Origin of the sequence: Kribbella qitaiheensis, from assembly GCF_042657745.1 — a bacterium.
Classification (GTDB): domain Bacteria; phylum Actinomycetota; class Actinomycetes; order Propionibacteriales; family Kribbellaceae; genus Kribbella; species Kribbella qitaiheensis.
In genome coordinates this window covers 1-56,233 of sequence record NZ_JBHSKE010000054.1, presented here as the reverse complement: position 1 = coordinate 56,233, position 56,233 = coordinate 1, and the positions used below count along the sequence as shown (strand labels likewise).

Annotated in this window: 56 protein-coding genes (1 of these 56 cut by a window edge); 25 read left to right on the top strand and 31 right to left on the bottom strand. The window is 67.8% G+C overall.

Features of this window, described 5'->3' with window-relative positions; all coding sequences use genetic code 11:
- The 5 genes in view from ACFPJ1_RS32715 to ACFPJ1_RS32695 are tightly spaced (at most 56 nt apart) and all read right to left on the bottom strand, a layout consistent with a single transcriptional unit that may run on beyond the window.
- Positions 1-738, bottom strand: partial view of an MFS transporter gene (locus ACFPJ1_RS32715; RefSeq protein ID WP_380109909.1) — the 5' portion only. Its footprint begins 465 nt before the window's first position; 738 of the gene's 1,203 nt are visible here — the first part of the coding sequence; its start codon is at positions 736-738; its stop codon lies beyond the left edge, outside the window.
- A 56-nt stretch (positions 739-794) separates the two neighbouring features.
- Positions 795-1,586, bottom strand: a complete 792-nt coding sequence (locus tag ACFPJ1_RS32710; RefSeq protein ID WP_380109907.1) for a MerR family transcriptional regulator — start codon at positions 1,584-1,586, stop codon at positions 795-797.
- Between the two features lie 43 nt (positions 1,587-1,629).
- Positions 1,630-2,526, bottom strand: coding sequence for a Rossmann-fold NAD(P)-binding domain-containing protein (locus ACFPJ1_RS32705; RefSeq protein ID WP_380109906.1), 897 nt, complete (start codon positions 2,524-2,526; stop codon positions 1,630-1,632).
- Positions 2,523-3,383: a phosphotransferase family protein gene (locus ACFPJ1_RS32700; RefSeq protein WP_380109904.1), complete on the bottom strand. Its 861-nt coding sequence runs from the start codon at positions 3,381-3,383 to the stop codon at positions 2,523-2,525. Before ACFPJ1_RS32700 ends, ACFPJ1_RS32705 begins: the two co-directional genes overlap by 4 nt.
- 27 nt (positions 3,384-3,410) lie before the next feature.
- Positions 3,411-4,262, bottom strand: coding sequence for a nucleoside hydrolase (locus tag ACFPJ1_RS32695; RefSeq protein ID WP_380109902.1), 852 nt, complete (start codon positions 4,260-4,262; stop codon positions 3,411-3,413).
- A 127-nt stretch (positions 4,263-4,389) separates the two neighbouring features.
- Between ACFPJ1_RS32695 and dapD the strand changes: the two genes are divergently transcribed.
- Positions 4,390-5,328 carry a 2,3,4,5-tetrahydropyridine-2,6-dicarboxylate N-succinyltransferase gene (gene dapD, locus ACFPJ1_RS32690; protein WP_380109899.1) on the top strand — a complete coding sequence of 313 codons (939 nt, stop codon included), beginning with the start codon at positions 4,390-4,392 and terminating at the stop codon, positions 5,326-5,328.
- Positions 5,329-5,434: 106 nt separating this feature from the next.
- Complete coding sequence (locus ACFPJ1_RS32685) at positions 5,435-6,412, top strand: VldE C-terminal domain-containing protein (protein WP_380109896.1); 978 nt, start codon at positions 5,435-5,437, stop codon at positions 6,410-6,412.
- 88 nt (positions 6,413-6,500) lie between these two features.
- Here the strand turns inward: ACFPJ1_RS32685 and fdxA are convergent, their stop codons facing one another.
- Positions 6,501-6,827 (bottom strand): ferredoxin, encoded by a 327-nt coding sequence (fdxA, locus tag ACFPJ1_RS32680; RefSeq protein ID WP_131285641.1) that lies wholly within the window; start codon positions 6,825-6,827, stop codon positions 6,501-6,503.
- A 132-nt stretch (positions 6,828-6,959) separates the two neighbouring features.
- Positions 6,960-7,103: a hypothetical protein gene (locus ACFPJ1_RS32675; RefSeq protein ID WP_380109893.1), complete on the bottom strand. Its 144-nt coding sequence runs from the start codon at positions 7,101-7,103 to the stop codon at positions 6,960-6,962.
- On the opposite strand from ACFPJ1_RS32675, the gene ACFPJ1_RS32670 reads away from it, so the two are divergent.
- Positions 7,035-7,904: a GNAT family N-acetyltransferase gene (locus ACFPJ1_RS32670; protein ID WP_465261093.1), complete on the top strand. Its 870-nt coding sequence runs from the start codon at positions 7,035-7,037 to the stop codon at positions 7,902-7,904. The two genes, ACFPJ1_RS32675 and ACFPJ1_RS32670, sit on opposite strands and share 69 nt — an antisense overlap.
- Here the strand turns inward: ACFPJ1_RS32670 and ACFPJ1_RS32665 are convergent.
- The gene (locus ACFPJ1_RS32665) at positions 7,872-9,278 is read right to left on the bottom strand and encodes an MFS transporter (protein ID WP_380109888.1); all 1,407 of its coding nucleotides are present in this window, start codon (positions 9,276-9,278) and stop codon (positions 7,872-7,874) included. The two genes, ACFPJ1_RS32670 and ACFPJ1_RS32665, sit on opposite strands and share 33 nt — an antisense overlap.
- A gap of 59 nt (positions 9,279-9,337) precedes the next feature.
- On the opposite strand from ACFPJ1_RS32665, the gene ACFPJ1_RS32660 reads away from it, so the two are divergent.
- The gene (locus ACFPJ1_RS32660; RefSeq protein WP_380109886.1) at positions 9,338-9,769 is read left to right on the top strand and encodes a type II toxin-antitoxin system PemK/MazF family toxin; all 432 of its coding nucleotides are present in this window, start codon (positions 9,338-9,340) and stop codon (positions 9,767-9,769) included.
- A 90-nt stretch (positions 9,770-9,859) separates the two neighbouring features.
- Here the strand turns inward: ACFPJ1_RS32660 and ACFPJ1_RS32655 are convergent, their stop codons facing one another.
- The 4 genes from ACFPJ1_RS32655 to ACFPJ1_RS32640 form a co-directional block, all read right to left on the bottom strand.
- The gene (locus ACFPJ1_RS32655) at positions 9,860-11,629 is read right to left on the bottom strand and encodes a VanW family protein (protein WP_380109884.1); all 1,770 of its coding nucleotides are present in this window, start codon (positions 11,627-11,629) and stop codon (positions 9,860-9,862) included.
- A 64-nt stretch (positions 11,630-11,693) separates the two neighbouring features.
- Positions 11,694-12,209 carry a flavin reductase family protein gene (locus ACFPJ1_RS32650; RefSeq protein ID WP_380109882.1) on the bottom strand — a complete coding sequence of 172 codons (516 nt, stop codon included), beginning with the start codon at positions 12,207-12,209 and terminating at the stop codon, positions 11,694-11,696.
- Between the two features lie 140 nt (positions 12,210-12,349).
- Positions 12,350-13,261, bottom strand: coding sequence for an N-acetyl-1-D-myo-inositol-2-amino-2-deoxy-alpha-D-glucopyranoside deacetylase (gene mshB / locus ACFPJ1_RS32645; protein ID WP_380109879.1), 912 nt, complete (start codon positions 13,259-13,261; stop codon positions 12,350-12,352).
- Positions 13,262-13,317: 56 nt separating this feature from the next.
- Positions 13,318-13,614 carry a response regulator transcription factor gene (locus ACFPJ1_RS32640; RefSeq protein ID WP_380109877.1) on the bottom strand — a complete coding sequence of 99 codons (297 nt, stop codon included), beginning with the start codon at positions 13,612-13,614 and terminating at the stop codon, positions 13,318-13,320.
- 119 nt (positions 13,615-13,733) lie between these two features.
- On the opposite strand from ACFPJ1_RS32640, the gene ACFPJ1_RS32635 reads away from it, so the two are divergent.
- Positions 13,734-16,103: an ATP-binding protein gene (locus tag ACFPJ1_RS32635; protein ID WP_380109875.1), complete on the top strand. Its 2,370-nt coding sequence runs from the start codon at positions 13,734-13,736 to the stop codon at positions 16,101-16,103.
- 7 nt (positions 16,104-16,110) lie between these two features.
- Here the strand turns inward: ACFPJ1_RS32635 and ACFPJ1_RS32630 are convergent, their stop codons facing one another.
- From ACFPJ1_RS32630 to ACFPJ1_RS32600, 7 genes are all read right to left on the bottom strand, one after another.
- Complete coding sequence (locus ACFPJ1_RS32630; RefSeq protein WP_380109873.1) at positions 16,111-18,468, bottom strand: helix-turn-helix domain-containing protein; 2,358 nt, start codon at positions 18,466-18,468, stop codon at positions 16,111-16,113.
- 110 nt (positions 18,469-18,578) lie between these two features.
- Entirely contained in the window at positions 18,579-20,288 is a 1,710-nt protein-coding gene (locus tag ACFPJ1_RS32625) for an ABC transporter substrate-binding protein (RefSeq protein WP_380109871.1), read from the bottom strand.
- A gap of 175 nt (positions 20,289-20,463) precedes the next feature.
- Complete coding sequence (locus ACFPJ1_RS32620) at positions 20,464-21,504, bottom strand: ABC transporter ATP-binding protein (RefSeq protein WP_380109869.1); 1,041 nt, start codon at positions 21,502-21,504, stop codon at positions 20,464-20,466.
- Between the two features lie 23 nt (positions 21,505-21,527).
- Positions 21,528-22,598 carry an ABC transporter ATP-binding protein gene (locus ACFPJ1_RS32615; protein ID WP_380109867.1) on the bottom strand — a complete coding sequence of 357 codons (1,071 nt, stop codon included), beginning with the start codon at positions 22,596-22,598 and terminating at the stop codon, positions 21,528-21,530.
- A gap of 26 nt (positions 22,599-22,624) precedes the next feature.
- Positions 22,625-23,629 (bottom strand): ABC transporter permease, encoded by a 1,005-nt coding sequence (locus tag ACFPJ1_RS32610; RefSeq protein WP_132193423.1) that lies wholly within the window; start codon positions 23,627-23,629, stop codon positions 22,625-22,627.
- Between the two features lie 3 nt (positions 23,630-23,632).
- Positions 23,633-24,679, bottom strand: coding sequence for an ABC transporter permease (locus ACFPJ1_RS32605; RefSeq protein WP_380109864.1), 1,047 nt, complete (start codon positions 24,677-24,679; stop codon positions 23,633-23,635).
- 114 nt (positions 24,680-24,793) lie between these two features.
- A complete protein-coding gene (locus ACFPJ1_RS32600; RefSeq protein ID WP_380109862.1) occupies positions 24,794-25,207 on the bottom strand; it encodes a (deoxy)nucleoside triphosphate pyrophosphohydrolase in 414 nt (137 codons plus the stop codon).
- 50 nt (positions 25,208-25,257) lie between these two features.
- Here ACFPJ1_RS32600 and ACFPJ1_RS32595 point away from each other — a divergent pair, with 50 nt between their 5' ends.
- The 6 genes from ACFPJ1_RS32595 (at position 25,258) to ACFPJ1_RS32570 (ending at position 30,669) form a co-directional block, all read left to right on the top strand.
- A complete protein-coding gene (locus tag ACFPJ1_RS32595) occupies positions 25,258-25,899 on the top strand; it encodes a hypothetical protein (RefSeq protein ID WP_380109860.1) in 642 nt (213 codons plus the stop codon).
- Between the two features lie 107 nt (positions 25,900-26,006).
- The gene (locus tag ACFPJ1_RS32590) at positions 26,007-26,300 is read left to right on the top strand and encodes a hypothetical protein (RefSeq protein ID WP_380109857.1); all 294 of its coding nucleotides are present in this window, start codon (positions 26,007-26,009) and stop codon (positions 26,298-26,300) included.
- Positions 26,300-27,100, top strand: coding sequence for a hypothetical protein (locus tag ACFPJ1_RS32585; RefSeq protein ID WP_380109856.1), 801 nt, complete (start codon positions 26,300-26,302; stop codon positions 27,098-27,100). Before ACFPJ1_RS32590 ends, ACFPJ1_RS32585 begins: the two co-directional genes overlap by 1 nt.
- 18 nt (positions 27,101-27,118) lie before the next feature.
- Positions 27,119-29,011, top strand: a complete 1,893-nt coding sequence (locus tag ACFPJ1_RS32580; RefSeq protein ID WP_380109854.1) for a fumarate reductase/succinate dehydrogenase flavoprotein subunit — start codon at positions 27,119-27,121, stop codon at positions 29,009-29,011.
- A complete protein-coding gene (locus ACFPJ1_RS32575; protein WP_132193409.1) occupies positions 29,008-29,760 on the top strand; it encodes a succinate dehydrogenase/fumarate reductase iron-sulfur subunit in 753 nt (250 codons plus the stop codon). The genes ACFPJ1_RS32580 and ACFPJ1_RS32575 overlap by 4 nt, the downstream gene beginning before the upstream one ends.
- A gap of 621 nt (positions 29,761-30,381) precedes the next feature.
- A complete protein-coding gene (locus ACFPJ1_RS32570) occupies positions 30,382-30,669 on the top strand; it encodes a 4a-hydroxytetrahydrobiopterin dehydratase (RefSeq protein ID WP_380109851.1) in 288 nt (95 codons plus the stop codon).
- Between the two features lie 48 nt (positions 30,670-30,717).
- On the opposite strand, the gene ACFPJ1_RS32565 is transcribed toward ACFPJ1_RS32570, so the two are convergent.
- Both ACFPJ1_RS32565 and ACFPJ1_RS32560 read right to left on the bottom strand, forming a co-directional pair.
- Positions 30,718-31,062 carry a VOC family protein gene (locus ACFPJ1_RS32565; RefSeq protein WP_380109848.1) on the bottom strand — a complete coding sequence of 115 codons (345 nt, stop codon included), beginning with the start codon at positions 31,060-31,062 and terminating at the stop codon, positions 30,718-30,720.
- 37 nt (positions 31,063-31,099) lie between these two features.
- The gene (locus tag ACFPJ1_RS32560) at positions 31,100-31,942 is read right to left on the bottom strand and encodes a helix-turn-helix domain-containing protein (RefSeq protein WP_380109846.1); all 843 of its coding nucleotides are present in this window, start codon (positions 31,940-31,942) and stop codon (positions 31,100-31,102) included.
- 101 nt (positions 31,943-32,043) lie between these two features.
- On the opposite strand from ACFPJ1_RS32560, the gene ACFPJ1_RS32555 reads away from it, so the two are divergent.
- Both ACFPJ1_RS32555 and ACFPJ1_RS32550 read left to right on the top strand, forming a co-directional pair.
- On the top strand, positions 32,044-33,138 hold the full coding sequence (locus ACFPJ1_RS32555; RefSeq protein WP_380109845.1) for a WD40/YVTN/BNR-like repeat-containing protein: 1,095 nt from the start codon (positions 32,044-32,046) through the stop codon (positions 33,136-33,138).
- 64 nt (positions 33,139-33,202) lie between these two features.
- Positions 33,203-34,027, top strand: coding sequence for an acyltransferase domain-containing protein (locus ACFPJ1_RS32550; protein ID WP_380109843.1), 825 nt, complete (start codon positions 33,203-33,205; stop codon positions 34,025-34,027).
- Positions 34,028-34,183: 156 nt separating this feature from the next.
- Here the strand turns inward: ACFPJ1_RS32550 and ACFPJ1_RS32545 are convergent, their stop codons facing one another.
- From ACFPJ1_RS32545 to ACFPJ1_RS32530, 4 genes are all read right to left on the bottom strand, one after another.
- Positions 34,184-34,813, bottom strand: a complete 630-nt coding sequence (locus tag ACFPJ1_RS32545) for a DedA family protein (protein WP_380109841.1) — start codon at positions 34,811-34,813, stop codon at positions 34,184-34,186.
- 62 nt (positions 34,814-34,875) lie between these two features.
- Positions 34,876-35,835 (bottom strand): phosphotransferase family protein, encoded by a 960-nt coding sequence (locus tag ACFPJ1_RS32540; RefSeq protein WP_380109839.1) that lies wholly within the window; start codon positions 35,833-35,835, stop codon positions 34,876-34,878.
- Positions 35,832-37,013: a cytochrome P450 family protein gene (locus tag ACFPJ1_RS32535; protein WP_380109837.1), complete on the bottom strand. Its 1,182-nt coding sequence runs from the start codon at positions 37,011-37,013 to the stop codon at positions 35,832-35,834. The genes ACFPJ1_RS32540 and ACFPJ1_RS32535 overlap by 4 nt, the downstream gene beginning before the upstream one ends.
- Positions 37,014-37,023: 10 nt before the next feature.
- A complete protein-coding gene (locus tag ACFPJ1_RS32530) occupies positions 37,024-39,771 on the bottom strand; it encodes an AAA family ATPase (protein ID WP_380109834.1) in 2,748 nt (915 codons plus the stop codon).
- Between the two features lie 106 nt (positions 39,772-39,877).
- On the opposite strand from ACFPJ1_RS32530, the gene ACFPJ1_RS32525 reads away from it, so the two are divergent.
- From ACFPJ1_RS32525 to ACFPJ1_RS32510, 4 genes are all read left to right on the top strand, one after another.
- On the top strand, positions 39,878-40,945 hold the full coding sequence (locus tag ACFPJ1_RS32525) for a class I SAM-dependent methyltransferase (RefSeq protein WP_380109832.1): 1,068 nt from the start codon (positions 39,878-39,880) through the stop codon (positions 40,943-40,945).
- A gap of 32 nt (positions 40,946-40,977) precedes the next feature.
- A complete protein-coding gene (locus tag ACFPJ1_RS32520) occupies positions 40,978-43,086 on the top strand; it encodes an alpha/beta hydrolase (protein ID WP_380109829.1) in 2,109 nt (702 codons plus the stop codon).
- 89 nt (positions 43,087-43,175) lie between these two features.
- Positions 43,176-43,493, top strand: coding sequence for an ArsR/SmtB family transcription factor (locus tag ACFPJ1_RS32515; protein WP_380109827.1), 318 nt, complete (start codon positions 43,176-43,178; stop codon positions 43,491-43,493).
- Positions 43,483-43,887, top strand: coding sequence for an SRPBCC family protein (locus ACFPJ1_RS32510; protein ID WP_380109826.1), 405 nt, complete (start codon positions 43,483-43,485; stop codon positions 43,885-43,887). The genes ACFPJ1_RS32515 and ACFPJ1_RS32510 overlap by 11 nt, the downstream gene beginning before the upstream one ends.
- A 64-nt stretch (positions 43,888-43,951) precedes the next feature.
- On the opposite strand, the gene ACFPJ1_RS32505 is transcribed toward ACFPJ1_RS32510, so the two are convergent.
- Positions 43,952-44,131 carry a DUF5302 domain-containing protein gene (locus ACFPJ1_RS32505; RefSeq protein ID WP_132193375.1) on the bottom strand — a complete coding sequence of 60 codons (180 nt, stop codon included), beginning with the start codon at positions 44,129-44,131 and terminating at the stop codon, positions 43,952-43,954.
- A 217-nt stretch (positions 44,132-44,348) separates the two neighbouring features.
- On the opposite strand from ACFPJ1_RS32505, the gene ACFPJ1_RS32500 reads away from it, so the two are divergent.
- Positions 44,349-44,996, top strand: coding sequence for a LysE family translocator (locus ACFPJ1_RS32500; protein ID WP_380109824.1), 648 nt, complete (start codon positions 44,349-44,351; stop codon positions 44,994-44,996).
- A gap of 398 nt (positions 44,997-45,394) precedes the next feature.
- Positions 45,395-46,420 (top strand): serine hydrolase domain-containing protein, encoded by a 1,026-nt coding sequence (locus tag ACFPJ1_RS32495; RefSeq protein WP_380109822.1) that lies wholly within the window; start codon positions 45,395-45,397, stop codon positions 46,418-46,420.
- On the opposite strand, the gene ACFPJ1_RS32490 is transcribed toward ACFPJ1_RS32495, so the two are convergent.
- A complete protein-coding gene (locus tag ACFPJ1_RS32490) occupies positions 46,367-47,134 on the bottom strand; it encodes a class I SAM-dependent DNA methyltransferase (RefSeq protein ID WP_380109820.1) in 768 nt (255 codons plus the stop codon). The two genes, ACFPJ1_RS32495 and ACFPJ1_RS32490, sit on opposite strands and share 54 nt — an antisense overlap.
- Positions 47,135-47,512: 378 nt before the next feature.
- Here ACFPJ1_RS32490 and ACFPJ1_RS32485 point away from each other — a divergent pair, with 378 nt between their 5' ends.
- Positions 47,513-48,559: a methyltransferase gene (locus ACFPJ1_RS32485; protein WP_380109817.1), complete on the top strand. Its 1,047-nt coding sequence runs from the start codon at positions 47,513-47,515 to the stop codon at positions 48,557-48,559.
- 287 nt (positions 48,560-48,846) lie between these two features.
- On the opposite strand, the gene ACFPJ1_RS32480 is transcribed toward ACFPJ1_RS32485, so the two are convergent.
- A complete protein-coding gene (locus ACFPJ1_RS32480; RefSeq protein ID WP_380109816.1) occupies positions 48,847-49,206 on the bottom strand; it encodes a YciI family protein in 360 nt (119 codons plus the stop codon).
- A gap of 199 nt (positions 49,207-49,405) precedes the next feature.
- Positions 49,406-49,804, bottom strand: a complete 399-nt coding sequence (locus tag ACFPJ1_RS32475) for an Imm7 family immunity protein (protein ID WP_380109814.1) — start codon at positions 49,802-49,804, stop codon at positions 49,406-49,408.
- 523 nt (positions 49,805-50,327) lie between these two features.
- On the opposite strand from ACFPJ1_RS32475, the gene ACFPJ1_RS32470 reads away from it, so the two are divergent.
- On the top strand, positions 50,328-51,038 hold the full coding sequence (locus ACFPJ1_RS32470) for a hypothetical protein (protein WP_380109813.1): 711 nt from the start codon (positions 50,328-50,330) through the stop codon (positions 51,036-51,038).
- 94 nt (positions 51,039-51,132) lie between these two features.
- A complete protein-coding gene (locus ACFPJ1_RS32465) occupies positions 51,133-51,564 on the top strand; it encodes an SUKH-3 domain-containing protein (protein WP_380109811.1) in 432 nt (143 codons plus the stop codon).
- A 237-nt stretch (positions 51,565-51,801) separates the two neighbouring features.
- Here ACFPJ1_RS32465 and ACFPJ1_RS32460 read toward each other — a convergent pair whose 3' ends face one another.
- Positions 51,802-52,194 (bottom strand): hypothetical protein, encoded by a 393-nt coding sequence (locus tag ACFPJ1_RS32460; protein WP_380109808.1) that lies wholly within the window; start codon positions 52,192-52,194, stop codon positions 51,802-51,804.
- Between the two features lie 31 nt (positions 52,195-52,225).
- Complete coding sequence (locus ACFPJ1_RS43370) at positions 52,226-52,768, bottom strand: DMP19 family protein (protein WP_465261092.1); 543 nt, start codon at positions 52,766-52,768, stop codon at positions 52,226-52,228.
- 550 nt (positions 52,769-53,318) lie between these two features.
- Between ACFPJ1_RS43370 and ACFPJ1_RS32455 the strand changes: the two genes are divergently transcribed.
- The 3 genes from ACFPJ1_RS32455 (at position 53,319) to ACFPJ1_RS32445 (ending at position 56,162) form a co-directional block, all read left to right on the top strand.
- The gene (locus ACFPJ1_RS32455; RefSeq protein WP_380109806.1) at positions 53,319-55,268 is read left to right on the top strand and encodes a class I tRNA ligase family protein; all 1,950 of its coding nucleotides are present in this window, start codon (positions 53,319-53,321) and stop codon (positions 55,266-55,268) included.
- Positions 55,269-55,386: 118 nt separating this feature from the next.
- Complete coding sequence (locus tag ACFPJ1_RS32450; RefSeq protein WP_380109805.1) at positions 55,387-55,731, top strand: hypothetical protein; 345 nt, start codon at positions 55,387-55,389, stop codon at positions 55,729-55,731.
- A gap of 71 nt (positions 55,732-55,802) precedes the next feature.
- Positions 55,803-56,162, top strand: coding sequence for a hypothetical protein (locus ACFPJ1_RS32445; RefSeq protein ID WP_380109803.1), 360 nt, complete (start codon positions 55,803-55,805; stop codon positions 56,160-56,162).
- Positions 56,163-56,233: the final 71 nt, after the last annotated feature.

Sequence of the window (56,233 nt, the reverse complement as noted above, 5' to 3'; positions counted from 1 at the left end):
CGACGTGTCGGTGGCGGAGAGGCCCAGATGCTCGCCCCACAAGGGGATCAGGCTGGTCCGGGCCGCCCTGGCGACGGCGATCACGAAGACGCCGGCGCCAAGTGTGAGAAAGGTGCGGCGGTTGTCCCAGAGGACCTTCTTGATCGGCTGGTGTTCGGGCTGGACCGGGTCGCTCAGATCCCGCGGCTCGCCGGCCGTCAGCAGCACGATCGCGGCCGCCGCCGAGCCGGCGATCCCGACGCCGTAAGCGCCAGAGATACCCCAGAGGTGGCCGGCGAGTGCACCCAGGAAAGGGCCGATGAACAAGCCGATCCGGCTGACGCCGCCCAGTGTCGACAGCGCCCGAGCGCGGAGTTCGACCGGGACGACCTCGGTGACGTAGGACTGCCGCGCCAGGCTGAACACCGCACCTGCGAGCCCCGCAACCAGCAAGGCGAGCCCGAGCAGCCACGGAGTACGGATCAGCATCGCGGCGGTCCAGGCGACCATGCTTACCAGCGCCGCGACCAGCAGCGCCCGCCGCTCACCGATCCGTACTACGAGCGCGCCCGCCGGCAGCGACCCCGCGAACTGCCCGATCCCCAGCACACCAACCAGGAAGGCAGCGAATCCCACCGAGGCGCCGAGGTCCAGCGCGGACAGCGCGACAACCGGAAGAACCGCCCCCTGGCCCACCGCATTCAGCACAGTCGGCCCGAACGCCGGCACCGCGATCCGCCACAAACTGAACTCCGCCACGCACCCTCCAGACCATTTATCTCGACATCAAGATACATGACCTGAAGAGACAGTTACTAGCTCAGCCGGTTGTCGGCGTAGGCGTTCATGGCGGCTTGCATGAATTCGACGAGTGAGTCGTCGCCGTTGCCGATGGTCTGGCGGAAGCGGTCGTCGTCTACGTAGAGCTGGCCCAGGCCCTTGTAGGCCTCGCGGGTCGGGGTCCAGAACAGGCAGGTGACCTCGTAGTGCAGCTGGATCAGATCCTGCACGCTCAGGTCGAGCACGTCGGCTCCTTCCGCCTTCAGGGTCGCGAGTCCTTCGTGGACGCGGGTGTAGCCGGTCCGGGCCTTCTCGGCGTCGGCCTCCGACCAGCCCTGCATCCGCTGGTTGCTCGCGTCGACGGCCTCGTCGCCCCAGCGTTCGCGGGCCTCGGCCTCGTACGGGTTGTGCTCGAATCCTTCGAACACCTTGCGTGGCTCCATCTCTCCTCCTTTCCGGAGGTTCTCGATGGTGGAGTCGACGGTCCGGATCAGTTGCCCGAGGCGCAGTTGCTCGCGCAGCAGCCACTCCTTGTGCCGCCCGAGCACCTGGATCGTGCTGGCGTTGCTCTGCTTGGCCAGTACTTCGGCGACCACGTCCAGGCTGAGCCCGAGCTCCCGAAGCAGCAGGATCTGCTGGAGCCGGAGGAGCTGTTCCTCTTCGTAGTACCGCCGCCCGTTGCTCGCGGTACGGGCTGGGACCAGCAGGCCGATCGCGTGATAGTGCCGCAGGGTCCGCGACGTGACGCCGGAGTCGCGAGCCACCTCGGCGATCGACCAGGCCACGGCCGCACCGTCCTTCCACTCGTGCCCGGACTTTCCGGCCACACCTAGGACGGTAGATGTTGTCGCTACGTCAACTTCAAGTTGATTAATGCGGCGGCGGTGGCGGCGTGTTGCCGGCCTGGATCCACTCGACGCACACCCGGGCCGAATCCTCCGCCGGCCGGACCTGGAGCCCGGCCGTCACAGCACGGCCGTTGGACAACTGGAATGTGCCGTCGTTCGAGCCATCGTGCGGAAGATGGAAGCGGTCCACAGCAGGATCCCAGTCGACCGGCAGAGCATCCGGTACGGCGGAACGCCAGGCGTCGGCGAGTTCCGCCATCGTCGTCGTACGACTGACCGCGTTGAAAGCGCCGCCAGGCCCGTCGATCGTGAGGCGGAGGAGGAACGCGGCGAGATCGCGGGCGTCGAGGTACTGGATCGGCTGATCGGGGCGAGCCGCGCACTCCGGGGCCTTGCCGGTGGCGAGCGCCTCGCCCCAGTTGCCGAAGTCCGGGTTGTAAGGGCCGACGACGAATCCCGAGCGGACCGAGGCCGCGCGCTCTCCGTACACCTCAGCCAGGACCTGCTCGGCTCGCACCTTGTGGGGACCGTAGAGGTCCATGGTGAACTCGTCGTCGCCGGCGCCTCGAGGCCATGGGAGGAGTTCGGCTTCCTCGGTCATCCCCGGTTGGGTCTTGCTTGCGTAGACGGCGATCGAGGACATGAAGGTGTACCGCGCGACTCGGTGCTGCAGGAGTTCGGCGGTGCGGCGGACATCGCCGACCAGGAAGCCGGACAGGTCGATCACGCCGTCCCACTCCCCCGCCTCGAGCGCGTCGGGGGCGGATCGCTCGCCGATCAACTGCTCGGCCTCGGGGAAGATCCCGGGGTTGGTCAGCCCGCGGTTGAACAGGATGATCTCGTGGCCGTCGCGCAGGGCTGCCTCCACCACGTGACGGCCGAGGTTCTTCGTACCGCCGAGGATCAGCAGCCTGGTCACAGCTTCTCCGTGAGGTCGGCAAGCTCGGCCAGTAGCGGCCCGATCCAGTCCTTCGACTCAGGCACGGTGCGGGGGCCTTCCTCGAAGATCCAGCTGAGCGCGATCGTGACGAAGCAGATCCCGCCGACTGTCAGTTGCCGGCTCACCAGGTCCTCGTCGGCGCCGGCGGCATCGAGGTAGCGGGCGACGATCGGCTCCGATTGGTGGCCGTAGGCAACTGCATCGCGGACCAGGGTGTACAGATCGCTCAGGTGCGGCGCGCAGTAGGACAACGGCCAGTCGACCGCGGTCCACCGCGTGCCGTCCGTGACGAGGTTCTTCGGCACGAAGTCACCGTGGATCACGGCCAGCGGCGCCTGACGATGCAAGTCGTCGAGTGCCGGAACAGCCTTCACCAGGAGGTGTTCCCGCAGCTCCGGCTCCATCGACTCGATCCGTTCCACCAGGTCGCCGAGGCGATCCGGGGTGAACCCACTCGGCCCTTCCACCGGCTTGGCACGCATCCCCGCCAGTAACTCCGCCGCGGCGAGGAACCCCTCGATGGTCGGCTCCTGCTCCAGATTCACCCGCCCGACATCGGCGAGCACCAGCAGTACTGCGCCGTCCGCGCGGGCGGACTGGATGAGCTCGGGGGCGGGTAGACCGAGCGGGACGACAAGGCGCTCGTACACCTCGGCCTCACCGCTCTGGGCGTCGCTGCCTCGCTTGACGATCACGCTGCGAAGCCCGTACGACAGCCGCCAGACCTCAGAAGAGCCCCACTCCCGCAGCAACTCCCCCTTCAGCGCGTCGACGTCGGGCGCCTGGGTGGCTTCGAGCACGGCATCGGCGACAGGATCCAGCCAGACGGGACGCATGCGGAAAACCTTTTCACAGGATGCGGCTCAGTCCGACTGCTTTTCACAGGCGGCGAGGATGCGGGACTCGATCCGGCGGGCGACCTTCGCTGGATCGAGGTCGGTGACGATCCGGTGTGGTCCACCGGCGTCCTGGGTGAAGCGGGTGACGCCTTCCAGATCGACCTCGACCCGGCCGGTGCTGAAGGTGAAGAGCTCCGGTTCGACCAGCACGAGCACGGCGGTCGGGTCGTGAGGTGCGTTCGATTCAGTCGCCGTGAACTTCCAGAACTGCCGCATCTCGGCGCCCAGCAGCTCGCCCAACGCTCCGGCCGCCTCGATCCGCGCTACCACGGCGTGGTCGAAGCGAACCCGCTGCGTCTGGTCGATCCCAACGGCGGTGATCGGCACACCGGAGTCGAAGACCGCCGCAGCCGCCGCGACGTCGCACCTGATGTTGTGCTCAGCGTCCGGCTGGGAGAAGTTCCCGCCCATCAGGTACAGCTGCTCGATCGCCTGCCCGGGCCGTTCGAGGGCCTCTGCGACGTTGGTCAACGGCCCGACCGGCATCACCGTCGCAGCGCCCGCGAGCAACCCGATCGGATCGACGTCCTCGCTCACCTGCTCCTTGTCCAGGTCTGGCATCAGCACGCCCTCGTGGCCGGCCCACCAGACCTCGGGCCCCGAACGCGGCTCGCCGCGCCCCGGCACGACCGGCCCGACCTCGCGCCCCGCGACCGCGGCGACTCTGGCGACCATCCGCGCACGGAGCACCACGTCGCCGTACACGGTGGTCACTCCGGCGAGTTCCAGCTCAGGTGAGCCGAGGATGGTAGCCAGCGCGAGTGCGTCGTCGACATCCGAGCCGATGTCGGTGTCCAGGACCAGAGCGGAGGGCATCAGCGTCCCTTCTGCGGCGGATCGTCTGACCGAGGGTATCGGCGGCGGCATCCCCAGGTCCCGGATGAGTTCTCCCAGCGAGACGCCGAGGTGATCAGATCACCGGTCGTCTGGCAGGCTTTGGGGCATGACTGAGAACGCCACTCGCGCCTGGGGCTTCGGCCTCGCCACCGTCACCGCTTCGGGCACCGTGCTGGACGTCTGGTACCCGGCCCCGGAACTGGGTGTCGCTCCCGAGGGCGCCAAGGCGCCGGCCGAGCTGATCGCTGCCGAGGGCAACGACGACCTGCGCCAGGTACGCCGGTCCGTCGTCCTCGCGGAGATCGCGCTGAACGACGCCCCGGCCGACACCGCGGACGCGTACCTGCGGCTGCACCTGCTGTCGCACCGGCTGGTCCGCCCGCACGGCGTCAACCTGGACGGCATCTTCGCCGCGCTTCCGAACAACGCCTGGACCTCGCACGGCCCGGTCCCGGTCGAGGAAGTCGAGCAGGTCCGGCTCCGGGCCCGCGCGGCCGGGTTGCACCTGAGCGTGACGAGCGTGGACAAGTTCCCGCGGATGACGGACTACGTCGTACCGAGCGGTGTCCGGATCGGCGACGCGGACCGGGTCCGGCTGGGCGCGCACCTGGCCGAGGGCACCACGGTGATGCACGAGGGCTTCGTGAACTTCAACGCCGGCACGCTGGGCACCTCCATGGTCGAGGGCCGGATCGTGGCCGGTGTGGTGGTCGACGACGGCAGCGACATCGGCGCCGGCTCCTCGATCATGGGCACCCTGTCCGGCGGCGGCAAGGCCGTCATCTCGATCGGCAAGCGCTGCCTGCTCGGCGCCAACGGCGGGATCGGGATCTCGCTGGGCGACGACTGCGTGGTCGAGGCGGGGCTCTACGTCACCGCCGGCACCAAGGTCACCCTGCCGGACGGCAGTGTGGTGAAGGCGCGCGAGCTGTCCGGCCAGCCGGGCCTGCTGTACCTGCGCAACTCCGTCACCGGTGCCGTCGAGGCGCGGCCCCGGCAGGGTGAGGGCATCACTCTCAACGAGGCCCTGCACGCCAACGCGTGACCAAAGCCCTACGGTGTCGCGCCAACCAACGTGACGCCCAGCACGTCAACCACTTCGTGACCCGACTGACGGAACCCGGCTGGCAGTACCGCGCGTTGAGACCGGTATGCCGATGAAACGGGGCGCGGTCGTCGCCATAGGCGCGGTGGGCGCGCTCGCGCTTGCCGTCGGCGCGGGGATCGCCTGGGTCGGTGGCAAGGATTTCGGCCCGTTGCTGCCGCCCCGCGAGCAGTGCGAGGCCACCGTCGGCGGCGCCTCGGTCGTGGTCGACCTGGAGCAGGCGGAGTCGGCCGCGATCATCGCCGGAGTCGCCGTACGCCGCGGGCTGCCTCCGCGGGCGGCGACGATCGCCCTCGCGACGGCGTACCAGGAGTCCGGGCTGCGCAACCTAACCCACGGGGACCGGGACTCGCTCGGGTTGTTCCAGCAGCGGCCGTCGATGGGCTGGGGTACGGCTACGCAGGTGCGGGATCCGCACTACGCAGCGTCGAAGTTCTATGACGCGCTGGTGAAGGTGAAGAACTACCAGAAGCTCGCGGTGACGGTCGCGGCAGATCGGGTCCAGCGCAGCGCCTTCCCCAACGCCTATGCCGATCACGAGGACGACGCGCGCATCCTGGCGTCGGCGCTGACGGGTCAGTCGAAGGCCGCGTTCAGTTGCACGGTAAACACAGCGTCACTGCCGGCGCAGACCATGGGCAAGAGCGGTCTCACGCCACGCGCCGAGGCCGTACGCAAGGATCTCCTGGCAACCTTCGGAACACTGTCGACCGGCGGCTATCAACCGGGCGGCCTCAGCACCGGGCACATGGAGGGTTCCGCGCACTACGAGGGGCGCGCCGTCGACATCTTCGTCAAGCCGATCTCGGCCCCGAACACCACCAAGGGCTGGGCTCTGGCGCAGTACCTGGTCGCCCGCGCCGAGCACCTCGGCATCAAGACGGTCATCTTCAGCGACCGCATCTGGACCTCCGGAGGCCGCTCCGACAGCGGCTGGCGCGACTACCAGCCACCGGACCGCCCAGGCAACAAAGACACCCTCCGCCACCTGGACCACGTCCACGTAGACGTCATCGAGCAGTAGTTCGGCGCCGCAGTACCCCGAATCAGCTCGCGGCTCCCCCCGCGCCTGGGTTCAGGCAGTGGAGGAGCCGCGGAGGCTGATGCGGGCGTTACTCGTCGTGCTCCTGTGGGGGGAGGGCGGCGATGAAGGGGTGGTCCTTGTCGATCTTGCCCATCTTCGAGGCGCCACCGGGGGAACCCAGGTCGTTGAAGAAGTCGACGTTCGCGGTGTAGTAGTCCTTCCACTGCTCCGGAGTGTCGTCCTCGTAGTAGATCGCCTCGACGGGGCAGACCGGCTCGCAGGCTCCGCAGTCGACGCACTCGTCGGGGTGGATGTAAAGCATCCGGTTGCCCTCGTAGATGCAGTCGACGGGGCATTCCTCGACACACGCGAGGTCCTTCAGGTCAACACACGGCTGCGCGATGACGTAGGTCACTGGTACTCCTCCTATGGCCAGCAGACGCAGCGGACTGGATGCTGCGGTGCGGTATTCCTGATGCTCGAAGTTGCTGCGGCTACCTAGTATCACGGTAGTACCAGCCCCACTCTGCCAGGAGTCCGCATCGTGTCAGGCCTCAGTGCCCGTGATATCGGCCACCGTGTCGTTGTTCGCCACCGGCTGCCGGGCGGCCAGCTGACCGATGTGCTCGGGGTGCTGCAGTCGATCGACTCCGCCACCCTGGTTGTCCGGCATGCTGACAGTACGCTTCATCCGGTCCGTTGGGAGGATGTGGCGGCCGCCAAACCGATCCCCCCGCTCCCCCTCCGGCCGGTGGACGTGGAGCAACTCTTCCTCACCACCGCGCTCGGCAGACCCGCTGTGGAGACCAGGTACGTCGGTCAGTGGCTGCTGCGGGCGTCGTCGGGCTGGACCGGCCGGGCGAATTCCCTCCTGCCCGCGGGCGATCCGGGGATGTCCCTCAGCGACGCTCTCAAGCTCGCGGAGGATTTCTACGCGGAGCGAGGCCTGCCCGCGCTGGCCCTGGTACGCCTGGACAGCCCGGAGGCCAATGAGCTCCAGGAGCAGGGCTGGAAGGACGCCCGGCCCTGGCAGGCCGACGTACTGGTCATGCACACGTCGTTGGACCTGGTGAACGCCGCCCCGGAGTACGAGGTGACTGTGACGCCTCAGCCGGACGCAGCCTGGTACGAGACGGCCTTTGAGGGGCCTGTACCGGGTCCGGCGCCCGAAGTGATGGAGGGAGCGCCTCGAGCGGCCTTCGCCTCGGTCTCGCTGGACGGGCGGGTCGTGGCCGTCGGCCGGGGCTCCATGACCGGCCACTGGCTCGGGGTGGACGCCGTGCGGGTCGACCCGCAGTACAGGCGCCGCGGGCTCGCCACGGCGGTCCTGCAGGGTCTCACCCGCTGGGCAGGGCCTCTCGGCGGCCGCCGCAGCTACCTTGAGGTGGTCGAGGACAACATCCCGGCCATGACCACCTACACGAGCCTCGGCTACGCAGAGGCCTACCGCTACCGATACCTAGCCGGCCCGGGGCACCAGCCGGAGAGCTGACCCCGCCCCAACGAGCGCCAGCCCAGCAAACCCCGCCAGTACTGCGCTCAGCGCCCCCGCCGGTGAGGTAGAACCACCAACCAGCGCGGCATAAACGGAGCCGGCCACCGCCACTCCGAGCGCCCCGGACAGCTGCGCATTCGTGGCGACGACCCCGGACAGATCAGACGCGTACTGCGTGGGCATGGCTGAGGTGATCGCCCCGATGAGCGTGTTCGAGCTGAACCCAAGCCCCAGCCCGCCGATCCCCAGCAGGGCGAACAACAACGGGCCAGAGCGTCCACCGAGCAGCAGGTAGGCCAGGACGGCCAAGTAGCCCACCACCAGCAGCGCACACCCGATCACCGGCATCCAGCCGAACCGCTCGGGCAGACGCGGCAAGATCGGCCCGGCAAGCCCGAACGCGGCGACCCACACCACCATTGCGAAACCCGAGTACGCCGGGCCCTTGCCGAGCCCTTGCTGCAGGTAGAGCGCCAGGACGAAGAGAAGGGCGAAGTACCCGGCTGTGGTGACACCGTGGGCGAGGAGACCCGCCCGCACCGCGGAGGACCGCAGTACCTGCCGGGCGATCAGCGGGCGATCACCAGTCGCGGCCGCACGGCGCTCGCCCTGTTCGAACAGCACGATCATCGGGACGCTCAGAGCCAGGCAGATCCAGGCCCAGGCCGGCCAGCCGCGCTCCGAACCGAGCAGCAGCGGCACGATCACCAGCAATACGGCTGCGGACAAGGTGACCACTCCGCGCAGGTCGATCGACTGCCGCTGGTCATGGACCCCGTCGGCCGGCAGGCGCCGCAGCGCGACCAGAGTGAGCCCGATCCCGATCGGCACGTTGATCAGGAAGATCGGCCGCCAGGCGGTGCCGAACAGGTCCGCCGAGATCAGCAGCCCGCCGAGCACCTGCCCGGCGACGGCTCCCCCGGACAACGCGATCGAGAAGAACCCGAGCGCCTTCACCCGCTCCCGCCCGGCGAAGTGCAACTGGATGCCGCTCAGCACCTGCGGCACCATCAGCGCGGCCCCTGCGCCCTGGACGAACCGGGCCACGGTCAGCGAGTAGACCTCCGGCGCGATCCCGCAGACCAGCGAAGCCACCGTGAACACCTGCAACCCGAGCAGGAAGACCCGGCGATACCCGAGCGACGACCCGAGCCGGGCTCCGGTGATCAGCAGCACCGCGAAGGCGACGACGTACCCAGAGACGACCAGGGCGACCTGGCCTTCCGAGGCTCCGAGCGTCGTTCCGATCGACGGCGCCGCGGTGTTCGCAACCGCGGTATCCACGTTCGCCATGAACTGCCCGGTCAGCAGGATGGCGAGGATCGCAGTACGGCCCGTCGCGGGTCTGGTGTCTGCAGTCGTTGTCCACATGCGAGTTGAACGCGCCGTCGGTGCCAGGTGTGAGGGCGCGGGGTCGGTAAGGTCGGCGCATGGCAGAGGTGGCGCGGCCGGAGTACGCAGGTGACTACGAGGGCACGGTGCACGTCGAGTACACGCCGCACCCGGACGACGGGGTGGCCGATCCGGGCGAGATCGTCTGGACCTGGGTGCCGTTCGAGGAGGACCACCACCGGGGCAAGGACCGCCCGGTGCTGGTGGTCGGCTCGGACGGGCCGTGGCTGCTCGCGTTGATCCTGACCAGCAAGGACCACGACCGCGACGCCGCCGACGAGGCTCGCTGGGGACGCGTCTGGCTGGACATCGGCAGCGGCGGCTGGGACAAGGAGGGCCGCAACAGCGAAGTACGGCTCGATCGCGTACTGCGGATCGACCCGCGGCAGGTCCGGCGCGAGGGCTCGGTGATCGGCGAGGCCATGTTCGACACGGTCGCCGAACATCTGCACGAACTCCACTGCGCCTGAGACCCGGCGCCCGCGAACGGGCCGGGAAGCAGCCCCGAGAACGACGAAGGCCGCCCCGTCAGGAGCGGCCTCGGTCGGAATGGCAGTGGTTCAGCTGGGTGGACGGGTCGTCGTCGACGGCTTCGTCATACCCGGCGTGGGCGGGGTGGGCGGCGTGGGCGGCGTGCCCGGCTTCGGGCCGCAGCGGATGTCGTCGGCCGCGTTGTACTTCGTCAGGAAGGACTCGGTCTTGACCCGCTGGCCGTTCTTCGCGAAGTACCGGTAGATCCTGATGTCGAAGCCGCCGGTCGGCGCCTGCGGCCGGCAGTCGGCGGCGGTGTTGTAGACCAGGCCCGGCGCGCGGGGGTTGGTCCGCGCGGAGGCGCCGGCGGTGATGTCCCAGACCTTGGTGCCCCAGATCTTCACCGTGATGCTGCCCTGGCTGCCCGGCGTGGACGCGGTGAACAGGGTCTGCACGAGGATGCCGTGGCCGGAGTCGTTCAGGAACTTCAGGTCGACCGACGGCCAAGCCACCGTTGCCTCGCGACCGACCGGGTAGCGGCTGATGTAGACGCTGTGGGCCTTGTGCTCGACGTCCTTCAGGCCGGCGAAGAAGGCCGCGTTGAAGGTGGTGGTGGCCGACTGCGAGACGCCGCCGCCGAGGTCGAGGACGAACTTGCCGCCGTTGATGATGTTGCCCTCGGTGAAGCCGTTCTCCTTGGTGCGCTCACCGACGATCTTGTTCAGGCTGAACGTCTCGCCCGGCTTCAGCAGCGTGCCGTTGATCTTGTGCGCGGCGGTGCCGATGTTCACGTTGCGGTAGGCGGCGTGCGGGAACTTCGTGGTGAACTCCCCCATCACCTCCTTGATGCCGAGCGCGGTGGCCGCCTCGGTGGTGACCTCGGCCTTGGACTTGGCCAGGCCGACCGCGGCCCTGCGCTCGCCCTCGGGCTTCGGCAACACGCTCAGGATGGCCGGAACCACCTTGTCGCGGGCGACGACCATGCCGTCGACCGCGGGGACCACCTGCGGCCTGCCCGCGACGATCGCCACCGACGCGTCCTTCGGCAGCGTCTCCAGTTCCTTGAACCGCTCGGCGAACAGCGGCTCGAGCATTTTCGCGTTCAGGCTCGGCGTGAAAGAGCCGTCCTTGGCGACGAGCTTCAGCGCGGGTGCGAGCTCGCGCGGCTTCAGCTCCACGCTCTTGTCCCCGACGGTCAGCCGGATCGGCCCGGACATCGCCGGTACGGCGTACTCGGTCATCGCCTTGTCGATCGCCTCGGTCCCGGCCTTCGGCTTGGTGACACCGACCGCCAGGTCCTTCGGGTTCCCGTCGGACGGGAAGCCGGAGACGACCGTCTCGGTGGCCTTGGCGTTGTCGAGCTGCAGGCCGTCCGCGGACGGGTGCTGCACCGCCTTCGCGTTCTCGAAGGTGATGGTGCCCTCGGTCGCGGGCCGGTTCACCTGGGTGGCGAGCTTGTCGATCGCCGCCTTGAGCTTGGCGTCGTCCTTCTTCACCACCGGGTCGACCGCGTCGCCGCCGGTCATCGCGTTCCAGATCCGCGCCGGGTTCAGGCTGCGCCCGGCCCCCGCGTCGGCGACGGTGGCGTCGACGTCAAGGCTGAGCCCCGCCTGGACGGGCTTCACCTGGTACGTCGAACCGCCGGCCTTGACCTTGATCGGGAGCACCAGGCGATCCTTCAGCCCGGCCTCCAGCTTGACCTTGGCGTCCTTCTCGGACAGTCCACCGAGGGAGATCCCCAGTACTGTCGTGTCCCCCGGAACCTTGTCTCCGGTCAGCGCGAACGCCAGACCATACCCGAGCACGAGCACCCCGAGTCCCGCCGCGGCGATGATCCCCGCGAGCTGATTTCTCCCCACCGGACAGAGTCCTCCTGCTCGAACCAAGTGACAGCAACGGCACATACTACGGGACGGGCAGGTGTCAGCTGCCCCCGAGTTCCCGGTACTGCCCCGCGTAGTAGATCAGCGGACCGGGGTCAGTCGCCTCGTTCGCGGCCAGGCTGATCACCTCGCCGACCACGATCGTGTGGTCGCCGCCGTCGTATGTGGCCCAGGTCCGGCATTCCAGCCAGGAGAGCGCTCCCTCGATCAGCGGGCAGCCGGTCTTCGGCCCTGGCGCCGTGGCGATCCCGTCGAACTGGCTGAGCAGGTTCCGGCCCGATCGGGCGAAGCGTTCCGCGAGATCCCGGTGACTCTCCGCGATCACTGAGACTGCCCAGTACCCGCAATCGAGCACCGCGTCGTGCATCCGGACGCCCTTGTCGACGCAGACCAGCACCAGCGGAGGATCCAGCGAGACCGAGGTGAAGGCGCTCGCCGTCATCGCGTGAGCGACGCCGCTCTGCAGCGTGCTCATGATCGTGATCCCCGACGGGAACCGGCCCAGCGCAGTACGGAAGTCCCGGGGCGCGATGCTGCCACTGGGATCCGACGTCACCAGTGCAGCCTAGATCGCTCCACTGGTTGATGCCTCAACTGTGAATGTGGGGACTGTCACTCGCCAGCCGGAGATTGGGCGGACTCAGGGAGGGAACGCAGCAGCCCCGCGGCTCAGCGGATCGCGCGCGGGCCAGCGGGTCACAGGCCGGCGAAGAGGTCGTGCTCCAGGCCGTCCGGGCCCGGGTCGGCGGTGCCCTTCACCAGGCGGTAGGCCTCGCTGCCCCAGATCTCGTTGCCGTTGTTGTTGGAGAGGGCGAAGAACGGGCCGTCCACGGTGATCTGGGTGGCGTGCGCCTTCATCGCGTTCATCTTGCGGTCGATGTAGCCGTTGGCCTGGATCACGCAGTCGAGGAAGCGGTCCGGGGTGATGAACGGGCCGAGCGGTCCCTCCGGGTCCAGCCCCTCGAAGGTGGTGGTGTCACCCGACTCACGCAGCTTGCGCAGGCTCTCCCGCATGCTCGACTCCGCCATCGCCATCCAGTAGATCTTGGCGATGTCCCAGGCGGACCCGAGGTCCTCCCGGTACGACGGGGCGGCGGCGAGGGCGGCCGCGTAGGTGGCGACCCGGTGGGCCTTCACGTGGTCGGGGTGTCCGTAGTTGCCGTACTGGTCATACGTCACCAGCACCTGCGGGCGGAGCTCGCGGATGATCGGGACCAGGTCGTTCGCCGCGGTCAGCAGGTCGGCCTGCCAGAAGCTGTCCGGCCGGGTCTCCGGCGGGACGGCGGCGTTGCCCTCGTCGTCGTAGATCATCCCGGTGTCGCGATACTTGCCCGGGCCGCCGAGGAACCGGTGGTCCTTGACCCCGAGCTCCTCCATCGCGGCGGCCAGCTCACCGATCCGGTGCCGGCCGAGCTGGTCGGTCTGGTCCGCGGCCAGGTGCTCGAGCGCGGGCACCAGCACCTCGCCCTCTTCGCCGAGGGTGCAGGTCACCAGCGTGACCTGGGCGCCCTCGTCCACGTAGCGCGCCATCGTGACGCCGTTGTTGATCGTCTCGTCGTCAGGATGTGCGTGCACCAACAGCAGCCGGCGGTCTGGAAGCTCACTCATGGCGCCAGCGTACGTTGGCGCGGGGACAGTCTGCGCTCAGCGAAGGCAGCCTCGGCTCAGCCGAAGCGGCGGACCAGCAGGCAGCCGGCCTGGAAGCGCGAACGGGCTCCGAGTCCCGCGATCAGGGCGCTGATCTCGGCCCGGACGGTGCGCAGCGAGAGACCGAGCTGCCGCGCGATCGCGGCGTCCTTGGCACCGGTCGCCATCAGCCGGCCGATCGTCACCTGGCGGCTGGTCAGTTCCTTCGCGGCGGCCGGGGTCTGGCGCCGCGAGCCCAGCTCGTAGACCTCACAGACGACCTCCGGTGCGAAATCCTCGAGTCGCACCGCAGGAACAGCCTGGTAAACCGACATCCCCATCTCCTCCCCAGTTGTCGTGCGGGCTCAATTCTGGACCGGACCAGACCACTCCACCAGGTACAACCCATACAGTTCACCCATACAACTGCGGATTTTCCTGGAGGTGTCAGCGGGTGGATTCGCAGTTCGCGGCGCTCCTCCGCAGACACCGGACCGCGGCCGGCCTGACCCAGGAAGAGCTGTCGGTGGGCTCAGGTGTGAGCGTGCAGGCGATCAGCACCCTCGAGCGCGGGACCCGGCGCTACCCCCAGCTGAGCACCGTCTCCGCCCTGGCCGAGGCGCTGCATCTGGACGCCGACCAGCGGGCCTCCCTGGAGGCCGCCGCCTCCCGTAGGGGTAAGACCGCCACACCGGACAAGCGACGCCCCAAGCCCCCGATCAGCGCCTCTCCCCGGCAACTGCCGTTCGCCAGCGGCGACTTCACCGGCCGGGTGCGGGAGCTGGGCGTACTCACCCGCCAACTGATCGCCGCCAGGGGTGTCAGTGTCACGGCCATCACCGGCATGGGCGGGATCGGCAAGACCACCCTGGCCGTGCATGCGGCGCACCAGGTGGCCGACTACTTCCCCGACGGCCAGCTGTACCTCGACCTCCGCGGCTTCGGCATCGCTCCGCCACTCGAGCCGCTGGAGGCCCTGACCTATCTGTTGGAGGACCTGGGCGAGACGACTCCACCTGATCTGGCAACGGCCTCAGCACGGTTCCGTACTGCGCTAGCCGGGCGACGACTGGTCCTACTCCTCGACAATGCGTCCGACCAGGAGCAACTCCGCCCGCTCCTTCCCGGCGTGGGTGGCTGCGCGGTCCTGGTGACGAGTCGCCGGAGCATGGCCGGGCTTGGTGGCCGCCAGTTCCAGCTGGGCGAACCACCGCTGGAGGAGTGCATCGAGATGCTCCGCCGGATCTCGGAGCGACCGGACGCCCCGGAGGACGAGTGCGCCGAGGTGGTCCGGCAGTGCGGCGGCCTGCCACTGGCGATCCGGATGGTCGGGGCCCGTCTGGCCTCCCGTCCGACCTGGCCGGTCGCACACCTGGCCGAGCGCCTGGAGGATGGTCGCCGCCGGCTGGACGAGCTCCAGCTGGACGACTCCGGCGTACGGGCGACGCTGGTGCTGTCTATCGAGCAACTCGCGGGCAGCGACGACCCGATCGACGTACAGGCGGTCACTATGTTCGCGCTGCTCGGGTTGTCGGACTGTGTGGAGCTCACGTCGGCCCTGGCGGCTGCGTTGTCGGACAGCCCGGAGCCAGAGGCTGTTGTTGTACTGGAGCGGTTGGTAGACGTGCACTTGCTCACGACGCCCAGCCCAAGGCGGTACAGGCTGCATGACCTCGTGCGGGGCGCCGCCCGCGAGCTTGCCGACCATATGTTGTCGGAGCAGGAAAGAGCGGCCGCGACCAGCCGCTGGGTCCGGCGGGTGTCCGCTGTCGTCTGGAAGGCCAGCGAGTACGCCGGGCACGGCGCCACGCGCGAGACCTGGCTCGACAAGGAGTGGCTGGCCGCGGCCGACGACCTCTCCGGCGAGGAGGAGGTGGTCGCCTGGTTGGACGTCGAGCGGCCCGGACTCCCCGCGATACTGCAGCAGGCGACCCAGGAGCACCCTCAGCTCGCAGTACAGCTGGCTGTCGGGCTGAATGCCTACTACACGCTTCGGCGAGCGTGGATCGAGTGGCTACAGGCCAACGAGGCTGTACTACGCCTCGTCAGCGGCCAGCCCGATCGAACGGCAGAGGGCCTGGTGCTCCACGATCTGGGCGCCGCTCATGCCGAGCTCGGCCAGTACGAGCAGGCCGTGGCTCCCCTGAGCCAGGCGATCGACGCGGCCGAGGCGGCGAGAGACGGCAACCTGCAGGCTCTCTGTCTGAGCAGCCTCAGCCACGTCCTGGAGCGCACCGGCAGGACCACCGACGGCATCCCGTACGCCGAACGCGCCCGGGAGATCGGCCTGAGCCTCGGGATCCCGCAGCGGGCCGCCTGGGCGTGCCTCGCCCTCGGCATGCTCTACCTGAAGACGGGTGCGGCCGAGACAGCTCAACGGCACTTCAACGAGGCACTGGACCTCCTGGTCGAGCCAGGGATGGAGCGCCATCGCGGTCTGGTCGCGCAGAACGTCGGAGTCGCCTACCGCGAAGCCGGCCAATACTCCGTGGCCAGTGAGGCTCTGCACGAGAGCCTGGACCTCTACCGCAAGGCGGGCGCGGCCACCCGGCAGGCCGAAGTACTGAACGAGCTGGGCCGTCTACGGATGGCGGAAGGACGCTACGACGAGGCGATCGCCCACCAGAGCGAGGGATTGGCCATCGCCGGCCAGTACGGCGACTGGCTCTGCGAAGCCGACATCCGCAAGAGCCTGGGCGAGCTCCACCGAGCCAAGGACCGCCTCCCCGAAGCCCGCCGCGAATGGCGAATAGCCCTCTCCATCCACGAAAAACACAACGCCCACGGCGCAACCGACCTCAAACGTCTGCTCCGCTCCACCTGAGCGTCTGTCAACGACCGTCCAGCTCGACCAGCAAAGCGCGGGCATCCTCTACGGCCCGCATTCCCCTCCGGCCGTAGATGCCAACCGCCTCAGTGAGGTGAAGTCTGGCTTCCTCCGTCCGGTCCAACGCCGCGAGAGCCTCGCCGAGCCTCGTCCGCACACTCGCTTCACGGTCCCAACGACCTGACGCGATGGCACCCTCGAGCGCCTCGTTGAACTGCACAACCGCACCGTCCGTGTCGCCGGCTGACAACTGCAGCCGGCCGAGGTCCTCCTGAACGTCGGGAAGATAGGGGACCGCATTGTCGTCGCGGTAGATCCGCAGGCTCTCCGCCAGGGCATCGTAGGCGGCTTCGTACTGACGGCTCTCAAGGTAGGAGACCCCCATCTGGTGGAACACCATCGCGAGCCCTCGCGGCGGCCCGGCCATTCGCATGGCAGCCACAGCGGTGGCGAAGGACTCGGTCTGCCGGGCATCCTTGCGAGCGCCGTAGATCATCCCCACGACCAACGCGGCCATCGCCACCGACTCGTCATCTCCGAGCTCCTTCGCCATTCGAAGGCTTCGTCGACCGTACTCGAGGCCTGCTTCCTGGCGGCCGGCTCGCTCCAGCACGTGGCTGAGATTCACCAGCGTCGACACCCGGTACGCCGCGTGGTCGACGTCCTCCAGCGCCGCTACCGCCAGTGTCAGGGCGTCCGACGCCTGATCGAAGTCGTGAAGCTCGGCGTGCGCCAGCCCCAGGTCGGCCAGCAGCATCCCACAGGCTGCCGGGTCCGCGGCCAGCGATTTCACCTCACCGGTGACGTCTCGCCACTCCTCCCATCGCTTCCTCGCGATGCAGTAGTAGTTGATCGCCACACCGATGCGCAGTGCCCGGTCCTGTTCGGCGGCACCACCCTGGACGGCCTTGGCGATGGTCGCCAGCAGGTTGCCGCGTTCGGAATCGAGCCAATCGAGCAGATCCTCCCGATCGACGAAGTCCTGAGCGTCTTTGGTCCAGTCGTCTCCGCACCAGGATTCGCGCAGGCCGGGAGGACGCCGGGACATCTCGGTGAGACGCCACAGCACCGCGTTGTATCCGTCGAGAGCCTTCAGCCGGGCGGCCATCCGCTGGTCGGCCGATGCCTTCTCGTCGAAGTACGCCGCGACCAGGTCGTGGAGGCGATACCGCCCCGGCGCCGAGGCCTCGAGCAGGTTCACATCCGTCAACCTGTCGAGAGCCCGATCCGTGACAGCGGAGGTCAATTCACCGACCCGGCCGGCGATTCTCGAGCTGAAGTCCTGCCCATCCAGCAGGGCGAGCTTCGGCAGCAGCCCGACGGCCAGAGCGTCCGACTCCCCCGACCCCTGCGCCAAAGCAGCCACGGATACGGCGATGCTGTTCCGCACATTCCCGCCATGGCCGGCCGCTCTGCCCTCCTCGAGGGTGGCCAGACGGTTCGTCTCGTCCCTCAACCTGGCGGCCAGGGCATTCGCGGCCGTGGCGGGCCGCCCAGCCAGGTGCGCGGCAGCGACCCTGATCGCAAGTGGCAGATATCCGCACAGTGCGACGATCTCCCTTGCCGGCCTGGAATTCCGCTCGAACCGCCACCCCGCGGTCTCGGCCAGCAGGTCGACGGCGTCGCCCTCGGGCAGACCGTCCAGGCGAATCTGTCGGATTCCCGCGGGCGCCACCAGCAACTGCCGACTAGTCACCAGTACTGCGTTCCGCCCGGCTCCGGGGATCAATGAAGCGACCTGGCTGCTGGCCGCCGCATTGTCGAGAACCACCAGCATGGCGCGCTCAGCCATCACAGTCCGGTATCTGGCCGTCGCCTGCTCGAGCCCCGTCGGGATCTCGGCGGCCCGGACGCCCAACGCCCTGAGCAACTGGCGAACGGCATCCAGCGCGGTGATCGGGCCGGAACGGCTGAAGCCTCGCAGGTCGATGAACAGGTGACCGTCCGGGAAGTGGTCGGAAATTCGGCGAGCGACCTGGACGGCCAGTGCCGTCTTGCCGATCCCTCCCATGCCCGTGACAGCCGCCACCGGTACCGCGGGCCCCCTGCCGGCCGTCAGCAGCGCCGCCAGTGTTTCGACCTCGTTCTCACGGCCTGTAAAGCCGACCGCCGCCGGAGGCAGCTGATCCACCGCAGTCGGCTTCCTTGCCGCCGCCTCCAGCAACCGCCGGGTGTCGTCCGACGTGCAGCCCAACGCGATTGCGAGCTGCTCGACAGTGCTCGGCCGGGGGTAGCGGCGCCGGTTCCGCTCGAGGAGGCCGACTGCCTGGACGCTGATTTCCGCAGCCTGCGCCAGGCTCTCCTGGGTCAGTCCGCGGCGCAGCCGGAGGTGGCGCAGCAGCTCACCGAAGGACTCAGGCATCGAACAGCTCCCGTCTGGATACGACTTGACGAGGAAGGTATCGGTCCGGGCAGACGAAGGGCGGTGCCGGGAACCGGCACCGCCCTTGTCCTTGATCAGTCAGTACTTGATCAGCCGACCTTCTTGAGGCCGATCTTGGTGAGGTCCGGCAGACCACCGATGTCGGGGTTCACCGTCGCGCCGGTGATGTTGCCACCGAGCACGTACACGTTGTTGTCCTCGGAGATCGGCACCAGCGGAGCCGCCTTCATCGCCTCGTCGAGAACGTCGGCCCACGCGTTGGCGGCCTCCTTCTGGTCGGCGATGCCCGGGATCTTGTTCATCTGGTCCCAGCCGACCGGCGAGCGGCCGTAGTTGTTCTGCGCGGCCTTGCCCGGCGCGGTGTTGTCCGGGCCGAGGACCGGCGCGACGATCGTCGACAGCGAGGCCCAGTCCTGGCACCAGCCCGCGGTGACCAGGTCGGTCGCCGAAGCGTCGTTCTGCTGGGTCGAGTAGTAGTTGTCGCCCGGGATCTTCTTGATGTCGACGTTGACACCGATCCGCTTCCAGGCGGCCTGAGCGGCCTCGGCCGCCTTGACCGAGACACCGGTGGCGTCGGACGCGCCGAGCACCAGCTTCTCGCCCTTGTAGCCGGACTCGGCCAGCGCGGCCTTCGCCTTCTCGAGATCACCGGTCAGCGGCGCCGTGAAGGCCGTCGCCGGACGGTAGCCCTCGAGCTCCTTCGGGACGATCGAGTCGATCGGCTTGTTCAACCGATCGCCACCGCGGGCGGTGATGTAGGCCTGCTTGTCCATGCCGTAGGTCAGTGCCTCACGCAGCTTCTGGTCCTTCAGCAACGGCTTCTGCTGGTTGAACGCGATGTAGCGCTTGCAGACGTCGGAACCCTCGATGACGCGGTCCTTGACGTTGCTCTGCGACAGCTTGGACAGGTTCTGCGCCTGGACGCCGGAGAAGCTGATCGCGTTGGCGTCGGCGCCGGAACCGGCGATCAGCCGCTGGTCGACGATCGCCTCGTCGTCACCGAACTTGAACTCGAAGCGGTCCGGCAGCGCCGTCCGGATCGGGTCCGTGGCCTGGTCCCAGTTGGTGTTGCGGACCAGCGTCAGGGTCTTGTTGCGGGTGTAGGTCTCGACCTTGTACGGACCGGAGGAGAAGACCCTGTTGTCGTACTGCGTCTTGGTGTCCTTGGCGACCGGCGTCGGTGCGAAGATCTTCATCGACGCGGTCATGTGGAACTCCGAGACCGGCTGGTTCAGCTTGAAGACGATGGTCTTGTCGTCCGGAACCTCGATCGCGGTGCAGCCCTTGCCGCCGTTGTTGCCGGCCGGCTTGTACGGGCCTGCGTAACCCTTGCAGTCCAGGTAGTTCTTGCCGTAGGGCGCACCCTCGGACAGGTCCGCCGAGAACGAGCGCTCGACGTTGTACTTGATGTCCTTGGCGGTGATCGGGCTGCCGTCCTCGTACTTCAGCCCGTCCTTCAGGGTGAAGGTCCAGGTCTTGAAGTCAGGAGACGACTCCCACTTCTCCGCGGTGTCGCCCTTGAGCTCGACCTTCTTGGCCTCCGGGTCCCAGGCGAACGCGGTCAGCGTGCGGTAGAGCAGCTGGCCGGACATGCCGGTGTCGGTGACGAAGGCCCGGGCAGGGTCGAGGTGTTCGAAGTCCGATGCGTGGTAAATGGTGACGGTGCCACCCTTGACGGCGTCGGTCCCCCCGGTGCCGCCCGCATCATCATTGCTGTTTTCCCCACCGCATGCCGCCAGCGTGAGGGTCATGGCTAGACCGGCGGCGACCGCGGGTCCGACTCGCTTGGCGTGTTTCATGCCATCCTTCTCTCTTCCTACATCGGGACGCCGGGGTTACGGCTTGCCCTGGTGAGTGGAATGCCCGTCATCTACTCACGACGGGTTGATTGCAGCAACGGCTCTATCCCCGCAGTAACCGGATCGTGACTCCTTCACTACACAGCGGAGACCGATTGGTTACGTAAAGTAGCCGTCAGACCACGTCCCGTTCCTCCGGGAAGTGGCATGCCGCTCGATGATCGGGAGCTCCGATCTGGAGCAGCGGCGGCTCCTGCTCGGCACAGATGTCCTCCGCCTTCCAGCACCGGGTGCGGAACCGGCAGCCGGTCGGAGGATTCAGCGGACTCGGTACATCGCCGGTGAGGCGGATCCGTTCCCGGCGCTTCACCGAGTCCGGGTCCGGCTCCGGGACGGCCGAGAGCAGCGCGTGGGTGTACGGATGGCGCGCGTGGTTGTACAACTCGTCCTTCGACCCGATCTCGACGATCTTGCCCAGGTACATCACCGCCACCCGGTCGGAGATGTGCCGGATCACCGACAGGTCGTGCGCGACGAACAGGTAGGCCAGGTCGAACTCGTCCTGCAGGTCGTCCAGCAGGTTCACCACCTGGGCCTGGATCGACACGTCCAGCGCCGACACCGGCTCATCGCAGACGATCAGCCGGGGCCGCAGCGCCAGCGCCCGGGCGATCCCGATCCGCTGCCGCTGACCGCCGGAGAACTCGTGCGGATATCTGTTGTAGTGCTCGGGATTGAGGCCGACCCGGGCCATCAGGTCCTGGACCGCCAACTTGGTGCCGCCCTCGGTCTTGATGCCCTGGATGTCGTACGGCGCGGCGATGATCGTGCCGACCGTCTGACGCGGGTTCAACGACGAGAACGGGTCCTGGAAGATGATCTGCACGTCCCGCCGGAACGGCCGCATCTTGCGCCGGTTCAGGTGGGTGATATCCGTTCCCTGGAAGGTGATCGTGCCGTCCGTCGGCTCGTCCAGCCGGGTCACCAGCCGGCCCGTCGTCGACTTGCCGCAGCCCGATTCGCCAACCAGGCCCAGGGTTTCGCCCGTGTAGAGGGTGAAGTCGATCCCGTCCACTGCCTTCACCGCTCCGGTCGCCTTCTGGAAGATGATCCCCTGGGTGACCGGGAAGTACCGCTGCAGACCCTTCACCTCGAGCAGCACGTCCCCCTTGACCGGGGGCTTGCGCTGCTCCGCCGCCGCTGGCGAAGTCGTCACATCGTCTCCTCGGAGTTGCGTGTTCACAGGTTCGGCTTGATCTGCTCGGTGAAGATCCGGCTGCGGTCCACGGTGGGAATGTGGCACCGCACGGAGTGCCCGGCAGCCTCGACCTGCAGCAGCTCGGGGACGTCCGTCACGCACTGATCGCCGGCCACCTGGTCGCGGAAGTCGCACCGCGGGTGGAAAGGACAGCCCGTCGGCAGGTTGATCAGTGAGGGCGGGGAGCCCTTGATCGACTTGAGCCGGCCACCGCCACCGGTGATCCGTGGGATCGAGCCGAGCAGCCCCCAGGTGTAGGGGTGCTCGGGCCGGTAGAAAATGTCGCGGACCGAGCCGGCCTCGACCACCCGGCCGCCGTACATCACGACCAGCTTCTGCGCCATCTGCGCGACCACGCCGAGGTCGTGGGTGATGATGATGATCGCGGAGTTGAACTCCTTCTGCAGATCGTTCATCAGGTCGAGGATCTGGGCCTGCACGGTGACGTCGAGGGCCGTGGTCGGCTCGTCGGCGATCAGCAGCCGCGGGTCGCACATCAGCGCCATCGCGATCATCGCGCGCTGCCGCATCCCGCCGGAGAACTGGTGCGGGTAGTCGTGGAACCGGCTCGCCGGGGACGGGATGCCGACCCGGTCGAGCAGGTCGACGGCCCGCTTCTTCGCGACCGCCTTCGAGGCGTCGTTGTGCACCAGGTAGGCCTCGGTCAGCTGGTCGCCGATCCGGTAGAAGGGATGCATCGCCGACAGCGGGTCCTGGAAGATCATCGAGACCTTGTTGCCCCGCAGCCGGCGCATCTCCTCGACCCGCATCGAGACGAGCTCGTTGCCGTCCAGCCAGATCTCGCCGCTGACCTGCGCCCGGGTGCCCTTGTGCAGACCCATGATCGCCAGGCTGGTGACGCTCTTGCCGGACCCCGACTCCCCCACGATGCCCAGCGTCTCGCCCTCGCCGAGGGAGAAGCTCAGGCCGTTCACGGCCCGGACCACTCCGTCGTCGGTGGGGAAGCGCACCTGCAGGTCCTTGACCTCCAGGAAGGCGGTCCCGGCCGGCGGTGACCCCGGCTTCTTCTGCTCCGTCGGTGCGGTGCTCACAGTGGCTGCTCCAACCTCGGGCCCGGTCACGACAGCCGGACCCGGGGGTCGATGAACGCGTAGGTGACGTCGACCACGATGTTCGCGAAGACGACGAAGAAGGCGGCGACCAGGACGACACCCATCACCACGGGCAGGTCGTTGCCGAGGACCGAGTCGATCGACAGCTTGCCCAGACCCTGGATGCTGAAGATCCGCTCGGTGATGACCGCGCCGCCCAGCAGCGCGCCGAGGTCCAGGCCGAAGATCGTCACGATCGGCGTCAGCGCGGCCCGCAGCCCGTGCTTGAAGACGACCTGGCGTTCACCCAGGCCCTTGGCCCGCGCGGTCCGGATGAAGTCCTCGTTCATCGTGTCGATCATGTTCGCCCGGGTCAGCCGCGTGTACAGGGCGGCGTTGACGAGGGCCAGCGTGATCCACGGCAGGATGTAGAACTGCATGAACGGCACCACGCCCGCCGAGAACGGACTCGAGTTCGCCTGGTCCGGATACGGCAGCAAGCCGCCCTTGACGATGAAGATGAAGATCAGCAGGTACCCGAGCACCAGGGTCGGGAACGACACCCCGAGCAGCGCCAGCCCGACACTGAGCTTGTCGATCAGCTTGCCCTTGCGGAGCGCGGCTATCAGTCCCAGCAGTACGCCGGAGATCAGCCAGATGACGGCGGCCCCGGTGGCCAGCCAGAACGTCGGCCCGATCGCGTCGGAGATCGAATCGGTCACCTGCAGTCCGTTCTGCAGCGACCGGTCCAGACACGGCCACGAACAGTGCTCCAGCGAGCCCTCGGTGCCGAGCTCGCGTCCGGCCGGGTTCACCAGGCCACTCATGTACTTGCCGTACTGCACGATCAGCGGGTCGTCGAAGCCGTACGCCGCGTTGACCTCGGCGATCCTTTCGGTGTTGCAATCCTTGCCACAGATCAGCAGGGCAGGGTTGGCCGGTGTGGCCCAGAACAGGAAGAAGGTGATGGCACTGATCGCGAAGAGGATCATGAGCATCTGCAGCAGCCTGCGGACGACATAGTTGAACATGGCTCAGCCCCGTCCGGCGCGAGGGTCGAGGGCGTCCCGCACGGAGTCGCCCAGCAGGTTGAACGCGAGCACGGTGATGAACAGCATCAGGCCCGGGAAGAACAGGTACAGCGGGTCGGTCTCGTACCAGTTGGATGCGTCGGAGATCATCCGGCCCCACGACGAGGTCGGCTCCTTGACCCCGACGCCGAGGAAGGACAGCGCGGCCTCCGCGGTGATGTAGGTCGGGATGATCAGCGTGGAGTAGACCAGCAGGGTCGGGATCAGGTTCGGCAGGATCTGCTTGAAGATCACGTACCCCGGTCCGGCGCCGAGCGAGCGGGCCGCCTCGATGAACTCACGCTCGCGGATCGACAGGGTCTGGCCGCGCACGATCCGGGCCAGGTAGGCCCAGCCGAAGAAACCGAGCACGAAGATCAGCACGCCCATCCGCAGCTCGTTGTCGTCGGGGATCCCGAAGGTGGCCTGGGCCCGGTCCGCGATCACCGGCGTCAGCGCCAGGATGAACAGCAGCGCCGGGAAGCTCAGCAGGATGTCCATCAACCGGCTCAGCCACGAGTCCACCCAGCCACGGAAGTAGCCGGCCACCATGCCGACGATGGTGCCGAGCACCACCGCGACGATCGTTCCGCCCAGGGCCACCAGCAGTGACGCGCGAGCGCCGTAGACCAGTCGCGCGAAGATGTCGCGGCCGTTCTGCGGCTCGATGCCGAGCCAGTGCTCGGAGCTCATCCCGCTGCCGAGGAAACCACCGGCCGGAATCCCGCCGTTGAAGGTGTCCAGCAGGTCTTCGCCGTTCGGACCCTTGAAGTTCGGCTGGTCCGGCGGATACCCGCTGATCTTCACGATCAACGGCGCGAACAGAGCCATCAGGATGATCAGCAGGATGATGATGGCGCTGACCAGCGCCACTTTGTCCTTCTTCAGCCGGGCCCAGGCGATCTGGCCGAGTGAACGGCCCTCGATCTGCGTGGCCTCCGCGGTGTCGGCGATGTGATCAGCCGGGAGGTCGCCATCCGCCGATGGAACCTCTGTCGCCCCCAGGGTCATGGTCTGGCCCGTCCTTCCGGTCGGATCGTCTCTCGACGAACTTCGCCGGATCATCGCCTATCTCGCAGTGTGGACGCCATGGACCAGGCGTGGTCGTCTCCGAATCGTGACGGATCAGGTACCCGGAGGAATCTCCGCCCGGAGTGCGGACAGGAACGGCCGGTCAGCGGGGAGCCAGTCCAGCCCGTCCAGTTCGGCGGCGCCGACCCAGCGGGTGGCGGTGTGCTCGTGCAGAACCGGCTCGCCCGCGACCAGCTCTGCGAAGTACACGCGGAGCAGGTACTTGTCCCCGATCGGTACTTCGATGCCGTGCGGCCGGCCGGCCCCGATTCCCAGTGGTTCGCCCAGGACGACCTCCAGGCCGAGCTCCTCCTTGAGCTCGCGCGCCCCCGCGGCCTGGTCGGACTCGCCGGGCTCGACCTTGCCGCCCGGGAACTCCCAGCCGCCCGTCGACCCGGCCCGGAGCGCCGCCAGTACGCGACCGTCCCGGATCACCGCGACGCCGACGACGACCTGTCTGTCACCCATGGGGAAGGACTGTGCCAGAAACTGTCGGTAGCCGACGGAAGGATGGCGCCGTGCCGTTGCAGAACAGAGTGTTGCCGACGCAGGAGATCGTGGCCGAGTCCGGTCGCGGTCTGCTGATGGGCAACCGCGGCACGCTGCACGGACCCGACCGACGGCTCGGAACCACACGCTGGCGATCGAAGGCCTGGATCTGCTGCGTGCTCGACTGGAAGGGCGTCCGGCGCGACCCGATGCCACCCGGCCGTTGGACCGCGCTGTTCTTCTTCGACGAGGCCGTCGCGCTGGCCGCCGGTCATCGCCCGTGCGCCTACTGCCGCCGCCGCGACTTCCTCCTGTACGCCGGCGCGTGGGCCAGCGGGCGTGGTCTGACCGAGCGTCCCCGGGCCGCGGCTATGGACGCGCAGCTCCACCTGGAACGGGTCGAACCGCGCACCCGGCAGCAGCGCACCACGATCGCCGACCTGGACGATCTCCCCGACGGCGCGATGATCAGGTACGACGGCCGTCCGGCGCTGGTGCTCGGCGGACCCAACGGTGACAAGGTCGTGCTCGGCTGGTCGTGGGAGGGATATGCCACACCGGCGCGACCACCCGGGCTGCGGCAGGTCGCAGTACTGACTCCGCCGGCGAATCTCGTTGTACTGAAGGCCGGATTCACGCCCTTACTCCACTCGAGCGCCTTCGGCAACTGAGGTAGACCTAACTAGAAACACGCCGTACCGAGGGGTCTTCCGTTGTGCGCCTCGCGGAGGCAAAGTGTGCCCATACTTACAGCGACAAAACCATTACTGGAGTCGGTATGGGTGACGGCAACAGCACCGTGGCAGCGGTGCAGCGTGCTCTCGAGGTGTTGCACACCACAGTCGGCAAGCTCAGCCAGGAGTACGGTGACACCCTCGGCATTCGCCGGTTGGTGTCCGACGTGGCCAGGCTGAGTGACGACCTGGCAGAACTCGGCCCTCCCGACCCGCATCACAGACCCGGACCCGTTCCGGAGGAACTCGAGGAGATCCCCGACGTGGAATACGACGCGTCCATGTGGACCGACGCGGAGCACGAAGGCTTCGGCGCCCCTGACCGGCACGCCCCCTGATGGCCACGGGTGTTAGCGCGCCTGGCCGCGCACAGATCAAAGAAAAGACACTGCGGACCGATCGCTGGTGGCTCGCGCCGCTGCGGATCGGCGTGATCCTGGTCTTCTTCATCGTCTACGCGACGGTCCGCATCTTCATGAACAAGTGGTACTGGGTGGATGAACACCACTACCTGACCCCGCTGTACTCGCCCTGCGTGACCGAGTCCTGTGTACCGGGCTCGAGCCACCTCGGCACCTGGTTCCCGAAGTTCCCGGTCTTCATCCCGTTCAGCATCATCACGTTCGCGGTGCTGGCCGGTTTCCGCGGTACTTGCTACTACTACCGCAAGGCCGGGTACCGCTCGCTCTTCTTCGCGCCGGCGGCCTGCGCCGTACCGGAACCGCACAAGAAGTACACCGGTGAGTCGAAGCCCCCGCTGATCGCGCTGAACCTGCACCGGTACTTCTTCTACGGCGCGCTGGTCTTCGGTGTGCTGAACATCTACGACGGCGTGCTCGCGTTCCACGGCACGGACGGCGGCTTCGGCATCGGCCTGGGCACGCTGATCATCTGGATCAACCTGGTCGCGCTGTGGCTGTACACCCTGTCCTGCCACGCCTGCCGCCACATCGTCGGCGGCCGGCTGAAGAACTTCTCCAAGCACCCGATGCGCTACCGGTACTGGACCTTCGTGTCCAAGCTGAACCCCAAGCACGGCACGTACGCGATGGTCTCGCTGTTCACCGTGATCCTGACCGACGCGTACATCATGTCGCTGTCGGCGGGCTGGTTCTCCGACCTGCGCTTCTTCAACTGATACGGACGTCTGACTTCTATGACTGAGCTGGAACGACACTCCTACGACGTCGTCGTGATCGGGGCCGGCGGCGCCGGCCTGCGCGCGGCGATCGAGGCCCGCGAGCAGGGCAAGCGCACGGCGATCGTGTGCAAGTCCCTGTTCGGCAAGGCCCACACCGTGATGGCCGAGGGCGGCTGCGCGGCCGCGATGGGCAACGCGAACTCGAACGACAACTGGCAGGTCCACTACCGCGACACGATGCGCGGCGGGAAGTTCCTGAACAACTGGCGGATGGCCGAACTGCACGCGCAGGAGGCGCCCGACCGGGTCTGGGAACTGGAGTCGTACGGCGCGCTGTTCGACCGCACGCCGGACGGCCGGATCAGCCAGCGCAACTTCGGCGGTCACACCTACCCGCGGCTCGCGCACGTCGGCGACCGCACCGGCCTGGAGCTGATCCGCACCCTGCAGCAGAAGATCGTCTCGCTGCAGCAGGAGGACTTCGAGGCGACCGGCGACTACGAGGCCAACCTCAAGGTCTACGCCGAGTGCACCGTGACCGAGCTGCTTCTTGACAACACAGCCGGCGACACCGCGGCTATTTCCGGCGCCTTCGGCTACTGGCGCGAGTCCGGCCGGTTCATCCTGTTCGACACGCCGGCCGTGATCCTGGCCACCGGCGGAGTCGGCAAGTCGTTCAAGGTCACCTCGAACTCGTGGGAGTACACGGGTGACGGGCACGCCCTGGCGATGCGGGCCGGCGCGACGCTGATCAACATGGAGTTCATCCAGTTCCACCCGACCGGCATGGTCTGGCCGCCGTCGGTGAAGGGAATCCTGGTCACCGAGTCGGTCCGCGGTGACGGCGGGGTGCTGAAGAACTCCGAGGGCAAGCGGTTCATGTTCGACTACGTGCCGGACGTGTTCCGCGCGCAGTACGCGGAGACCGAGGACGAGGCCGACCGCTGGTACAAGGACGCCGACAACAACCGGCGCCCACCGGAGCTGCTGCCCCGCGACGAGGTCGCCCGGGCGATCAACTCCGAGGTCAAGGCCGGCCGCGGTACGCCGCACGGTGGCGTCTTCCTGGACGTGTCCTCCCGGCTCCCGGCCGAGGAGATCAAGCGCCGGCTGCCGTCGATGTACCACCAGTTCAAGGAGCTCGCGGACGTCGACATCACCGCCGAGCCCATGGAGGTCGGCCCGACGTGTCACTACGTGATGGGTGGTGTCGAGGTCGACCCCGACACCGCGCAGTCCGTCGTACCGGGGCTGTTCGCGGCCGGTGAGGTCGCGGGCGGCATGCACGGGTCGAACCGGCTCGGCGGCAACTCGCTGTCCGACCTGCTGGTGTTCGGCCGGCGCGCCGGGATGGGCGCCGCGACGTACCTCGACCAGCTGGGCGCCGAGCGGCCGAAGATCGCGGAGGCCGACATCGACGCCGCTGCAGCCGAGGCGCTGGCTCCGTTCGAGCTCGAGGGCGGGGAGAACCCGTACACGATCCACCAGGAACTGCAGCAGTCGATGAACGACCTGGTCGGCATCATCCGCAAGGCCGACGAGATCGAGCAGGCGCTCGGCCGGCTCGCCGAGTTCCGCGGCCGGATCGCGAAGATGACGGTCGAGGGGCACCGGCAGTTCAACCCGGGCTGGCACCTCGCGCTGGACCTGCGCAACATGCTGACCGTCTCCGAGTGCGTCGCGAAGGCGGCGCTGGAGCGGCAGGAGTCCCGCGGCGGTCACACCCGCGACGACTTCCCCGGGATGAACGCAGAGTGGCGCAAGTTGCTGCTGGTCTGCGCGCTGCAGGCCGACGGCAGCGTCAGCGTGGTCCGTAAGGACCAGATCCCGATGCGCGAGGACCTGCTGGAACTGTTCGAGCTGGACGAGCTGAGCAAGTACATGACTGAGGAGGAACTGCCGGCATGAGCTATAAGGGCAAGTTCCGGGTTTGGCGTGGTGACGCCGAGGGCGGTGACCTCCAGGACTACGAGGTCGAGGTGAACGAGGGCGAGGTCGTCCTCGACGTCATCCACCGGCTGCAGGCGACCCAGACCCCGGATCTCGCGGTCCGCTGGAACTGCAAGGCCGGCAAGTGCGGCTCCTGCAGCGCCGAGATCAACGGCATGCCGAAGCTGATGTGCATGTGCCGGATGAACACGTTCGAAGAGGGCGAGACCGTCACGGTCACCCCGATGCGGACCTTCCCGGTGATCCGGGACCTGGTCACCGACGTGTCGTTCAACTACGAGAAGGCTCGCCAGATCCCCGCGTTCACGCCGCCTGCCGACCTGAAGCCCGGTGAGTACCGGATGCAGCAGGTCGACGTGGAGCGCTCGCAGGAGTTCCGCAAGTGCATCGAGTGCTTCCTGTGCCAGGACACCTGCCACGTGATCCGCGACCACGAGGAGAACAAGGAATCCTTCTCCGGTCCGCGTTTCCTGATGCGGATCGCCGAGCTGGACATGCACCCGCTCGACGCCGCCGACCGGCAGAAGGCGGCCCAGGAGCAGCACGGCCTCGGCTTCTGCAACATCACCAAGTGCTGCACCGAGGTCTGCCCCGAGAACATCAAGATCACCGACAACGCCCTCATCCCGATGAAGGAGCGAGTCGCCGACCGCAAGTACGACCCGATCGTCTGGCTAGGCAACAAAATCCGCCGCCGCCCAGCCTGACCGCCGTCCCTCTTGCGAAGGCCGCCCCAGCTCACAGCTGGGGCGGCCTTCGCCTTTGCACGGGCTGAGGCGGAAAGGGACGGGACAGCAACAGACAAGAACGGCACGCACAGAACGGAAAGTGTGCTCTGCCCGTGCCGTGGGGGTTCGCCCACTGTCAGAACAGTGGGGTAACCCCCCGAGGAAGCAGCGAACCCCCAGAGCACCAGCGGTCCCCCGGGAGGGCGCAAAACCTCGCCCCTGCAGCCGCACAGTGTGCTCCGCCCGTGCCGTGGGGGTTCGCCCATTGTCAGAACAGTGGGGTAACCCCAGAGCAGTGGGGTAACCCCCGAGGAAGCAGCGAACCCCACAGCACCAGTGCACCCCCCGGAGGGCGCGAAACCTCGCCCCCGCAGCCGCACAGTGTGCTCCGCCCGTGCCGTGGGGGTTCGCCCACTGTCAGAACAGTGGGGTAACCTCCAGAGCAGTGGGGCAACCCCCAGAGGAGGCAGCGAAATCACCGCCAGCGCCGCACTGGCCCTCGGCGGCCGCCTGACCTCGGCCCGAGTTCGCCCAGCCAGCTGAGTGCTTCAGCGCTGTGCTGGCGGTCTGGGGAAGGGCGCGGGGCACTAGAGTGTCCCTATGGCTGACCTGCTGACGGATGACCAGATCGATCTCGCGATTCGCGACCACCTGCCGGAGTGGAAAGTGGTCGACAACGAACTGGTGCGCAGCGTCAAGAAGCCGACGTTCATGGACGGGATCCGGCTGGTCGCGACCGTCGCCCAGCTGGCCGAGTCGATGAACCACCACCCGGACATCGACATCCGCTGGACCACGATCACCTTCCGGCTCGCCACGCACGACGCCGGTGGCATTACCGACAACGACTTGGTCCTGGCTCGTCACATCGACACCGCCGCCGGCTGACCAAGGCCGCCCAGCGCTAACGCCAGGCCCAGCGAGAGGCCGAGCCGGCTACTGGCGAAGGCCGAGCAGGGTGCCTTCGGGGTCGCGGACGTAGGCGAGCCGCCCCACGCCTGGAACCTCCTGTACTTCGCCCGCCCTGGTGCCGCCTGCCTTCACGACGGCCTCGAGCGTGGCGTCGAGGTCGTCCACCTCGATCCACGCGATCGTCGGCTGCTGCTGGTAGTCGCGACTCATGATCGCGCCGTCGATCCCCTCGCCCTCGCCGGTCCGCGCGACCAGGTAGCCCTCGATGAAGGGCGACGGCTCGGGCTGCCAGCCGAAGGCGTCGGCGTAGAAGGTGGCCGCCCGGCCGAGATCGGCGGCGGTCAGTTCGACATGGATGATCCGTCCCACGATGCCTGCTTCCGTTCCGGTGATGAGAACACCAGCATCACCTGGTTCCCGGCACGGCGTCTTGGACGGATCTTCCATGCATCAACGCGGCGATCCCGTTCTGCACGGCGCGGAACGAGGTCGCGCTGACTCCCGTGTACCGCTTGAAGTCACGAGCCGCGTGGGCTTGGTCGTAGTACCCGTGCAGAGCGGCAAGAGTGGACGCCGCGTCGGCCGGTCCGCCCAGCAGCCCGCCGACGAAGTGGAAGTACCGGACGATCTCGCCGAACTGCTTCGGCCCCAGACCTGTTAGGCCGGTGAAGCTCCGGTACAGGCTGCTGTACGAAACGCCGACCGCGGCGGCCACCTCGGCGACGGACACGGCTCCCCGGGCATCCTCGATCACTCGCACGGCCAGATCCACCGCGTCCATCGCCCGTACGTCGCGCAGCCTCGACCCGACGAACTCCGCGAGCCTGTCCGCCCGAGGCTGCCCAAACTCGAGCCCGACGAGCTCCCGCGCCAGGCGTTCCGCAGTACCAGGGTCTGTCCAGCGGGCGAGAGGTAGAACGGCGTCGACCAGGCGGTCGGGCAGGCCGAGTGCGGCGATTCCCCAGGGCTTGAACTCCGCGCCTACATAACTCGACATCCCTGTCTGGGTCAGCACGTGCGGGCGCGTCATGATCCCGAACAGCGAGGCATCGTTCGTCCAGGTGTGCCCGGTCACGGGATCTTGGCGCAGACCGGGCTCGGCAACAGCGATAGCAAGACCCGGCCGGCCGTTCGGGATCAGGATCTCCCGCTTGACCTCCGACGGCGATCCCGGCGCCTCCACCATCCAGTAGTGCTCGACGAAGTCGCGCTGCTCGGCAGGCGGAGGAACCCTCAGATACGAGACCACGAGACAGCATCCTCCCCGAAGCGTGGCTGGTATTCGTCATGGCGGGCGTCGGCCAGGGTGACTTCTGGTGGCGCGCCGGTCCGGCCATCTACACATGGCACATGAACTCACACCGCCTCCGGGCCGGCGTCGCTCTGCTGGCCTCGGCCCTGACCATCACCCTCGCCTCCCCCGCCCACGCCATCCAAGCCAGCGCCGTTGGCGAGCCCGGCTGGTTCTGGAACACCCCGCAGTGCGACACCGTGTACGGCGACGGCTCCGTCACGATCACGTACTCCGACGGCGCCGACCTGGCCCCGACCAAGGGACAACTGCGGCCGGTGACGTATGCCAAGGTGGCCACGCTCGAGGAGCCGAACACGTTGATCGCGATCGGCCGCCAGTCGATCCAGCGCTCCAGCGATGCTGGTTGCAGTTGGCAACAGCTCGACAAGTCGCCGGACGACCTCGCGACGTACGACGTGGCGCCGGGCCCGGGTGAGACGGCGTACATCTACAGCGTGAACGACCAGCCGATCCACCGGGTGAAAGGCAACCAGGTGAGCACAGTTGCCGGTCCGGTCGCGGGCGGCGGGCTGTCGGCCTTGGTGGCCCTGCGGGACAAACTGCGGGTGGTGGCAGGCGACGGGCAGATCTACGACTCCACTGACGACGGGCAGACCTGGCAGCGCACGGGCACACTCCCAGCCAAGGACCTCTTCGTCTACAACGCGGTGATCGACCCCCGGAATCCGGACCACCTCGTGCTCGGCGTAATGTCCGACGGCACCTACGCCACCTTCGACGGTGGCCGCACCTGGCACCGATCCGCCGGGGTCACCCGCGTGAACGCGTTCAGCCTGGCGATCTCCCCGGCGAACCCACAGGTCGTCTGGATGGAGGGCTACGAGCGCGACAAGGCGACGCGGTACATCTGGCAGTCGGACGACGGCGGCCTCAAGTTCCGGCCGGTGCTCGACCAGTCCCGGGCGACGCTCTACAACGGCAACCAGATGTGGGCCAGCCCGGTCGACCCGGATCTGCTCTACTTCTCCTACGGCACGTCCTTCGCCAACTACGGCGCCGATCTCTACCGCTTCCGCCCTTCCACCGGTGAGCTGAGCAAGCAGCACAACCATTACGACGGCATCCCGTCGCTCGCGTTCAGCCCCGCGGACCCGACCGTCCTCTACCTCGGTCTGGCCGAAGAGCGCTGACTTGTGGAGCTCAGGTCCGGCGGCTGATGCGCGGTCGTAAGTATCTGACAGTTACGGTTGGCTGGTGACGACTGCTGAGGAGTACCGCCTGCTGGGCTTCACCGATGCCGACCGGGAGGACGCCGAGAAGCTCGACGCCGACCCCCAAGCGGTGGCGGAGTTCGCCGCGCAACTCCGCCGGGTGATCGGTACCTTCCCGGCCGAGGGTGACCTGACCGCTCCGGACGACCCGCTGGTCTCGCTGGCGGCGTTCCTGGAGACGCTGCCGGACATCCGTCGCTACCACCGGGAACTCGGGATCAGCGACGAGGTCAGCTGGGCCACGCTCGCCGATCTCGGCAAGCAACTGGAGGTGAGCCGCCGGACCAACGGTGAGTTCGGCCTGGAGACGCACTGGTGGATGACGATCCACTGGACCGGCACAATCTACGCGCTCGGCCGGCTGCAGTTCCTGCTGCACCAGGTGCCCGACTCGCACCCGGTGCCGGGGACCGAGCCCGGCGAGTGGGTGATCGGCGTCCACATCCCGGAGACGGGTCCGCTCACGCCGGAGTTGGTGGACGACAGCTTCGACCGGGCCCGGGAGTTCTTCCCGCGCGTGTTCCCGGAGCACCCGGTGAAGACGGCGACGCTCGGGTCCTGGCTGATCGACCCGCACCTGCTGGACAACCTCCCGCAGGACTCGAACATGGTCCGCTTCGGCCGCCGCTTCACGCCGTACGGCGAACCGGTGGACAGCCAGGACAGCGCGATCTTCTTCACCTTCCGCAGCCACGACCTGACGAACCTGGCGCAGTACCCGCGCGACAGCCGGCTGCAGCGGCTCGTGCTGGAGCGGATCGAGAACGGCGGCACCTGGCAGACCGCGTTCGGGTACCTGCGCCTCTGACCCCTTGACCTAGAGCCGACTCTAGAACCTAGCGTCGGTGACGCATGCCCCATCGGCAGCCCGCGCTGCGCGGGTCAACTTAACCTCCGGTACGCCGTACTTCGCCAGTAGGGCCGGCCCGGGACACGCCTTCGCAGGGAAAGCGGGTAGGGATCGTTACCCCGCTGTGACCTTCGCGGCCTTGCGACGGTTCACGATCCGGCGGGTGGTCTCGATCACGAGACCGATCATCCCGGCCAGGCCGAGGCTGAACGCCAGCGCCTTCAGCGAGTCGTGCGCGAACGCGTCGCCGCCCAGGTAGCCGAGCAGCGCGACGTAGGTGTAAGCGACCGTGACGCCCGCGATGGTGAACAGCAGGAACTTGCGGAACGAGTACGCCGTGGCGCCCGCGGTCAGGGTGGCGATCATCCGCGCACCCGGGATGTAGCGCACGGTCATCAGGATCAGGCCGCCGCGGGAATGCAGGGCCAGCGACACTTTCTCGAACATCGCCTGCCGGGCGTCTCGTCGGCGCATCCAGCGGTGCAACGCGGGGCCGGAACCACGGCCGAGGAAGTAGCAGACGGACTCGCCGATCACCGAGCCGACCATCGCGACCACGATCACCAGCAGCAGGTTCTGGTGACCCGCCGCGGCAGCCATGCCCGCGGTGACGATCAGGCCCTCGCTCGGCACCACCGGGAAGACGGCGTCGATGGTGGCAGCCAGGAAGAGCACCAACAGCAGCCAGTGGGAAGCCATGGCGATGCTGAGGATGTGCCTAGCGGCTTCCATCAAGTCTGTCATCGCGGCCAAGCATGCCATCCGGGGCCCAGGGGAACCCAATCGAACAAAACCGCTCAGGCTGCTCAGAGCCAGGAATTCATCCTCAGTGAGCCCAGAGTTTCCATTGGGGCGCGAGCGAAGTCCCCAGGGTCGCCATGCAGTGCGCGATCCCACACCAGGGCCCGGGCGACCTTGCCGACCCAGCAGGCCAGATCCAGCTCGGCGACCAGGTCCGCCGGGGTGCCGAACACCTCGAGATAGGCGTCCCGCACCCGCAGTACGAGCGGGTCGTCGGGAGCCACCTCGAGCCGGCGGGTCAGGGAACCGAGCGTGACGAGCAGGCTGGAGAACGGGTGCGCCAGCACGCTGTCACCCCAGTCGTAGAAGCGCACCTGGTCCGACGGACCGCCGAGGATGTTGTTCGAGTGCAGGTCGTTGTGGTCGAGGCTGACCCGGTCGGGCAGGTCGCGACAACGCGCCGCGAAGTCGTTCCGCTGGCTGGCGACCCAGGCATGGATCTCCCGAGCCTCGGCGTCATCGCTCGACTCGACGTACCGCCCGGTCGTCTCGAGCGCTTCCTCCAGCCGCTGCGGCATCACCGCCGGCCGCATGTCGGTGACGCCCGCTGCGAGCAGGTCGTCGGTGTGCGGCTGAAGGTCCAACTGCAGTTGCGCGTACTGCGGGAGCACGTTCACCAGCGCGTCGGACTCACTTCCCTCACCCAGTACTTCGCGCAGGGTGGGTCCGCCGTCCGGCAACAGCACCCAACCGCGGGAGACGTCCACGGCGATCGGGTCCAGCACCCACTTCGGGGCGACGGTGGCGAGCACCCGATAGAGCGGGACCTCGAACACCGTCTCCGGGCCGGGCGCCTTCAGCCAGACCGGGCCGCGACTGGTGTCCGCCCGCAGCAGCGTCCCCCACTGCCGCACCCGCGGCTGGGTCACCTCGCCGACTCGTGCGACGCCGGCCGCAGCCAGTTGCTCGTCGATCCAGGTCTGCGCCTCGGCCCGCCACTCCTCAGAAGTCCAGAGCTGGTTCACAGGCGGACCGGTAGCGCTGTGATGGCGTTCATCAGCAGGCCCTGGCTGCGGACGGGGTCCTGCGAGGGCTCCGCGAGCGCCAGGTCCGGGAACCGCTCGAACAGCATGCCGAGCGCGATCCGCCCCTCCAGCCGGGCCAGCGGCGCGCCGAGGCAGTGGTGGATGCCGTGCCCGAAGGCGATGTGCGAGCTCTCGGCGCGGGTGATGTCGAGCTGATCCGGCTTCGCGAACTTGTCGCCGTCGCGATTCGCCGCCAGCAGCGCCAACACGATCACCTCACCAGCCCCGATGGTCGTTCCCCCGACCTCGATGGGCGCCTTGGCGATGTACGGGATCGCCACCTGCAGCGGTCCGTCGTACCGGAGCAGTTCCTCGACCGCGGTGGGCAGTCGCTCCGGCTCGGCCTTCAGCAGGTCCAGTTGGTCCGGGTTCCGCAGGAGCGCGTGGACGCCGTTGGTGATCAGGCTGACGGTGGTCTCATGCCCGGCCGCGAGCAGCAGGTAGACCATCGAGGTGAGCTCGTCCGGGCTGAGTCGGTCGCCGCCGTCGCGGACCGCGATCAGGTCGGAGAGCAGGTCGCCCGACGGCGCCACCCGCTTGTCCTCGATCAGTTCGCGGATGAACTCGACCATCGACAGCGCAGCCTCGACGTACACCTCGGCCGGGTACACCGCCGCGTTCACCACGATCGAGGACCAGCGCCGGAAGTCGTCGCGCCGGATCGCCGGGATCCCGATCAGCTCCGAGATCACCGTGATCGGCAGCGGGTAGCTGTAGGAGTCGACCAGGTCCACGCGGTCGCCCGCGGCAGCCATCTCGTCGAGCAACTCCGCGGCGATCTCACGGATCCGCGGTTCGAGCAGTTCGATCCGCCGCCGGGTGAACGCGGCCGAGACCAGCTTGCGCAATCTGGTGTGGTCCGGCGGGTTGACGTTGAGCATGTGCTGGTCCATCGCCGAGACCAAGTCGTCCGTCACGGTGTCCCGGTGCGGTCCGTCCAGCGGCGACCTCACCACGTCCGGATGCGCGAGCAACTCACGCGTCTCCGGGTAGCCCGTCACCAGCCACACCGGCACCCCGGTGAACAGCGTCATCCGGTGCAGCGGGCCGGCCGCACCGATCTCGGCGAACCCCGCGTGCCGGGCGATCCCGCTGGTCTCTGTAAACGGCGAAGTCACGCCGACCACACTACGTTCGGCCCGGATCACCGTCTTCCAGCCGCGAGACCAGCTCCGCGCGGGAGTGGATGCCGAGCTTCGTGTAGACCTTGCGCAGGTGGTACTCGACGGTCTTCGGGCTGAGGAACAACCTGGCCGCGGCTCCCCGGATGCTCTGCCCGTCCGCGAGCAGCAACGCGATCTGCCGCTCCTGGGGAGTCAGCTCGTCCGCAGTACTGGGCTCTCGCCGGCGAGCGGTCTCCCCTGTCGCCTTCAGCTCGGCCGCGGCGAGATCGGCCCAGCCCGGAGCACCCAGGTGGTCGAACGATTCGACCGCCATGCGCAGCTGGACCCGGGCATCCACTCGTCGCCGCGCGCGCCGCAACCAGGCTCCGTAGGCCAGGCGGGTCCGCGCCGTCTCGAACACGTCGAGCGTCCGCCCGTGCTCCTTGAGCGCCTCCTCGAACCAAGCCTCGTCGTCATCGATCAACCCGGTCACCCGAGCCGCCCGTGCCAGCGCCCACGGCTGCCCCTTCTCCTTCGCCCGTACCGCGTACGTCCGCGCCGCCGCGGCCGCCTCCTCGTGCCGGCCGAGGCGGAGGTACACCTCGACGAGCTCCGGCGCGGGTGACAGATCAGGATCCAGCACTCCCAACGCCGACAGCAGCTCTTCCAGCCGCTCGTACTGCGGTAACGCGTCCGCCGGATTGCCCCGCCCCAGCTCGAGATCACCGAGCGCGAACAACGACCAGACCACGGCGAGGTGGATCTCCCGCTCGGTGCCGAGCCGCGTCGCCTCGGCCGTGAACTCCCGGCACTCCAGCTCGCGCCCACGGTGCGCCGCCAGCCACCCCTGCCCGGCCAGGGTGATCGCGAGCTCGGTCGTCTGCCCCGTCTCCCGGGACAACCGGATGCCTTCGTCGTACGAGGCGGTCGCGTTCGCCCACCGATCGGTAGTCGCGTCGTCGCGGGCGAGGTGGAACAACAGGCCGGGCATGATCGCCACCGCCACCTGATCCCGGCGCTCCCGCATCGCCGCCTCGACCAGCGCACGACCGGTCCCCGACTCCCGCAGAAACATCGGCGCCAGCACCATCCAGGTCTGCCGTCGCCGGTCGAGCCCTGTCTCCACCGAATGGGCCAGCGCGACCGCTTCCCGGATCTGCTCGGTCCCCGGACGCCCGGCCAGGACCTTCGCCATTCCACTCGCCAGCAACCCGAGGATCCGCGCCGCCGACCGCCCGACCCGATCGAGCCGCTCGTCGATCTCCCCGGCGGCCTGCAACGCGCCCGCCGCATCCCCCAACCGGAAACAGGCATTGACCACATCCGCCGACAACCCGATCATCAGCTCGTCGAGCTTGTCCTCAGTACCGGTGACTTCGGCACTCGCGGCCAGCAGGATGTCGCGAGCTCTGGCCGGCGAGCCGCACTTCACCGCGATGTCCGCCCGCAGTTCGTTCGCCTGGATGCGCACTACCAGGGGCGGTCCGAGCCTCAACGCCTCGTCCAGCAGGCCGTCCGCGCGATCAGCCAGGCCGGCGAACCAGGCTGCCCGTCCCGCCGCGACCAAGCGGAGCGCGCGCACCTGCGCACTGTCGGTCAACCGTGCTGCCCGTTCGAAGGCGGTGGCCGCCACCGCTTGCGCACCCCGCTCGACGGCACGCCTGCCCGCAACCTCGAGCCCTGCGGCGACGTCGTCATCAGTTCCGAGCACGGTCTCCGACAGGTGCCAGGCTCGCCGGTCCGCGTCGTGCACGGCTCCTGCCATCGCCCGATGGACCGTACGTCGCTGGGCCGGCTCCGCGCTCGCGTAGATCGCCGAGCGAACCAGTGGATGCCGGAACTCCACCCGGCCGTCCGCGATCGTCACCAGCGACGCCTGCTCGGCCTCACCCAGCGCCGCGACCTCAACGCCAAGCTCAGTGCAGGCGCGAGCCACAGCGCCCAGCTCGCCGTCCTCTACCGAGGCGACCAGCAGCGCAGTCTGCGTTGCCGTGCTGAGCCGCTTGGCCCTGGCGGCGAAGGCCTCGGCCAAGAGGGCGGGCACTGGCACAGGTACGCCCGGGGGAAGGCGTTGGAAGTGCTCCGGGTCGCCGGCAAGCTCCAGCAACGCCAGTGGATTGCCCGCCACCGTCCGGTGCAGGCCGGCCACCAGATCGACCGGGAGACCGGAGATCAGTTGATGCGCCGCCTCCAACCCGACCCCGGCAACCTGGAGCCTCGGCAGATCGGCCTCCGCCAACAGATGCGACTCGCCTTCCCGGGCCGCGATGACGAGCACGATCGGATCCGCGACCAGCCGCCTGGCGGCGAACAGCAGGGCTTCGGCCGACTCCCGATCCAGCAGATGCGCATCGTCCACCAGAACCGCCACCGGCTTCACCTCGGCGTACCGGCAGATCAGACTCAACGTGGCCGCCCCTACCGCGAACCGGTCCACCCCCGACCGTGCTCCCTCACCCACACGCTGGGTCGGAGTACTGAGAGCAAGGGCAGCTGCGAGGGCTTCGCGTTGCGGGGCTGGGATGCGCTCCAGGTCGGCGAGGGCGGGGCGGAGCAGTTGGAGCAGGCCGCCGAAGGGAATCTCGCGTTCGGCCTCGGTCCCCCGGGCCCGGAGCACGCGCAGGCCCACGGCGAGTGCCGCTGCCTCGCCGACGAGAGCGGTCTTGCCGATCCCCGGTTCCCCGCTGATCAGCAGCACCCCGCTGGTACCCACCCGCGCCCCCGCGACCAGCCCTTCGATCACCCGCCGTTCGGCGTCCCGCCCGATCAGCATGTCTGGCAGTACACCATCTCCTGACCAGGTGGGTCACCTGATGCGACCGGTCAACCCGCACTCCTACGGTCACGAGCATCGAAACAACCCTGGGAGGGGACCTGAAATGACCACCGTCGCAGTGGACACCGACAAACTGATGGCTTTCGTCGGCCAGGCCGTGGGAGAGGTCGGCGCGACCTTGAACGCCGGGCTCGTGGTGATGGGCGACAAGCTCGGCTACTACCGCGCACTTGCGGGCGCCGGCCCGACCACGCCCGCCGAACTGGCCGAGCGGACCGGTACCAGCGAGCACTACACCCGCGAGTGGCTGAACGCTCAGGCCGCGGGCGGTTTCGTCGAGTACGACCCGGCGACCGCCACGTACGTCCTGCCACCCGAGCAGGCCATCGCCCTGACGGACGAGAGCAGCCCGGCATTCCTGCCCGGGTTCTTCCAGATCGCGCTCGGCACCGTCGACCACACCAACCAGACGATCGAGGCGGCCCGCAGCGGCGCCGGGATCGGCTGGCACGAGCACAACTCCGACGTGCACCTCGGCTGCGAGCGGTTCTTCCGCCCGGGCTACAACGCGAACCTGGTGGCGGGCTGGCTCCCGGCGCTGGAAGGCGTCACGCAGAAACTGCAGGACGGGGTCCGCGTCGCGGACATCGGCTGCGGCCACGGCTCCTCGACGATCCTGATGGCCCAGGCCTTCCCGCGCTCGACCTTCGCCGGTTCGGACTACCACCCGGAGTCGATCGAGACCGCCCGCCGGCGCGCGGAGGAAGCTGGTGTCGCGGATCGGGTCAGCTTCGAGGTCGCCCCGGCGACGGCGTACAGCGGCTCGGGGTACGAACTGGTGACGACCTTCGACGCGCTGCACGACATGGGTGACCCGGTCGGCGCGGCCCGGCACGTCCGCGAGTCGCTCACCCCCGACGGCACCTGGATGGTGGTCGAGCCGATGGCCGGCGACAAGGTCGAGGACAACCTGAACCCGGTCGGCCGCGCCTACTACGGCTTCTCGACGCTGCTCTGTACTCCGGGGTCGCTGTCCCAGGACGTCGGCCTCGCGCTCGGCACCCAGGCCGGTCCCGCGCGGATCCGCGACGTCACCACGGCAGCCGGCTTCACCCGGTTCCGTACGGCCGCCGAGACGCCGTTCAACCTGGTGTTCGAAGTACGGCCCTGAGACAGTCGATCGGAGGGGTGGGGGCGACTCGGATGACTGACGAACGACCGGCGCGGACGGCCGATCAGGCCGGCACGATCGAGCGTGGCGGCGAGACGATCGCCTATCAGGTGTACGGCGACGACGGGCCGACGGTGGTCCTGCTGCCGACCTGGTCGATCGTGCCGTCCCGCGTCTGGAAGGCCCAGGTGCCTTACCTGGCTCGTCATTTCCGGGTCGTCACCTTCGACGGCCGGGGCTCGGGGGCCTCGACCAAACCCGTCGGTGCGGCCGCCTACGCCGATGCCGAGTATGTCGCGGACACCCTGGCCGTCCTGGACGCCACTGGTACTGCGAACTGCGTGCTGGTGGGATTCTCCCGAGGGTGTCCGTGGGCCCTGCAGGTAGCGGCCGAGGAGCCTGGCCGGGTTCTCGGGGTGATCTGCATCAGCCCGACGGCCGGAATGGCCCCCTCTCGGGACGAGCAGGAACGCGTGGCCTGGAACGCGCGGTATCCCACCCACGACGGCTCGGCGACGTACAACCGTCACTACTGGCTGGAAGGCGGCTACGAGGACTTCCTGCGGTTCTTCTTCGAGAACACGTTCCGCGAGCCGCACTCCAGCAAGCAGATCGAGGACTGCATCGAGTGGGGCCGGCAGATCGGCCCGGAACGACTTGTCGACACGGAGGCAGCCCGCCACGCCCGGCAGGCCGGGTTCGTGCCCGACGTACGGTGCCCGGTGCTGGTGATCCATGGCGACAGCGACGCGATCCGCCCTTATGCGGAAGGTGTTCAGCTCGCAGAGCGCACCGGCGGCTCATTCGTCACGATCGCGGGCGGCGGGCACGCCCCGCCCGCCCGCGAGCCGGTGAAGGTGAACCACCTGATCAAGGAGTTCATGGACGAGGTCGCACCCCGCCCGGTACGCCGTACCTGGGTGCGGGCCGCGAACCGGCCGCGGCGGGCGCTGTACCTGTCGTCGCCCATCGGGCTGGGGCACGCGAAGCGGGATCTGGCGATCGCGCGGGAGCTGCGGCAGCACCACCCGGACCTGGAGATCGACTGGCTCGCGCAGCATCCCGTCACCCGGGTGCTCGAGGACGCCGGCGAGAGCGTGCATCCGGCGTCGGCCTGGTTGTGCAACGAATCGGCGCACATCGAGTTCGAGGCGGACGAGCACGATCTGCACGCGTTCCAGGCGATCCGGCGGATGGACGAGATCCTGGTCAACAACTTCATGGTCTTCAACGACGTGGTGGACGCGCAGTACTACGACCTGGTGATCGGGGACGAGGCCTGGGAGGTGGACCACTTCCTGCACGAGAACCCGGAACTGAAGAGGTTCGCCTACGCCTGGCTGACGGACTTCGTCGGCTGGCTGCCGATGCCGGACGGCGGTTCCCGCGAGGCCCGGCTGACCGCGGACTACAACGCGGAGATGCTCGAACAACGCGCCCGGTACGCCCGGCTCCGCGACCGGTCGATCTTCGTCGGCGACCCGGAAGACATCGTCGACGCCGGCTTCGGTCCCGGCCTGCCGTCGATCCGCGACTGGACCGAGCAGAACTACGACTTCGCGGGCTACGTGACCGGCTTCGACCCCGCCGAGACCGCCGACCGTGCGGCTCTGCGGGAACGCCTCGGCTATGCCGGCGACGAACTGCTCTGCGTCGTCACGGTCGGCGGGTCAGGGGTTGGATCTTCCTTGCTCCGCAGGGTTCTCGACGCAGTACCGCTGGCTCGACGGCTGGTCCCTGACCTGCATTTCGTGATCGTCAGCGGTCCTCGTATCGATCCGGCGTCCCTGCCGTCGCTGCCGGGGGCGACCGTGCACGGGTATCTGGCGAACCTGCATCACCACCTCGCGGCGGCCGACCTCGCGATCACCCAGGGTGGGCTCACCACCTGCATGGAGCTGACCGCTCAGCGAGTGCCGTTCATCTACGTCCCCCTGCGCCATCACTTCGAGCAGAACTTCCATGTCAGGGCCCGCCTCGACCGGTACGAGTCTGGCTACCACCTCCCCTATGAGGAAGCCTCCGACCCGGACGTCCTCGCCGCGACGATCGCCAAACAACTCACCTCCATCCCCACGCCCCGCACGGTTCCCACCACCGGCGCCACCCGAGCCGCCTCCCTCCTGGCCCCGCTCCTCTGACCGCCCACGGTCTTCCCAGCGAGGCTTGGTGGCTTCGCAGCGGGGCCTGGTGGTTGACAAACACTTCACCGTTTGGTGAAGTGTTTGTCGTGCTGACCACCACCTTCGCCGCGCTGGCCGATCCGACCCGGCTGGCGATCGTGACCCGGTTGAGCCGGGGCGAGGCGACGATGGGGGAACTGGCCGCGCCGCACCAGGTGACCGCGCCCGCGATGACGAAACACGTCGGCGTGCTCGTCGACGCGGGTGTCGTCACCCGCCACAAGGTCGGCCGCACGGTGGTCTGCACCCTGCGGCCGGACGCGCTGGACGAAGTACAGACCTGGCTCGGCGACCTCACGGTGTACTGGAACAGCACCATCGACCGGCTGGAAGACCTCTTGCAAGGGAGCAGGGATGAGCACTGACGTCCGGATCGAACGGATGCTGACGGCAACCATCGAGCGGGTTTACGCGGCGTGGACCGAGCCCGGCCTGCTGACCCGGTGGTACTGCCCGAACCCCACGCTGGACCTGACCGTCGAGGCGGACGTCCGGGTCGGCGGCGAGTACCTGGTCAAGATGGGCCCGTACGTCGTCCGCGGGCGCTACACCGAGGTGGACCCGCCGCGACTCCTCGCCTTCACCTGGCAGTGGGACCACGAGGGCGACCCGTCCGAGGTCCGCGTCGAGCTCACCGAGGCGGAAGCCGGCACCCGCCTGCTCCTCACCCAGACCGGCCTGACCCCCGAGGACGCCACCGGCCACCTCCAGGGCTGGGAGCTCCAACTCCCCCGCCTCGCCGACCTCCTCGCCCCCTGATCCACGCAAAGGTAGAGCCCCGGGCGGCGACCCGGGGCTCGGAATGGATGGATGGGCGGCGGAATCAGCTGCCGGACTTGCGCCGGAACTGGCGCTTCTGCTTGTCGTTGTGCGCCTCGCCGACACCCTCGTGCCGCGGCCCGCTGCCGGGGTGCGACTCGTGATGCGCGTTCTTCTTGGCGAGCGCCTCGCGGAACTTCTTCTGCAGTTCGTCCTGCGCCGGCTCGCTGGGCTTGTCGCTCATACCGTCTCCTTCACAAACCGTCAGGCGTATGGGCTTAGCTAACCAATTGTGACCGCCCCACCGCCAGCCATTAACCCGGGGTCTCCGATCCGCCGCTCCCAGCCCTACCTGGCCACTCGCCTCGACCATCTCAGTCTGAGAAAATCCCTCAGCCGCCCGAGTTCCGGCTGCTATCTTCGCGGGGCGATAGGCGACGTACGGGCGGAGGGGGTGTGCGGTGGTAGTCAGCACTGAGGCGGTGATCGGGATCGCGCTGGTCGAGCTCGGACTGGTGGTGATTCCCGGGCCGAACATGATCTACCTCGTGTCCCGGTCGGTGGCGCAGGGACGACGGGCCGGGTTGACCTCGCTCGCGGGGGTCGGCGTCGGGTTCCTCGTGTACTTGCTGGCGGCAACCGCGGGACTGGCGACGCTGTTCGCCCTGGTGCCGCAGATTTACGTCACGCTGAAGCTGGCCGGCGCGGCGTACCTGCTCTGGCTGGCCTGGAACGCTCTCCGGCCGGGAGGCACCTCAGCGTTCACGCCGAACGAGCTCGAGCCGGACCGCCCGCGGAAGCTGTTCGGGATGGGCTTGTTGACGTGCCTGCTCAACCCGAAGATCGCGATCCTCTACATCTCCCTGCTGCCTCAGTTCGTGGACCCGTCCCGCGGCCACGTCGGCACGCAGAGCCTGCTCCTCGGCCTCACCCAACTGGCCGTCGGCGTCCTGGTGAACGCCCTCTTCGTGATCACCGCCGGCTCGGTCGCCCTCTTCTTCAGCCGCAAGCCCCTCTGGATGCGAGTCCACCGTTACCTAACTGGTACCGCCCTGGCCGTCTTCGCCGTCCGCCTCGCCACCGACCAGGCCCGCCCCGCCACCCCCTGACCCGGCTCCGGCCCGCGCAACTTTGTGGGGCTCTGGACGCCCATCACTCACCAACAGCTTCGCTTGCGCCACGCTTCGCATCCGCCGAGCCCAGATCCCTTGTATCTCAAGCGTTTGACGCCCCTTGGTGTGTGATGCGCGTCCACTTGGCCGTTTGGTACTCACCAGTACATTGGTGCTTACGGCCCCCGGCCCCAAAGGCACCAGGCGCGACAACCCCACTCGAGAGCGGCAGTCGCCCACCAAGCCAACGCGTTACCCGTCCGATGTGCCGTACCCACCGCACCCCGCGGTACCCCCTGACAGGTCAGGGTGTCGGGTGAGCCCCACTCCCCTGCCCCGGCACCCTGGCCGCTCCACCCAGCCCTTCGCACTGCCGCAGCTAGTTAACTGGGGCAGTGCGAAGCGGGATTGTGGGTGAGATCGAGCGCGGGATCGGGGCCGGATGGCACGCCGGAGCGCAGGTTTACGCCTCGGTGGGCGGGAAGCCCCGGGTTGAGGTCGCGCTTGGCGAGGCGCAGCCCGGAGTACCGATGACGCGCGAGACCATCGTCGAGTGGGCGTCTGCCACCAAGCCGATCACGTGTGCCGCGTTGGCAGTTCTTTGGGAGCGCGGGGCGTTCGATATCGACGATCCGGTGCATCATCACCTGCCTGAGTTCGCGGTGGCCGGTAAGGAGCGGGTGACGGTCAAGCATCTGCTGACTCACACCGCTGGACTGACCACGAGCCTCACGCACCAGGTACCCGCGGCTGAGCTGGTTGCAGACGTCTGCGCTTCGCCATTGCGGCCTGACTGGGTGCCTGGGCAACGATGTGGTTACAACTCGATTGCGATGTGGATCGTCGCCGAGCTCGTGGTCCGCCTCGACGGACGCCCTTTCGACCAGTTCGTTCGTGAGGAGATCTTCGAGGTCGCCGGCATGGACGACTGCTGGCTCGCGATGCCGCCCGACGCCTACGAGTCGAACCAGGCCCGCATCGCGCGCATCCCCGCAATCGCCCGCTCCGGTACGGCGTACTGGGTGACGTGGAGGCGTCCCACCGGCGGCATCCACGGACCGATCAGCCAACTCGGCCGCTTCTACGAATCCCTTCCACGCCTGCTGTCGCCGGCCACGCTCCGGGCGATGACCTCGCACCACCTCACCGGCGTGTACGACGAGGTCCTGGACGCGCGCCTGGATCGTGGACTCGGCTTCGTGCTGGGCTCAGGCGATCCGCAGTACGGCTTCGGTGATCGCGCCTCGCTCGGCACCTACGGTCATGGCGGACAAACCTGGAGCACAGCCTTCGCCGACCCGGCCCGCGATCTTGTTGCCGCCGTTTACTGGAACGGCGCAGCGACCCCCGCTATCCACGCCGACCGCCTACCGCGCCTCCTGAACGCCCTGTACGCCGACCTCGCCGACTTCGATGGGTGAGGTGACGAACACGAACTCCAGGCCGGGCCGGTCGGGAGCGTCGCGGACTTCGTCTACCGCGAAACCGGCCGTCGCGAGGGATTGCTCCAGTTCCTCGCGAGTGCGGAAGCGGAGGGTCGAGTCCGAGGTGAGCGTCGCACCGTCGGACTCGAAGACGTAGGTCCTGCGGAACGTGACGAGCTGGCCGCTCACGTCCAGCAGCTCAGACCAGTTCCTGACCACGCCCACGCCCGGGATATCGGCCTCGTTGTACGTATCCTCGCGATTCCACCCCAGCCACGCCTTGCGCTCGGGATCCCTGGTCTCGAAGACGAACCGTCCACCCGGAGCCAGCGCCCGCCGTACGCCATCCAACGTGGCAGCCCAGTCCTCATCCTCCACAAACACCTGAGCCACGTTTCCCGTCATCACCGCCAGCTCCACTTGCAACTCTGGCAATGACGTGGCGTCGCCCTCGACCCACCGCACCCGTTCCGCCCCAGGCTTCTTCCGCGCCACCTCCAACGAGGCGCCCGCCGGATCCACCCCCACAACCTCGGTCCCACGCGACGCCAGCAAACACGCGAACGTCCCCGTACCGCAGCCCACATCCAGCACCCGCCGGGCCCCGAACTCGTCGATCATCGCGGCATAGACCTCGAGATCGGGCCGCTCCGCTTCCAGCGGGTCATAAAGCCCCACCAACCGCGGCACCGCAAACAACGCATCAGGCATGCCCCGACCCTAGGCACCGCACAACCACGCCGCGACCGAATTGCCCCGCCCACCCCCGAACGGCTTCCCCTCACCCGACTACGACCCCGCATTCCGCAGTACTGCGTGCCGCCCATCCACTCCCACGGCCCAGCCACCGCCGAGTCGTGGATTTCGTCCACAGGCAACCGATTTCCCTCAACCACAACCCACGACTCGACGGGGCTGACCGGGGTCATCTGCGGTTCAAGTAGCCAGTCGAGTCCGGAGATCCCGGCATGAGGCTCTACACAGACCTGACCATGCCGGTCTTTCCAAGATGGGCACTCCTTCGGATGCGCTGACGTCTGCGCGCGGCCTAGCGTCGGTGCCTGAAGGTAACCCTTGGAGGTCATCACCATGAGCAGCCCTGGTGGAGAGCACGGAGACAGCGCAAGTGGCACCAACCGGGCCCGAGAGCTACACCGTCTGGTCGCCGGGTACCAGATATCGCAGGCGGTGCATGTCGCCGCGACCTTACGGCTGTCCGACCTGCTGGCCGACGGTCCGAGAAGCGTGGCCGAGCTCGCTGAGGCCACAGGAGCGGACGCACGTTCGTTGAACCGCCTGATCCGCGCGCTGGCCGAGGTCGGGCTGTATGTCAGTGACGGCGACGAGAGGTTCGCGAACACCGAGCTCGGTGACGCCTTCCGGACCGATGCGCCGCGTTCGGTCGCCGGCTGGGCGCGCTTCGTCGGCCGGCCGTACCACTGGCAGACGTATGCCTCGCTGGAGCACAGCATTCGCACGGGTGAGAACGCGTTCGCAGCTGTCCACGGGGAGTCGGTCTGGGATTACCTTGCCAAGCATCCCGCCGAGCAGAAGATCTTCGACGAAGCCATGACGGCCTTGTCCCAGGTGGTGACTGACGAGGTCGTCAACGCCTACGACTTCGGTCGGTTCGGCACGGTCGTCGACGTCGGCGGCGGTCGGGGAATGCTGTTGGGGGCCATCCTGTCGCGCTACTCCTCGGTCAACGGCGTGCTGTTCGACCAGCCCGGCGTCGTCGCCGGCGCGCACGAGTTGCTGGCGGCGACCGGCGTGTCGCAGCGCTGCCGAGTGGTCGGGGGCAGCTTCTTCGACTCTGTCCCCGACGGCGGGGACGCCTACCTCCTCAAGGCGGTGATCCACGACTGGCCGGACGCCGAGTCCGTCGAGATCCTGCGCGCCTGCCGGCGCTCGATGCCGACGCACGGTCGCCTGTTGTTGGTGGAACAGCTGCTGGACGAGTCTCCAGATCCCGTTCGGACGGCGTTCTCCGACCTCACCATGCTCGTCGTGGCAGGCGGCCAGGAACGCACGACGGATGAGTACCGCTCGTTGCTTGCGGCGGCCGGCTTCGACCTCATCGGTACGGTGCCGACCGGGAGCGATGTGTTCGTGCTCGAGGCGGCGCCAGCTCACTAGTGTCCCGTAGGCGTCATCGGGCGAGGTATTGGCCGCCTATCAAACCGTCCAGGGGATCGAGTTCCGAGCATTCCGCGACCTCATCGTGGAACGGCTCCCGCTCCACGATGAGGTCGCGGTCGACCATTAGGCGTCAGGCGGTCTCGGAGAAGCGCACGCCCGGTGTTCGCGTGGCAGTGTTACCCGAACGAGGTTTCTTCGCGAGGTACTGCTGGTGGAGGTCGACACAGCACGTAAGAGAGCCGCGCCGATGTTCCTCACCATTTGGACCGAGCACGGCGATGGAGTCACTTGGCCTGAGGCTGCGGCTTGAAGCGGCGAACCTCGTGCGGCCAACCGCATGCCTCCGCGACCTTGCCCGCCCACATCTTGGCGGTCTCGTCATCGGCTACGTCCACCAGCGCGAACCCGCCCAGGAACTCCTTGGTCTCGACGTATGGTCCGTCGGTGATCAGCACGTCGCCACTGGTGGGGTCGGCGCTGTAGACCGGGCCGTCCTCCTCCTCCAGCCCCCCGGCGAAGACGTAAACGCCGGCAGCCTTCATCTCGTCCGTGACCGCCATGGCGAGTGGCCCGCGCCCGCGGAACCACTCCTCGGTGTGGTCACCCACCCACTGCTGGTTGAAGTAGATGAGGTACTCGGGCATCTCTGCTCCTTCGGCTCGAGCGGACCCGCTGTCCGCCTCCACCTACGCTACGAACGGCGTCCGGTGGATACGACAGGCTTTCGGCAGAAGTTTTCAGGGACCTCCGCCATTCGGCCCCCGCGCAGGCGCCATGTATCCCCGTTCGCGGAGATCTGCCGCGATGCGCGCACTCATGCCGAGTTGAGGAAGTGCCCATGGTTCACCGGATGTACGGGTCTTCGACTATCCCAACGTGGGGCGACAGGCTGGCGTCGACCTCGCTGGTGACGCTGCCGCGACGCATCACCCAGCGCTCCCAGGTATCGGTGACATCATCGTCGAAGACGTACATCACGCCATACGATCCAGGCGCGATCCTCGCGACTGATCGGAACAAGTCGATGACCGTCTCATCCCTATGGTTGTGGGAACCTGCCAGCCACAGGTGGAGGCTGCCGTTGGCATGACGCAGGTCTAGCGTCTCATTGACGACACCCTCCGCGCCGGCGACGGCTCGCGCAACCCGAGCCTCGACACCGCGCTGACGCCCATCTGCCTCCGCGTCGTCCTCCGCTTCTGGACTCGCGACGATGGTCGCCCATCCGTGCCACTCGAACATGGGACAGAGGTTCTCATGATCCGCGGGCCGGCCTGCCGTGTGTGACACCATCCAGGTGGCGATGGCCAAGGTGCAGTGCGCTGTCATGCCGATGATCGGGTGTCCGGTTGTCCGTCTCCGGCACTACTACCGTTAACCCATGACAAGGACGCCACCGGGGCTTCCCGCAATCGCTGGTGCCCTTTGGGATCTGCGGGATCACGCCTATGACCACCCCGAGCAGTGGACTGGAGTCAGCCCAGAGGACGTGTTCCAAGTCATGGCCCAGATCGTTGAACGCGCGATCGACGCTGACGTCGACATGGATTGGATCAAGTTCCCGAGTGTGGTCACATCCTCACTCCTTCGAGGCGACTCCACCGATACCCAGGTGTGACCGACCCGCCTGATCATGCCGCGATTCGTGCATCCACTGTCATAGATCACCTGGTGGACGCCGGCCAACGCACGCACATGCCGAATTGAGGACGTATCCTCGCCGGCCCGGTGTCGGGCTAGGCGAGTCGCTGCCAGGATGATCCGCATGACGAAATGGACCTCCCTTCGAGATGCCTACGGCGCGGCTAGGCCCGTCGAAGCGCTCCTTGAGCGTGCCGACACTGACGATCGCGCGGTCTGGGACGAACTATGGTCGCGGCTTTGCCACCAAGGCACGGTTCAAACCGCCAGCTATGCCGCGCTGCCCCGGCTGGCCGAGTTGGCGGCACGCCAGGATCCGTCTGGCTTCGTTGAGCCCCTATTTCTGGCCACGTGCATCGTGGCGTCAACCGACGGCCCAGAGGAGCCAGCGGCCGTTCGGGCCCGGTACGCCGACACGATCCGGACGCTGCATGAAGTGGCTGAGCGACTGGTGCCGTTTGCCGCCGACGACACCGACTTCATCTACCGAGTGCAGGCCGTCGCGGCGACCGAGAGCGATTCCGTGTGGGCGACGCGTCTGGATGCCCTCGCGAATCAAGAGCTGGAATTCGCGTGCCCCGGCTGCGACGAACAACTCCTCATGGGCCTCGAAACCTCGCCCGCCCTCGTCAAGCAGTTTGACGATGCTTCCGTGGGAGTGACGACTGTTGTGCCGTCTGACCCAGGCCGGCTCACGGGTAGCGAAGCCCGTGCCTACGAACTGGCAACCACTCACCGGCGACCGCACGTTGCTAAACACCTGCTGGACCTTTTCGGCATCTTCGTGTGCCCAGCTTGCCACTTCACAGGGCGTACGGCGGCGGCGCTCAGCTGAGGGCCCGAGCAGTCCCCCATTCGCAAGTAGCCGCGGTCCGCGCTGAAGTGCCGATGTGAGGGTGTTCGGCTCGCCGTTGTGAAAGGCTAAAACCATGGACGCGGACGTGATGCTTTCGGCTGCGGGCTGGTTTCCAGGCCGCCTCGTCGATGTTGGCCGGGCCGAGCATGCCTACGCCTCCCAAGGCTTCACGATGCACGACTCGGGTCTCGCGGTCCTCCAGGAGTTCTCCGAGCTGGTGGTACAGGGTGACGACGGCCGCCAAAGCCTGTGGTTCGACGGCGAGCGAGCGCTTCATGGCAGGGATCTGGCTTGGAGCCGCGCCTATTCCGAGGACTCAGGACACAACCTGCTACCCGTCGGCGAGTACTCGCACGCGGTGATACTGGTTGACGAGGGCGGGGGTCTCTGGGGCGGGTTCGACGACCTCTACGGCCAGCTGGCGGATTCAGTCGTAGATCTCGTCCATGAGCTGTTCATCGAACCATCGCGACGATTCGACAGGCAACTGCCGACCGAACACTAACCTCCGTCCAGAGACACAGACACACTCATCTGCCGCATGTGGTGTGTGCGGCGGAGCATCACCCAGCGGAGGCGACTCCCCGCGAGTTCGAGGCCGACTCAACAGTCTCCAGGATTCTGGTTGGGCGAGCTAGTTCGGACTGTTCGACCGCGCCAACCTCGGGTGGTCGGAAGAGCTCGCCGCCACTTGGTATTCGACGCAGGAGAACGCCAGTACCACGGCCCGCGACACGACGAGCTACTTGCTCGAGTCGAGCACGCGCCGCGCCATCTCGTCGAGAACCTGATCGACCCGCTCGACAATGATCCGTTGTTGCTGATCTGGTGCGAGATCCATGAACCGGGTCCACGGCAGGACCGTCTCTACGTACGGCATGCCGCTGACGGTTTGTCCGGGCGCTCTGATCAGTCTGCTCCGCTCTTTGTGGAGCACTAGGACAATCCAGAGCCGTTGACCGCCGGTCGCCGAGCGCCAATTCAGAGCCGAGTCGAGAAGCTCCGCTTCGGCAGCCGTGGCCTCAGCGAGCTCTGTCACTCGATCTTCCTCGCGCATGCTGAAATAGCGTTTCCACTGTCTGTCGTACTCGCTGCCCGCGTCGAGCTTCAGCCAATGCTGGTCAGAATCAGTCACCTGCGCCTGTACTCCCCTCTGACACCTGGGGTCACGGCTTCGCCCGTACCGCAGATTCTGCCTCTCGAATTGGCCATCGGTCGTCTCCGATCGAAACGCCCTCATCTGCCGCGATCCGCGCCGTCATGGCAGCCGATGAGAAGGGTCGGTTCACATCGCACCAGATGCCAAACCTGAGGTCGCGTGCGCGATGAGGAGTGCGTGTAGGTCGGCGCCCATGGCGTCGTTGAGGTAGAGCCGGTTCTCTATGTCGCGAATCCGCTCGTACTGCTGAGGAGTCACGGCGGGGTCGCTCGGCGAAACTGGACACGGATCCGATCTCGAAGGACCTGTCCGCATCGAGCTGACTCGGGGCGAGGACCGTGGCTGCCTCCTCAAGCAGCCGAGCATCGTTCGGCATCCCAATGGACCGGAGGGCATCAGCGACGAGTCGGAGGTCCTCCGATCCCCTGTTGTCGAACCAGCCCAAGAAGCCCTCCATCTGCACGTGGGCGTCAAAGTCGCACACCACCAGGACCTCCCGAAGCCAAGGTGGGATGTCAGGATCGCGCCGGCGGTCGCCCTCGTCGTACATGCGCCGGGGCAGTTCATCGATGACCCGAGCCGCGGTCCAGTCATCGGGGGACTCAGCGATTCGGTCGATGAGGCTCACGAACGTGATTCTGCATGCTCATCGCGTCAAACGAACGCCCGGACATGCCGTCGATAGTGAAGCCCGCTCATGCCGATGAGCGGATGTCAAGGGCTGCACGTTTAAACTCAGCTTGCTGTTCGGCTTCGGCGCCCTGTCCCGGGTTCTTTGCCCTGGCAGGGGCCGGTCTTGCCGTCGCAGGCAGCCTGGCTACCCAGACGCGACAATCGCCCCGAATCGGCAACGGCGAAACCCGGTCGCCATGAGAACTCAGCTGCTGTAGCTGGTGGCCACGAAACCTGTTGCATCTTGGGATGGTTCGGTCACACAGTAGATGTCATGACCAGCCAGGCAGCCCCGCTTCTCGGTGGATTCTGCCTGCCAGGCGGTCGCGTCGTCGTACGGTAGCCTTCGCCTCACGGCGAGGGCGCCTCCGCGCGCCCCGGGCAACTCCGTCTGCGGCGCCCACGACGACCCATCCTGGGAGACCGCGATGTCCACCATCGATGCCCACTACACCCCTGCGCATCACTTCGCCCGCGACGCAGACCGCTACGCCGCCTGGGAGCGAGCGGGCCTGTTCCGGCCACGCCCGGCGGCCGAACGTTTCGCGATGATCCTGCCGCCGCTGAACATCACCGGCGGCCTGCACCTGGGTCACGCGTATGAGCACGCCATCTCCGACGCTTTCATCCGGCACCGGCGGATGCTGGGCGCCGAGACCCTGTGGCTGCCGGGTACCGACCACGCCGGCATCGCCACACAGGCCTTGATGGAACGGCAGCTGGCCGCCGAGGGCACGAGCCGGCACGAGCTCGGGCGCGACGCGTTCCTCGCTCGAACCCGCGCCTGGGGTGACATGACCGGCGAGACGATCGCTGCGCAGATGCGACGCCTCGGCATGTCCCCGGACTGGGGCCGGTCCACGTACACCCTGGATCCCGGCCCGGCTCGCGCGACGCATGCGGCGTTCAGTCGCCTGTTCCGGCAGGGATTGATCTACCGCGCCGAACGAGACACGTTGTGGTGCACGGGCTGCCAGACCGGCTTGTCCGACATCGAGACCACCGAGACCGCCAGCGGCCGCATCTGCACCCGCTGCGCGTCGGGGATCGAGATCCGTTCCACGCCTCAGTGGTACCTCGCGACCACGACGCTGGCCGCATCCGCACGGTTCGCGTTCGAGTCCGGGCAGCTTCGCATCGATCCGCCCGAGTTGGCGACCGAGTACCTGCGGTGGCTCGACGAGATGCGTGACTGGTGCTTGTCGCGGCAGCTGTGGTGGGGGCACCGGATCCCCATCTGGTACGGCACCGACGGCCAGGCTCGTTCGTTCGGGCCGGACGAGGCAATCCCGGCCGGCTGGACGCAGGATGAGGACACCCTCGACACCTGGTTCTCCTCGGGACTGTGGCCGCTGTCGACGCTCGGCTGGCCCGACGCGACCGAGGACCTGGCACGGTACTACCCGAACGACCTGCTCATCACCGGGTCAGACCTGCTGTTCTTCTGGGCGATCCGAATGACGATGCTGTGTACGCACCTGACCGGCACCGCACCGTTCAAGCGGCTGTACCTGCACGGCATGATCCGCACTGAGCACGGCAAGAAGATGTCGACCTCGTTCGGGAACACCATCGACCCGCTCGACTACGCCGACGAGTTCGGAACCGACGCACTGCGCCTGGCGTTGTGCCGCCGCGCGCGGCCCGGCGCCGACCTGTCGTTCGGCCGCACCGACCTCACCGGCGCGCTAGCGCTGCTGAAAAAGCTGTGGAGCATCGCGCGGCTCACCACGGCATACGGCATCCATCTCCCTGCAGGCACTCCTCCGGAACCGCAGGAGCCCGCGCACCCGCTGGATCGGTGGCTGGCGTCCCGCCTGGAACGGACCCGTGCACTCGCAACCGCTGGGTTCGAGGAGCTGGACCTGGCCGGTGCGACCGATGCGCTGGCCCGGTTCATGTACGACGACCTGTCCGACCTGTACCTCGAGGCCCGCAAGCCGTCGCTCCGCCACGACCCCGGCTCGCGCGCCACGCTCGCCGCGACGCTGGCAGAGCTCCTCCTTCTGCTGCACCCGATCGCGCCGTACCTCACCGAGCAGCTGTGGGAATCCCTCACCGACCCCAACTGCTCCCGCCAGGATGCTCTCGACGCACACGCATGGCCTGCTGCCCGTCCCGCGCGGCTCGACCCGCGGGCCGAAACCGAGGCGGACCGGCTGCGTCGCCTTCTGCACGCCGCCCGGTCGCATCGAGCCAAACACGGCATCCCGGCCGGCGCAATGCTGCCGGGCCACGCGGACGGCCTCGAGTGCACCGCCGAACTGCTTCGGCTCGCGCGCCTGCGCCTGGACGATACGAGCCGCGATCGCCACGCAGCAGCGATCCTCACGTGCGGGCCCGCGACGCTCACCATCGGCACCGCCGGATCACGTTAAGACACCCTGCGCAACTCAGGAACCCTCACAAGGGACGTCCTCATCTGCCGCTGATCGTGCACGGCCGTGCCAATGGCTATGCGCTCTGGACAAGCGCTGCGCACCGTAGAGTCGAGTCGTGGATCTGGCGATCGTTGATGAAGTCGCGGTCTCGCCGCAACGCGACGATCTGGTGCTGATCAGTTGGCGCCATGGCGGGGCTCTGTCGACGTTTGCTTATGTTGATGAGGACTCCGGCTATGTAGATCCGGAGGACGTTCTCTGGTGGCTGCTCAGGCGCGGGGCTCGTATCGAGTTGGTGCGTGCTGCGCTAGCCGCTGCCTATCCCGAGTTCGATGTAGACGCCGAGGTCGACCACGTCACGATGCCCGATCGCGCCGAACGACGGGCGGAGGACGAACAGCGGCGACGCGAGGCCCGGGCCGAGTTCAAGCGCGCGCGAGGCGATCGCCAGACGTCCTGACATGCCGCGGACAGTACCCATGCCGATCACATGCGGGCCCGGCTCGACAGCCTCCGTTCGTGTCCCGATACGTGATCGTCCTCGGCAGCAACGCCGACCTGTTCGGTGACGTGCGACGAGCCCTCTTGGCTGACAGTCGGTTCATCGCCGCCGGCGACACCATCCACTGTGACGGCGCAGCCGCACCACTGACGAACATCTATGCCGTCGACATGAACCCCGCCGAATGGGAGGGCTGGGACTCGACAGGTGGGATACCTGACCCGCGAACCATGTCGACCTTGATGCTTGAGTGTCGCTCGCCCGCTTGGGTGGCTGAGGTGGGCGAGATCCTGACCCGGGGCCTTGAGGCGCCCATATGGTTCGTCGATTCTGCCGACACCGTCTGGCCTGCGGACCAGATCGACGCAGAACGGGTCGCGCTCGGCTGAACGCACGGACATAGCCGCGATCCGTGGGCTCATGTCGATGTGCGTTCGGCTCAACCGGCCAGCGGGCGATG

Excerpts from the sequence above, each read along its gene's own strand:
- ACFPJ1_RS32580 (WP_380109854.1), top strand. The coding sequence starts at position 27,119 with ATGACTGAGCTGGAACGACACTCCTACGACGTCGTCGTGATCGGGGCC.
- ACFPJ1_RS32465 (WP_380109811.1), top strand. The coding sequence starts at position 51,133 with ATGGACGCGGACGTGATGCTTTCGGCTGCGGGCTGGTTTCCAGGCCGC.
- ACFPJ1_RS32520 (WP_380109829.1), top strand. The coding sequence starts at position 40,978 with ATGACTGACGAACGACCGGCGCGGACGGCCGATCAGGCCGGCACGATC.
- ACFPJ1_RS32685 (WP_380109896.1), top strand. The coding sequence starts at position 5,435 with ATGCCGATGAAACGGGGCGCGGTCGTCGCCATAGGCGCGGTGGGCGCG.
- ACFPJ1_RS32555 (WP_380109845.1), top strand. The coding sequence starts at position 32,044 with ATGAACTCACACCGCCTCCGGGCCGGCGTCGCTCTGCTGGCCTCGGCC.
- ACFPJ1_RS32630 (WP_380109873.1), bottom strand. The coding sequence starts at position 18,468 with ATGCCTGAGTCCTTCGGTGAGCTGCTGCGCCACCTCCGGCTGCGCCGC.
- ACFPJ1_RS32510 (WP_380109826.1), top strand. The coding sequence starts at position 43,483 with ATGAGCACTGACGTCCGGATCGAACGGATGCTGACGGCAACCATCGAG.
- ACFPJ1_RS32470 (WP_380109813.1), top strand. The coding sequence starts at position 50,328 with ATGACGAAATGGACCTCCCTTCGAGATGCCTACGGCGCGGCTAGGCCC.
- ACFPJ1_RS32525 (WP_380109832.1), top strand. The coding sequence starts at position 39,878 with ATGACCACCGTCGCAGTGGACACCGACAAACTGATGGCTTTCGTCGGC.
- ACFPJ1_RS32485 (WP_380109817.1), top strand. The coding sequence starts at position 47,513 with ATGAGCAGCCCTGGTGGAGAGCACGGAGACAGCGCAAGTGGCACCAAC.
- ACFPJ1_RS32610 (WP_132193423.1), bottom strand. The coding sequence starts at position 23,629 with ATGTTCAACTATGTCGTCCGCAGGCTGCTGCAGATGCTCATGATCCTC.
- ACFPJ1_RS32625 (WP_380109871.1), bottom strand. The coding sequence starts at position 20,288 with ATGAAACACGCCAAGCGAGTCGGACCCGCGGTCGCCGCCGGTCTAGCC.
- ACFPJ1_RS32570 (WP_380109851.1), top strand. The coding sequence starts at position 30,382 with ATGGCTGACCTGCTGACGGATGACCAGATCGATCTCGCGATTCGCGAC.
- ACFPJ1_RS32700 (WP_380109904.1), bottom strand. The coding sequence starts at position 3,383 with ATGCGTCCCGTCTGGCTGGATCCTGTCGCCGATGCCGTGCTCGAAGCC.
- ACFPJ1_RS32545 (WP_380109841.1), bottom strand. The coding sequence starts at position 34,813 with ATGACAGACTTGATGGAAGCCGCTAGGCACATCCTCAGCATCGCCATG.
- dapD (WP_380109899.1), top strand. The coding sequence starts at position 4,390 with ATGACTGAGAACGCCACTCGCGCCTGGGGCTTCGGCCTCGCCACCGTC.
- ACFPJ1_RS32480 (WP_380109816.1), bottom strand. The coding sequence starts at position 49,206 with ATGCCCGAGTACCTCATCTACTTCAACCAGCAGTGGGTGGGTGACCAC.
- ACFPJ1_RS32605 (WP_380109864.1), bottom strand. The coding sequence starts at position 24,679 with ATGACCCTGGGGGCGACAGAGGTTCCATCGGCGGATGGCGACCTCCCG.
- ACFPJ1_RS32490 (WP_380109820.1), bottom strand. The coding sequence starts at position 47,134 with ATGCCTGATGCGTTGTTTGCGGTGCCGCGGTTGGTGGGGCTTTATGAC.
- ACFPJ1_RS32665 (WP_380109888.1), bottom strand. The coding sequence starts at position 9,278 with ATGTGGACAACGACTGCAGACACCAGACCCGCGACGGGCCGTACTGCG.
- ACFPJ1_RS32530 (WP_380109834.1), bottom strand. The coding sequence starts at position 39,771 with ATGCTGATCGGGCGGGACGCCGAACGGCGGGTGATCGAAGGGCTGGTC.
- ACFPJ1_RS32585 (WP_380109856.1), top strand. The coding sequence starts at position 26,300 with ATGGCCACGGGTGTTAGCGCGCCTGGCCGCGCACAGATCAAAGAAAAG.
- ACFPJ1_RS43370 (WP_465261092.1), bottom strand. The coding sequence starts at position 52,768 with ATGTACGACGAGGGCGACCGCCGGCGCGATCCTGACATCCCACCTTGG.
- ACFPJ1_RS32600 (WP_380109862.1), bottom strand. The coding sequence starts at position 25,207 with ATGGGTGACAGACAGGTCGTCGTCGGCGTCGCGGTGATCCGGGACGGT.
- ACFPJ1_RS32475 (WP_380109814.1), bottom strand. The coding sequence starts at position 49,804 with ATGTTCGAGTGGCACGGATGGGCGACCATCGTCGCGAGTCCAGAAGCG.
- ACFPJ1_RS32590 (WP_380109857.1), top strand. The coding sequence starts at position 26,007 with ATGGGTGACGGCAACAGCACCGTGGCAGCGGTGCAGCGTGCTCTCGAG.
- ACFPJ1_RS32640 (WP_380109877.1), bottom strand. The coding sequence starts at position 13,614 with ATGTCGGTTTACCAGGCTGTTCCTGCGGTGCGACTCGAGGATTTCGCA.
- ACFPJ1_RS32505 (WP_132193375.1), bottom strand. The coding sequence starts at position 44,131 with ATGAGCGACAAGCCCAGCGAGCCGGCGCAGGACGAACTGCAGAAGAAG.
- ACFPJ1_RS32675 (WP_380109893.1), bottom strand. The coding sequence starts at position 7,103 with ATGAAGCGTACTGTCAGCATGCCGGACAACCAGGGTGGCGGAGTCGAT.
- ACFPJ1_RS32695 (WP_380109902.1), bottom strand. The coding sequence starts at position 4,262 with ATGCCCTCCGCTCTGGTCCTGGACACCGACATCGGCTCGGATGTCGAC.
- mshB (WP_380109879.1), bottom strand. The coding sequence starts at position 13,261 with ATGAGTGAGCTTCCAGACCGCCGGCTGCTGTTGGTGCACGCACATCCT.
- ACFPJ1_RS32455 (WP_380109806.1), top strand. The coding sequence starts at position 53,319 with ATGTCCACCATCGATGCCCACTACACCCCTGCGCATCACTTCGCCCGC.
- ACFPJ1_RS32575 (WP_132193409.1), top strand. The coding sequence starts at position 29,008 with ATGAGCTATAAGGGCAAGTTCCGGGTTTGGCGTGGTGACGCCGAGGGC.
- ACFPJ1_RS32660 (WP_380109886.1), top strand. The coding sequence starts at position 9,338 with ATGGCAGAGGTGGCGCGGCCGGAGTACGCAGGTGACTACGAGGGCACG.